A 56,664-nucleotide genomic window follows, 5' to 3' on the forward strand; every position below is an offset into this window, starting at 1 on the left:
CTATGACGCGTTCCTGCACCGACGGTTTGCCCGTCCCACAGCGCTACGGGGCGATCCTGGCCATTGCTCTCGGCATTACCGTTTCCGTGCTCGATGGCGCGATTGCCAATGTGGCGCTACCGACCATTGCCCGCGATCTCAACGCCAGCCCCGCCAGTTCAATCTGGGTCGTCAATGCCTATCAGTTGGCGATTACCATATCGCTGCTGTCGCTGGCTTCACTGGGAGATTTAATTGGCTATCGACGCATTTATCAGACCGGCCTGCTGGTCTTCAGCATTACCTCGCTGTTTTGCGCCCTGTCCGATTCACTACTCACCCTGACCATCGCCCGCATATTGCAAGGCTTTGGCGCGGCGGCGATCATGAGCGTCAATACCGCGCTGATCCGTATTATTTATCCGCAGCGTTTTCTTGGCCGAGGCATCGGCATCAACTCGCTGATCGTCGCCTTCGCATCTGCCGCCGGCCCTACGGTGGCCGCAGCGATCCTGTCGCTGGCATCGTGGCAATGGTTGTTCGCCATCAATCTGCCGATTGGCATTGTCGCCTTGCTGCTAGGCATGCGCTATTTGCCGGCCAACGGTCAGAAGAGCAGCCAACAGCGCTTTGATCCGCTCAGCTCAGTGATGAACGCCTTGACGTTCGGTTTATTGATCACCGCCATCGGTGGCGTGGCGCAGGGGCAAAGCCCGTGGCTGATTGCCACTGAAATGGCAGCGCTGTTGCTGATTGGCTTCTTCTTCGTGCGCCGCCAACTGCGCCAGGAGTCCCCACTGCTGCCGGTAGATTTGCTGCGTATCCCGATCTTTGCGCTGTCGATGGGGACCTCCATTTGCTCTTTTGCCGCACAAATGCTGGCAATGGTGTCGCTGCCGTTCTTCCTGCAAGGCGCATTGGGGCGTGACGAAGTAGCTACCGGGCTATTGCTGACGCCGTGGCCCTTGGCGATTATCGTCATGGCGCCGCTGGCCGGACGGCTGGTGGAGCATATTCACGCCGGTCTGCTGGGTGGTATTGGGCTGGCAGTGTTTGCGCTCGGGCTGTTCCTGTTGGCTCTGTTACCGCCGAACCCACACGATCTGGATATTATCTGGCGCATGGTATTGTGTGGCGCAGGCTTTGGACTGTTCCAGTCACCAAACAACCACACCATTATTTCTTCCGCACCGCGCCACCGCAGCGGCGGCGCCAGCGGCATGCTGGGCACCGCGCGCCTGCTGGGGCAAACGACTGGCGCTGCGCTGGTGGCGCTGATGTTCAACCTGTTCCCCGCCAGCGGGACCCACGCGGCGTTGCTGCTGGCCGGTAGCTTCGCCACCCTGGCCGCCATGGTCAGTTGCCTGCGCATGACGCAATCCCCCGCCGGCACGGTTGAATCGAGTGCCAAATAGCAGATATAAAAAACCCCGGTTGCCCGGGGTTTTCTGTTTATATCCTGGCTTAACCCTACTTCAGGTATTGCCCGGAACGCAGCGCTTCAATACGCTTGTCCAGCGGCGGGTGCGACATGAACAATTCGCTGAATGTCTTGGATTTGCCGTTGATGCAGAATGCCATCATGCTGCCCGCTTCCTGCGGTTCGTAGCTGGTTTTCAGCCGTTGCAGTGCGGCAATCATTTTCTCGCGACCGACCAGTTTGGCGGAGCCGGCATCAGCATAAAACTCACGGTGACGCGAGAACCACATGGTGATGATACTCGCCAAAATCCCGAACACCAGCTCCAGCACCATTGATACCGCGAAGTAGATCATCGGGTTGCCGTTGCTTTCGCCTTCACCGTCCCGGTTGCCCAGAAAGCCGGCGGCCACCTGCGCCAACAGGCGGGAAATAAAGATAACGAAGGTGTTCACGATACCCTGGATCAAGGTCATGGTCACCATGTCGCCGTTGGCCACATGGCTGATTTCGTGTGCGATAACCGCTTCCGCTTCGTCACGGCTCATGTTTTGCAACAGACCGGTGCTGACGGCAACCAGCGAGGCATCGCGACGTGCGCCAGTGGCAAATGCGTTGATATCCGGCGCATGATAGATAGCCACCTGCGGCATGGCGATTTCTGCCTGCTGCGACTGACGACGCACGGTTTCCAACAGCCAGTTTTCGGTTTCGTTACGCGGTTGTTCAATCACTTCCCCGCCGACGGAACGCAGCGCCATCCATTTGGACATCAGCAGAGAAACAAACGCACCGCCGAAGCCGAACAGACCAGCCATGATCATCAGGCCCTGAACGCTACTGGACTGGATTCCTGTCAGGCTGAGCACCAGCCCGAAAACCAACATCACCGCCAGGTTGGTGAGCAGGAACAGAGCTATACGCATCATAAAATATTTACTTCCTCATAAATGTTAACAAAACGCTGCTTGGGATACCCAGATCGTATGGGCATCTGTCACAGTTTCAAGCGTTGTCCGCCATTAACCCACTAAAAATACGAAACTTTACAAAAACGACGCTTTTTACCAGTTCCGTAAATTGTAAACGATTGTTGCGAATAATGGTGGGTTTTTATCGTGGTTATCGGGAGTGGCATATCGTTGACGAAAAGTGTGCCATTGTGGGCCACAAGTAGCAAAGCAGGCATAATCCATAGGAATGGTGATGGCTTTATGTTCGCATCGGTATACTATTGCCGCTCGGGCAATCGCCACTTTTAGCGTCCATTTATGCCAGGCTATTATGATGGCATATCTGACAGCAAATCATGCCCGCGGATATTTACCGGGGCAAAGCAAAAATAAAGCCAAAGCATGCGCCGTTCATCGGCGCTGGTCAAGCGGCTGACAATAATCAACAAGCGGCTGGACGTTATCCGTAAAGACATGCAAAACAAGCGACTGAGAGCATAGCGTTATGATACGCAGCTGAGGGTTGGTACGTTTAGCCGGAGTAGTTTCGACTTTCTCGCTGGCCTCGGGATTTACTCAATGGCCGGATGTTCTGTTTATCGTCAATTGCCTGATGATCGTCGCTTGGGCTCATGGCGAATGGGATTGGCAACGATCAAAAAACGATTAAATCATCCCTGCACGGCTAACGCCAAATTCCAGTACGAAAAAACGCACCCGAAGGTGCGTTTTTGCTTTCTGCCAGCGCCGCGTTATTTGGTGGCGGCTGCCGGTTGTGAAGCGGGCTGATCTTTCTCAAGATGAGACAGTTCCAAGGCGATATGCACCGTTTCATCCAGGTACGGATCCGGCTCCTGGTAATCCTTTGGCAAGGCATCCAGCGATTTCAACGGTTTCTTGCCGGCACGTTCCAGACGATCGTTGATACGCTGTAAGCGGGTCGCATCGTCGTCGTGGTTCTCTTTCTCGCGCTGGGCCAGATTGAGCGAAACGATGTTGCGTTTGTCCTTCAGCGCCTTGTAATGAGCGATGTCTTGCGCGATGTACTGGAACTCGGGATTTTTGGCGATGCGCTGCTGATGGTCATTCAGCAGTTCAGGCACAAATGGCTTCATATCGCCGACCTTGGTATAGGTGGCGGCGTTGATGCTGTCCCACGGCATGGCGTTGTCCTCAAAGCTTTCGCCGGTTTCCGCCGGATCGACACCGGTTGGCATCAGGATATCAGGCGTGACGCCCTTACGCTGGGTGCTGCCGCCGTCAACGCGGTAGAACTTCTGAATGGTGTATTGCACCGAGCCCAGCGCCGGCCATTCAGGGCGCAGCATCTGATCGTAGATACGGTTCAGTGAACGATATTGCTGCACGGTGCCTTTACCAAACGTCGGCTCACCAACGACCAGCGCACGGCCGTAGTCCTGCATTGCCGCCGCGAAAATCTCCGAAGCCGAGGCACTGAAGCGATCAACCAGCACCACCAGCGGGCCTTTGTAGTAGGTCACGCCATCGGTGTCGGCATCTTCCCGAATCTTGCCGTTGTTGTCACGCACCTGCACCACCGGACCGCTCGGAATAAACAGACCGGACAGCGAGACGGCTTCGGTCAGCGCGCCGCCGCCGTTGGCGCGCAGATCGATGATCACGCCCTTGACGTTCTGCTTGGCCATCTTCTGCAACTGGACTTTGACGTCATCGGTCAGGCCAACGTAGAAGCCGGGAATATCCAGCACTGCAATCTTTTCCTTGCCGACGGTTTTGACGGTCATCTTCACCGCACGGTCTTCCAGGCGAATGCGCTCACGGGTCAGCGTGACCACGCGCGTCTTGGTGCCCTTGCCGGCCGGCAGGATTTCCAGGCGCACCTTGCTGCCCTTCGGTCCCTTGATCAGTGAAACAACGTCGTCCAGACGCCAGCCGATGACGTCCACCATTGCCTTACCGGCCTGACCGACGCCGACAATCCGATCGCCAACGGTGATCGATTTGCTCTTCGCCGCCGGACCGCCAGGCACCATCGAATTGATCAGGGTGTAGTCGTCGTCCATTTGCAACACCGCACCGATACCTTCCAGCGACAGGCTCATTTCGGTATTAAACTGTTCGGTATTGCGTGGCGACAGATAGTTGGTATGTGGGTCGATTTCATGCGCAAAGGCATTCATCGCCAGTTGGAACACGTCTTCGCTGTTGCTTTGCGTCAGGCGTTTGATGGCGAACTGATAGCGCTTGGTCAGCGTTTCGCGAATCTCCTTGTCGCTCTTGCCGGTCAGCTTGAGGTTCAGTTGGTCATATTTGACCTTGGCATCCCACAGACGATCGAGTTCGGCCTTGTCTTTGGGCCACGGCGCTTTGCCGCGGTCGATATCAATAGTGTCATTGCCGGTAAAGCTCATTGGCTTTCCCAGCAACGACAAGGCATAAGTGTAACGCTCAAAACGGCGTTTCTGCGCCAGATTAAACAGCGCATAAGGCGTATCCAACTTACCGGTCTTCAGCTCGTCACCAAACGACTGGCGCTTATCGGCGAACTGCGCTACATCGGATGCCAGCAACACGTTGTGGCTGTAATCCAGCATGTTCAGATAGCGATCGAAGATCTTGCCGGAAAATTCGGCATCAAGGGCGAATTGACGGTAATGGGAGCGAGTAAAGCGCGATGTTACGCGCTCACTCACTGTTGCATGCTGCGGTTCCTGATGCAGCTGCGGCAGTTGGTCGATGCGGATGTTGGCGGTATCCGCACCGTAACTGACGCCAGCCCACATCAAGGCAGCGACTGCCGTTAATCTGACTAATTTGTTCATGCCTTGGTTGGCCTCCGTATCAGAACTGCAAGTGTTCTGCGCGCACAATCATCGCCAGACCGGAAGAGAGCTGCACACGTACGCCATCTTTAGCGATTTCGAGTACGGTTGCATCCATCGCGCTCTTACCTGCTCTGACTTTGATTTCCTGGCCAATTTGCAGTTTAGAGATATCCGTAACGGGCACATGAGGCTGCTGGTTTTCCTCTTTTGCGGCACGAGGTTGACGAGCTTGCTGCGGGCGAGTTTGTGGACGTGGCTTGCGGCCTTCCGGTGCAGCGCCGCCTTCACGACGAGCGGCAGGTTTTTTACCGGCTGGACGCGGACGACGAGGCTCAGCGGCTGCGGATTCGCCGGCGGCTTCACGTTTTTTGGCGTTTTGTTCGGCACGCTGTGCCTGAACGCGCGCTTTGGCTTCTTCAAGCTGTTGGCGAGCATGGTCGACATGCTGCTGCTCGAGCTCGCCGCACGGGTTACCGTCCAGGTCAACACGCTGTGCGCCGACTTTGATGCCATACAGGTAACGCCAGCTAGAGGTATACAGGCGCAGTGCAGAACGCAATTGCGTCTTGCTCAGATTCTCTTCCCCCTGCACGCGCTCCACCAGATCCTGAAAAATACCGATTTTAAGCGGACGAGCTTCGCCTTCGGCGCTAAAGCAGAGCGGAAAACGCTCGGCAAGAAAAGCAATAACTTCTTTACTAGAGTTCAACTTAGGTTGATTTTCCATGAAATTTCCTGATTACAACGGTGTTGCCAACAAGCCGCAGGCATGAACAGGCGCCATTATAATGACGCCATCGCTAAATGCCACGTTAACCGTAGATCAACTTGCTGCTACAGTGACGTATTTCGCACAATTACACTGTTCCAGTTGCGCGCAAAGCCCCGCCACCACTGCTTTCAGGCCTAATTCGTCGTGCTCGTCGAACCGTTGATAAACTGTGCTGTCGAGATCCAGAACGCCGATCACCTGGCCGCCAACCACCAGCGGCAGCACGATTTCGGCGTTGCTGGCGGCGTCACAGGCGATATGGCCGGGAAACGCATGCACATCGCCGACGCGCTGAATGCGGTTTTCTGCTGCGGCGGTGCCACAGACCCCTTTGCCCAGCGGAATGCGCACGCAGGCAATTTTACCCTGGAACGGCCCAAGCACCAGCTGCTTGCCGTCCATCAGGTAAAAGCCGGCCCAGTTGACCTCGTCCAGCCGCTCATTGATCAGCGCGCTGGCATTGGCAAGCGCCGCGATGAAATGGGTTTCGCCGTCAAGTAGCGCCACCAGATCGCGTTTTAATTCCGCGTAGAATTGTTCTTTTGTCATGTAGTAACCATTAACACTCTGTAGATAGCCTTAAGCTCGAGGCTTAGCCCCTATAAAATAAGCATTAAATGCGTATAGTCACAAGGTTAATCATCTGTTGCTTCACAAAACCCTGCCCGACAGGGTATGTTTGCCAGCCAGAAACCCCGTTTACCTGCTTTGCCGCCTTCCTTTATAACACGATGGCAAAGACGGCGTTATTTTCCAGCTACGCTAAATAGACCTGCGGGCTAAAGAGCAGTTTTGATGATGAAGATACACGCGATCACCGGCCCGCTAAGCACAGCGCGCCACCAGCGCTGCTGCGAATGCGACCTGCTGTTTACCCTGCCGCCACTGGCGGGCAACCAGGCCGCTTATTGCCCGCGCTGCAATGCCAAAGTGGTCAACGGCCGCGATTGGTCGATGACCCGGCTGACGGCGCTGGCGGTAACCATGCTGCTGCTGATGCCGTTCGCCTTCACCGAACCGCTGATCGGCATTCGCCTGCTCGGCAGCCACATTCACGCCAGCATGCTGGAGGGCGTCTGGCAGATGAGTCGCCAGGGCGACCCGATCACCGCCAGCATGGTGGCATTTTGCACCATAGGCGCGCCGCTGACGCTGGTGCTGTCGCTGCTGTATCTGCGTATCGGTCATCGGCTAGGCATGAACCTGCGCCCGGTGTTGCTGATGCTGGAACGGCTGAAAGAGTGGATCATGCTGGATATTTATCTGATCGGCATGGCGGTAGCGACGATAAAAGTCAAAGAGTATGCCGACATCGAGGCCGGCAGCGCGTTGATTGCCTATCTCTGTCTGACGTTACTCAGCATCCTGACCCTGATTCATATGAACCTGGAGCAACTGTGGGAACGCTATTACCCGCAGCAACAGCCGCAAGGTGCGCCGTCGGCGTTGCACGTCTGTTTATCCTGCCATTACACCGGCTACCCCGATTCGCGCGGCCGTTGCCCGCGCTGTCATATTGTCATGTGCCGCCGCCAGCCCTACAGCCTGCAAAAAACCTGGGCGGCACTGATTGCGGCGATGATCCTGCTGATCCCGGCCAACCTGCTGCCGATCTCGATTATCTATGCCAACGGCGCGCGAATGGAGGATACTATCTTTTCCGGCGTAGTCTCGCTGGCGACCTCGGGCAATATTCCGATTGCCGCGATTGTGTTTATCGCCAGCGTACTGGTGCCGTTTACCAAGGTCATCGTGCTGATCACCCTGCTGTTCAGCATCCATTTCAAAACCTCGCACAGCCTGAAGACACGCATTCGGCTGCTGCGTCTGGTGAGGTGGATTGGCCGCTGGTCAATGCTCGATCTGTTTGTCATTGCGCTGATGATGTCGCTGGTAAATCGCGACCAATTATTATCATTTACTATGGGGCCGGCAGCCTTTTACTTTGGGTCTGCGGTCATTTTGACTATTCTTGCCGTTGAGTGGCTGGATAGCCGATTGATTTGGGATGCACATGCAACAGGAAACGCCGAATACGACGACTGAAGCGCGGGTCAAACACAAGCGCCGCATTTCACCCTTCTGGTTATTGCCATTTATCGCCCTGCTGATTGCCGGCTGGCTGGTGTATAACAATTTCCAGGAGCGCGGCACCACCGTCACCATTGATTTCCAGTCGGCCGCCGGCATCGTGGCCGGGCGCACGCCGGTGCGCTATCAGGGCGTCGACGTCGGTACCGTGCAGACCATCAGCCTGAGCAAGGATCTGCGTAAAATCGTGGTGGAAGCCAGTATAAAAAGCGATCTGGAAGATTCGCTGCGCGACGGCACCCAGTTCTGGCTGGTGACGCCCAAAGCCTCGCTGGCCGGCGTTTCCGGGCTCGATGCGCTGGTCGGCGGCAACTACATCGGCATGATGCCGGGCGGCGGACAGCCACAGACTCACTTTACGGCGCTCGATACCCAGCCGAAATACCGTCTGAACACCGGTGAACTGATGCTGCACCTGCATGCCGACGATCTCGGCTCGCTCAACACCGGCTCGCTGGTCTATTACCGCAAGATCCCTGTGGGCAAGGTGTATGACTACACCATCGCCGACGGCAACAAGGGGGTGACCATTGACGTGCTTATCGATCGTCGTTTCGCCAACCTGGTGAAGGACAACAGCCGTTTCTGGAACGTTTCCGGCTTTAAGGGCGACTTCAGCCTGGCCGGCGCCTCGGTGCAAATGGAAAGCCTGGCCGCGTTGGTGAATGGTGCCATCGCCTTCGATTCGCCGCCACAGGGAAAACAGGCCAAGGCCGAACAGAATTACACCCTCTATCCCGATCTGGCGCACAGTCAGCGCGGCGTCAACATCACCCTCGATCTGCCTAGTGGTAAAAACCTGAGTGAAAACCACACGCCGCTAATCTATCAAGGACTGCAGGTCGGCACCCTGACCAAATTGACGTTGCAGCCCGACAGTAAGGTCACCGGCGAACTGACCATCGACCCGTCGGTGGTGGATCTGATGCGCAGCGGTACGCGTATTGCCATGCGCAGCCCACGCATCAGCCTGAACGACGCCAAACTGAGCCAGTTGCTGACCGGCAACACGCTGGAACTGATCCCCGGCGACGGCGAGCCACAACAGCATTTCAACGTGCTGGACAGCAGTGAAACGCTGCTACAACAGCCAGGGGTACTCACCGTCTCGCTGACGGCGCCGCAGAGCTACGGCATTGACGTCGGCCAACCGCTGATCGTACACGGCATTCGAGTCGGCCAGATCCTCAGCCGCACCCTGACCGACGATGGCGTCAACTTCCGCGCGGCGATCGAAGCGCAATACCGTGCACTGATACACAAGGACAGCAAGTTCGTGGTCAATAGCCGGGTAGACGTCAAGCTGGGTCTCGACGGTATGGAGGTACTTGGCGCCAGCGCGCAGGAGTGGATCGACGGTGGCGTGCGCATCATACCGGGCAGCAAGGGCGAACCGGCGACGCAGTACCCGCTCTATAGCAATGCGGAACGCGCCGAAGCAGGCATCATCGGCAACAAGCCCAAGCCGACCCTGACGTTGACCGCCAACAGCCTGCCGGACGTGCAAACCGGTTCGGTAGTGCTATACCGCAAATTCCAGGTAGGCGAAATCGTCGACGTCAGGCCTAAGGCAAACGAATTCGACGTCGATATCTATATCAGCCCGGAATATCGCAAGTTGCTGACCAATCAGACCATTTTCTGGGCCGAAGGCGGAGCCAAGGTGCAGCTCAGCGGCAGCGGGCTGACGGTACAGGCATCGCCGCTCAACCGAGCGTTGAAAGGCGCCATCAGCTTCGACAATTTGCAGGGCGTGACGCTGGACAAAGGCAGCAAACGACTGCTGTATGCCAACGAAACCGCCGCGCGTGCGGTGGGTAGCCAGATTACGCTCCGCACCTACGACGCCAGCAAGCTGTCGCCAGGCATGCCGATTCGTTATCTGGGTATCGACATTGGCCAGGTCGAGTCGCTGAAACTGGCGCCGGAACGCAACGAAGTGCTGGCGAAGGCGGTACTGTATCCAGAATATGTCGATACCTTCGCCCGTTTTGGCACTCGCTTCTCGGTGGTCTCACCGGAAATCTCCGCCGCAGGCGTCAGCAACCTCGATACCCTGCTGCAACCGTACATCAACGTCGAACCGGGTCGCAGCGGACGCGCCCTGCGCACCTTCGAACTCCAGGAAGCCACCATTACCGACTCACGCTACATGGACGGCCTGAACGTGGTGCTCGATGCGGCAGAAACCGGCTCGCTGCAAATCGGTACGCCGGTGCTGTTCCGCGGCATCGAGGTGGGTACCGTGACCGGTTTCTATCTGGGAGCGATGTCCGATCGCGTTCACGTCGCCTTGCGTATCAGCAAGAAGTACCAGCACCTGGTGCGTAATAACAGCGTGTTCTGGCTGGCGTCCGGCTACAATCTGCAATTTGGCCTGACCGGCGGCGTGATCAAGAGCGGTACCTTCCAACAGTTCATTCGCGGCGGTATTGCCTTCGCGACGCCACCGACCATTCCATTGGCGCCGCAAGCCAACGCCGGCAAGCACTTCCTGCTGACGGCGGAGGAGCCGAAAGACTGGAAGCAATGGGGAACGGCGATCCCGCGCAATTAACCCCACCTGACGGCAGGGCTGCCACCGCGCGGCCCTGCCCATACTCTCTGGCCATCGCTTTATGTTACACTGCCGCCCTCATTTTGACCGTCCATAAGAGTTACCCGTGGCCAAACCTGCTAGCGTATTTCTGCCCCCTGCCTTTCTCGACGCCACGCGCGCGATCATGCCCGCCGAACTGTCGATGGAGGATTTCATCGCCGCCTGCCAACGCCCGCTACGCCGCAGCATACGCGTCAATACGCTGAAAATCAGCGTTGGCGACTTCCTGGCGCTGGTGCAGAACTACGGCTGGCAACTGGAGCCGATCCCATGGTGCGCAGAAGGTTTCTGGCTCACCCGCGACGACGACGCGCTGCGACTTGGCAGCGCAGCGGAACACCTGAGCGGCCTGTTCTACATTCAGGAAGCCAGCTCCATGCTGCCGGTCAGCGCGCTGTTCAGCGCAAACGACGAAACGCCCCGTCGCGTACTGGACGTCGCGGCCGCTCCCGGCTCCAAAACCACCCAGATCGCCGCATTGATGAATAACCGTGGCGGCATTGTAGCCAATGAATACTCCGCCAGCCGCGTCAAGGTACTCCATGCCAACGTCAGTCGCTGTGGAGTGAAAAACGCCGCCCTGACTCACTTTGACGGCCGGGTGTTCGGCGCTGCGCTACCGGAGGCCTTTGACGCCATCCTGCTGGACGCTCCCTGCTCTGGCGAGGGGGTGGTGCGCAAGGATCCCGACGCCATGAGCAACTGGTCGCCGGAAAGCGTGCACAGCATTGCCGAAACGCAACGCCAACTGATCGACAGCGCCTTCCATGCGCTGGCACCCGGTGGCGTGATGGTTTACTCCACCTGTACGCTCAATGCGCAGGAAAATCAGCAGGTGATTAACAGCCTGTTGGCCAACTATGGCTCGGCGGTAAGCGTAGAACCGCTGGGCGACCTGTTCCCTGGTGCGCACCAGGCCTTGACCGCCGAAGGTTTCCTGCACGTATTCCCGCAAATCTATGACAGCGAAGGGTTCTTTGTCGCACGCCTGCGCAAGCACCATGCGGTTGCCCCGCTGCCAAAGCCAGGCTATAAGGTGGGCAAATTCCCCTTCTCACCGCTGTCCGGCAAAGACGGTGCCCTGGTGCAACAGGCGGCGGCAGCCGTTGGCCTGAACTGGGATCGGCATGACCATCGGCTTTGGGCGCGCGATAAGGAAATCTGGTTATTCCCGGCCGAGCTGGAGCCGCTGATCGGCAAGGTGCGCTTCTCACGTATTGGCCTGAAACTGGCAGAACGCTTCCCGAAAGGCTTCCGCTGGCAACACGAGGCGGTGCTGGCATTGGCCGATGGCCACGGGAAACTGGCCTTTGAGCTGGACGCCGCGCTGGCGCAGGAGTGGTTTCACGGCCGCGACCTGTATCCCGATCGGCCGCCGCAGGGTGATGAATGCATCGTCACCTATCAGCATCAACCGTTGGGCATCGCCAAACGTATCGGCAGCCGGATCAAAAACAATCTGCCGCGTGAACTGGTGCGTGACGGCGTACTGGATTTCCATCAGTAACTTCCCTCCGGCGGCAATCTCGATATCTTGCCGCCGACTCACTTTCTGCTCCGTATGATTATTTCAATTTATATTATTTATTCCGTATCAATTTAATTCTCCCCCCTTGGTTATTTGCCTTAATTCCACCTGGAAAGATTTTTGTGTCTGACACAGACTTTTACCGTTTCTTAATCTATTAATTAAAGTGTACAAAAAATGTCATACGCCGGTTGCCAGCCGCAGCCGTCAACGTTGGTTATTTTTTTAAACATTTCACAGCAAGGGTAATTTATGAAAAAAATCTTGGCGACGCTGTGTTCAGCGGCGACGGCAATCTGCATCTTTCCGCTGCAGGCAGGCACCATTCAAGGCAATCTAGGCGTCAGCCTGACCATCGGCGCCGGCTGCGTGGTGAATGGCGGTAACAGCGCCGGCTCCGTCAACGACTTCGGAGCGATAAATTTCGGCACCTATTCTTCCCTCGCTAATATCATCGATGCCAGTTCAAGCGGTAGCGGCGGCGCAGGTACGTTGGCGTTGGAATGTACCGACGGCACCGACTATACCGTCGCGCTGAATAACGGGCTTAACGCGACCGGTACGCAGCGGCGCATGGCCAGCACCGCCGGTGCCTTTATCAATTACAACCTGTACCGCGACGCTGCACATAGCCAGCCCTGGAATGATACCGACGGCACGCTGACCGGCACCGGCAGCGGCGCGGCACAACCGCTGATTGTCTATGGCCGCGTACCGGCGGCCTCCTCCACGCCGGCGGAAGGCGCTTATAACGATACGGTGACCATGACGGTGAGCTGGTAGGTGCGTCGAGCGGCGGTTGCCGCAGCGATGCTGGCATTCAGTCTCGGCGCATCGGCCGATAGCAAAAGCGCCAGCATTGGCGTCAGCGCCACGCTGGTCAATGCCTGCGAGGCCGGCAGCAACGCCGGCAGCAACGTAAATTTTGGCTCGTTGGATTTCGGCACGGTCTCTTTTCTGCATCGCGCGCTGACCACCACCGGCCAGCAAAATGCCGGTGCCATCAGGGTCAAATGCAACAGCGGCACTGGCTATGCGGTGTTACTGGGCGGCGGGCAAAGCGGGACCCCCACCGCCCGCTATTTGCAAAACGCCGCCGGACAGCGGGTGAACTACGGCCTCTATACCAGCGCCAGCTACAGCGTGGTGTGGGACGACCAGACCGGCGTCACCCAGGTCGCCAACGGACAAGATCAGTGGCTAGCGGTATATGGCCGCATCCCTGCACAAGCCACCCCAGCCACCGGCATTTATACCGACACGGTACAGGTGACGATAAATTGGTAGGCAAATACGGTATGGCCATCGCGCTGGGTCTGTGCTCGCTGGCGGCGTCTGCCGATACCGGCGTCAACGATCTGAGCAAAAGCCAGGCGTTTACCGTTAACGCGTCGGTGGTCAAAGGCTGCCTGCTGGGCAACGGCGCCAGCGATGCTACCACCTTCGGCAACCTGAATTTTGGCCAGGTAGCTACCCTGAGCGGCAACCTTAGCATCGTGTCGAGCGTCAACGCCGGATCGGTGGTGATGAAATGCAACCCAGGCCTGAGCGTCACGCTGACATTAGGCATCGGCAACCATGTTAGCGGCTCCGTCACCGGCGGACGCAAACTGCAAAAGGACGCCGGCACCGAAACGCTGGTTTACCAGCTCTACCAGGACAGCAACTACTCCATCATTTGGGGAGACGACAGCAACGGTGGTGCGGCACAACGGATCACCGCCTCCGGCAGTTCGCAGGAAATCAAGATTTATGCACGTTTGTTTGCGGCCAGTATCTTGCCCAGCAGTGGCATTTACAGAGATACGGTCTTGTTAACGGTCACCTATTAATTTTTGCAAAGGATAACAGTATGCGCATCCATGTTCGGCTACCGCTGGTGGTAGGTCTGTTGCTGGCCACTCAACAGCAGGCGCTTGCCGCCGCGTCCATTCTTATTTGGCCCATCGACCCGGTGATTGAAAGTCAGCAGCCGGCCAGCGCGCTGTGGCTGGAAAACCGTGACGCCAAACAGGTATATATGCAGATTCGCGTGCTGGGCTGGCAACAGACCGCGGGCGAGGATGACTACCGGATGCAAACCGAGGTGGTGGCCAGCCCGCCGGTTGCTACCATTGCCCCCGGCAAACGCCAGTTGATCCGCCTGATACGCCAGACGCCGGTACCGGCGGGTCAGGAGCGCGCCTATCGCATCTTGATCGATGAAGTACCGCTCAAGCAAGACGCGGAGCAGGCGCAAGGCGCGCAACTGGGCTTGAACTTCCAGATGCGCTATTCCGTACCGTTGTTCGTTAGCGGCGACGGCGTGTGGACCAAACAGGATTACCAGAGCCCACGTGATTATGCCAGCGCCTCGCAGCCAAAGCTGGCATATCGTCTACTGCAGCAAAATGGCAAACGCTGGCTGGAGGTGCGCAATCAGGGCCACGTACACGCCCGCCTGTCAAAAGTCACCCTGCAAGGCAAGACGCTGAACGCCGGTTTGCTGGGCTATGTGCTGCCTGGCTCGCAAATGCGCTTCCCGTTACCGGCGGCCACCGGCGTTGCCTCGGGCGAACTGCGCGCGCAGATTAACGACAACCAGCAGCCCGTTGCCATTCCCGCTTATTGAGTGGCAAACCGTTGCACACATTCATTCGCACTCGGCTTGCCGGCTGGGTTTGCTGCACGCTTGGCGGCCTGTGGCTGCCGGCTGCGATGGCCGATCGGCTGCCGCCTGCCCCCGCCAGTATCGTCATGCCTGACGCGACGCTATATCTGGAGCCGGTGGTGAACGGCCGGCAGACCGGTAACGTGGTACCGGTCAATTTTCGCGACGGTCATTATTATCTGACGCCGCAACAAATGCTCGACGCCGGGCTGCCGGTGGCCGATCGCCAGGCCACGGAAATTGCCGTAGATCGGCTTGCCGAGGTTAACGTGCGTTATAGCGGAGAGAGTCAGCAATTATTAATTGATATCCCCAATGACTGGTTGCCACGGCAGCATATTGCCGCCAACAACCCCGAGACGGCGATACAGGCCCACAGCAGTTTGGGATTTCTGTTTAACTATGACGTTTATGCCAGCCAGAACGGCAGCGCGGGTCAGCCGGGGCTGGTTTCTGCCTGGAGCGAACAGCGGCTGTTTGACGGTTTCGGCGTGATTGCCAATACCGGCATCCTGCGCCACGGTTTCAATGGCGACGGAGCCTCCCCGGACAGCGGCTATATGCGCTACGACAGTCAGTGGCGCTATACCGACGACAGACGCATGCTGAGCTATACCCTCGGCGATCTGGCCACCGGCGCATTGCCCTGGACCAGTGCCGTGCGGATTGGCGGGCTGCAACTGGCGCGTAACTTCGCTACCCGACCAGATTTGATCACCTATCCCTTGCCGCAATTTTCCGGTCAGGCCGCTCTGCCCACCAGCGTCGATCTGTATATCAACAGCTACAAGAACAGCTCGGTGGCGGTCAATCCAGGCCCGTTCACGCTGGATGCCATCCCCTATGTCAACGGCGCCGGGCAGGCAACGGTGGTAACCACCGATGCGCTTGGCCGTCAGGTGAGCACCGTGGTGCCCTTTTATGTCGCCAACACGCTACTCAAGGCCGGCAGCAGCGACTTCAACCTGGCCAGTGGCGCACTGCGCCGCAGCTATGGCATTCACTCGAGCGACTACGGCCAATGGGTCGCCAGCAGCAGCGGTCGTTACGGCGTCACTGATTGGCTGACGCTCGAGGGGCGTGCTGAAAGCGCCGCCGACTTACTGGTGACAGGCGTCGGCAGCGGCGTGCGCCTTGGCCACTGGGGGGTGTTGAACAGCTCCTACAGTTTCAGTCAGGCCGGTAACGGGGCGTTCGTCGACGGTCAGCCCACGCCGGTACTATCGTCAGATCAAATCAGTCCCCTCGATCAATATGGCAGCCATCACGGCGAGCAAACCAGTCTTGGCTATACCTATAGCAATGCGCGTTTCAGCCTTAATGCCCAGCGTATACTGCGCAGCGCGGGCTATGGCGACCTGGCAGCCTATAAAAGCCGTTACCGTCTCAGCCGCCGCAGCGATCAGCTCACCGGCAGCGTGGGGCTAGATCGGCTCGGCAGCGTTGGTGCCGGCTATTTTGACGTACGGGATACCATCGGCCAGCGCACCCGGCTGGTGAATTTTTCTTACAGCGTGGCGCTGTGGCGCAACATCAGTTTTTACGCCGCCATCAACCGCGAAATCGGCAGCAGAGGTTACAGCAGCCAATTGCAGTTAACCGTACCATTTGACAGTTGGGGTACCACCAGCGTCAGCGCCAGCCGTGACAGTAATAATCGCTGGAGCGAACGCGTCAGCTACAGCCGCGCTGCGCCGACCGACGGCGGGCTGGGCTGGAACCTGTCCTACGCCGACGGCCAGCATCATGACGGCGGCTATCGTCAGGCCGATGTCACCTGGCGCGCACGGCGTCTGGAAATGCGCGCCGGACTGTATGGCAATCAGCAGGATTATACCCGCTGGGGCGAAGTCAGCGGCGCGGTGGTAGCGATGAATGGCGGACTGTATTCCTCCAATACCATCAACGACGCCTTCGCACTGGTCTCAACCAACGGCTATGCCGGTATTCCGGTACGCTACGAGAACCAGCCGATCGGCGTCACCGACCGCAATGGTTACCTGCTGGTACCTACCGTCACTGCCTATTACCACGCAAAATTCCAGATAGATCCCTTGACGCTGCCGGCGGATGTCACGGTGCCGACGGTGGATAAAAGCGTGTCTATCCGCGAGCGCAGCGGCTATTTGGTAGATTTCCCGATCGACAAGATCGCCGCCGCCGACGTGCAACTGGTAGATGCCCAGGGCAAGCCGCTGGCCAATGGCAGCGTAGTGATGGTTATGGGCCAGCAGCAGCAAAGCTACGTTGGCTGGGATGGCATGACCTATCTGTCACCGGTAGCAAAACACACGCAACTACAGGTTGTTTCCGCCGACGACGGACAGCGTTGTACAGCACGGTTCAGTCTGACGACGGTACAGGGACTGCAGCGCGTCGGTCCTATCGTCTGTCGCTAAGATAAAGCAGGAGCGAAGATGAATATAGCATTCAAAGCGGCTTTATTGGCACTGACGCTGACCGCCGGACATCGGGCAATGGCCGATTGCGCGGTCAGCAATGGTATGGTCAATATCGGCAGCAACAGTTCGTTTGCGGTATACAATACCGCCTTGCGGGCACAGGGTACCGGCGGTTTGAACTGTTCCGGGCTGGGATTGACGCTGCTGACGCAGAATACCGTGTCGGTCAAGATCCTCTCGACCACCAACACCATGTTTCTTGCCAATACCGACGGATCAGGCGACAAAATTCCTTATCGCATCTACCCCGATGCCAACTACCAGTACCCTTACGTTGTCGGCCAGACCATTGATTACAGCTCACTGAACCTGCTCTCGCTGATCTTCGTGTCGTCGAGCATGACGATGCCGTTGTATATCCAGACCACCGCCGGCGCCAACGTGCGCGCCGGCACCTATAGCGACACAATTAACCTGAGCTGGACATATCGCATCTGCGGGTTGGGCCTGTTGGGCATTTGCCTGGCCTGGACAGGCACCGACGTGCCTGGCACGGTATCGGTCACTGCCGTCGTTACCAAGGACTGCCTGATCGGCAGCGCGCCAAACGTCAATTTTGGCAATATGGCGCTGGTCGGCCAGTTTAACGCCGTCACTCAGAGCATCACCCTGACCTGCACCAAAACCGAGGGCTACAACACCTATTTTACCAACGGCAATAATCAGCTCGGCGGCTGGCGGCAGATGAAAAACGGGACGGCGAATTTTTTGCAATACCAGATTTATTTGCCCAACTCCACCACCGTCTGGGACAGTAACAACAAGCAGAGCGGCGCAGGAACCGGGTTGAGTCAAAGTATCAGCTATAAGGCGGCGGTGAATGCGGCGCAAAGCGAAAGACCGGTGGGCGACTATCAGGACAACGTCAGTTTCGTGGTGGAATATTGAGCCCGGTTAGCCTGATGCCGGCAATTTTGCCAGGTTAAATTTTTACTGTGGCATTTTTTGCACCATTGACTATGCTCATTATGACGACCTCTAACTGGTCTTACCTCTTACGCCCCGCTTGAGCAAGGAGTCTTCATGAGTGTATCCGTAGTGAAAATAGGCAGCTTTGAGGTCGATGATGCATATTTGTCTACGTCGTCCGAACAGGCCGAAGGCAAAGGCATTCTGACCATCCCGTGTAAATCCGATCCTGATTTGTGCATGCAGTTGGACGGTTGGGACGAACATACCAGCATCCCGGCAGTACTGAATGGCAAACAATTACTGTTGTACAAACAGCATTACGATCGTCAGGCCGATGCCTGGGTAATGCGCGTGGCATGATGGCACGCAAGGAAAACGCGCTGTGTTTGCTACAAGACACAGCGCGTTTTTTTATGCCAGCGCGATGCCGCGCCCGGCGAAGAATCGCGCAAAGGCATCAAGTGACATCGTCACGTTCTCTCGCGTCGCCAGGCTATCTCCCGAGGGATTATGAAACCGCAACGTGGTACCGTCTGCCGCGGTTACCAGCACCAGATGCCCGCCTTTATGCGGCGGCGTCTGGTGCGGTTGGCGGATAGACGGATGCACCGAGGCCATGAAATAACGTCGGGATGCCAGTAACGACGGTAATTGCTGGGCACTGAGTTCGACGTGCACCTGTGCCGGCAGCCCAAACTGTTCCCCAACATAGTGAACGAACGGCGCGTAGATCAGTCCCTTGATGCTATCGCCCTGACGCTGATAGGCCCCATACGGCAAACTGCGTCGCGCCAGTTCCAACACCGGCGGCGCCACGCCGTCACGATCGCGCAGCACCATGTTCAGGCAAGCCATGCCGCAGACGTGATTGGCCCACTCACAGTATTCTGCCTGCGTCAGCGCCCCGCTGCGCGCCCAGTTGCGGTCGTCGGCCAGCCGGGCATCGCCGGCTATCAGCTGCGCCGCCAGTTCCGGCGTTGCCCACTGGCAGCAATAAGGTACCGGGTTCATCACCTCAGAACGTCTCGATCACCTTGAAATTCATCAGGATCAGCGACATATTGGGGGAGAAAAGATCGTAGGCTTCAAAGAACCGCTGATGCTCCTGACGCCAATAGGCCAGCGACCGATCGCCTTCCCCTTCGGCATAGGCATGCGCCTCGTCAACCTGATCGAAGCTGGTCAGTTCCACCGCCGTCAATTCCACCGCGCAAACCGGCTCACCCTTGCCGTTGACCACCACAAAAACATCGCCTTTTTGTGGAATGCCGTCCTGATCCAGGTTGGCACAGGTCGCGGTCTTGGTACCGTTGACAATCAACGTCGCCAGTTGGTCTGCCAACTGTTCTGAATCTGCAAATGCCCAACGTTCGGCATTCTCGTATTGTTTGGGTAGCGCCTTCGCCATGTTTATTGCCCTGTTTGAGTCACTTTGCAAACAGAATAGTACACCGGATAGGCCGCTGCCCGCATCCGCTGCGTGTGTATGCACTGCACCGTCAGCATCTTTACCGGTTTTTTACCCTAAATCCCTGTGCCTGTGCCAACGCAACAGGCATACTGGACGTTCACCCATTCCATGGCCGACGGCCAGGCGGTAACATGAAAGATAGCGACAAAGATCACGATGACACCTTCAGTGATTTATTAAAAGTCATTGCGCTTGTCGTTATTGTCATGGTTGTTTTAGCCATCTGGTATTTCAGCGCGTAAGGCATAAGGAGGAATACGTGGCAAGCAAGCGCATGCGCAGCAAGCACTGGAAAATGTTCCTGATTCTGTTGTTGATCTGTCTGGCGCTGCTGCTGTTGCGCTGGGCGGCGATGGTATTCGGTTAATTTCCGCTGTCGCACATCACGTTCTCGCTTCCCCTTTCCGTTGTTTGCCATTGCCGCCGGCATCGGTGGCGAATAGCCGCTCCAACTGCTACATTGAGCAAAAATCACCCAACCGAGGTTAACGATGATGTTCTCGGAACAGGAGATCAAACCCGTCTGGGACGAAGTGGCGCGGCTAATCGGCGACAGCGTGATGCAAATGCGCCACCGGGGCCAAGCGCTGTCGGTAGAATCGCTGGCAGAACACCTTTCGCAGCAGCTGGCATCCAGCCAGAATATTGAACGTCGCATCCTGATCGGCGCCGCCATCAATATGCTGAAGGGAGAAAAGTGAATCGCCAACCGGACGGCTGGCGATTCGGCAGATGCTCAAGGTATGCAAGCCCAAGCATCCGGCTGGCAGTGTCTCACGCTAACGTAACGATATTAATAAGAATTATCGCTATTTTATCCTCAGACGGCATTTTTCCTCCCGAGGCTTTACATCAGCCAGCCCAACAGCAGCGTTGCTCCAATTACCGTTGACGCACCGCCAATACGCGTCGCAATCTGGGCGAACGGCATCAACCCCATACGGTTGGACGCCGACAAAATCGCCACGTCGCCAGTACCGCCCAGGCCGCTGTGACAGCAGGTAACGATGGCCGCTTCCACCGGGAACATTTTCAAATAGGGGGCAATCAGGAAACTCACCACCCCCATCGACAATACTACCGAGCCGCAGACGATCACATAGCCAAGCGAGAATACCGCCACCACACTCTCCAGCGGCACATACAGCATGCCCAGCCCAATCATCAGCGGCCACACCAGAGCGGCGGAAACGAACTTGTAAAAACTGTGCGCGCCGGTTTCCATGCTGGCCGGAATGATGCGGCAGTATTTGCACAATACCGCAAACAAAATCATCAATACAGGGCCGGGAATGTGCACGATATGCTCAAACAGCCCGCCGACGATAAAGAAGGCGCAAATCACCAGCAGGCCACCGCCCATCAGTTGGAAATCCACCTGACCACTCTGCTGTTTTATCGCAAACACCGCATTCTCCTGTGCCGAACGGATCAGCATGCCGTCACCGCTCAGCGTCTTGCGCTGCATGCCGATCCGCGCCAGCACCCCGGCGGTCACGATGGCAAAAATGTTGCCCATGACCGCTGCCGGCGCCAGTTGCGCAACGTAGACATCCGGCGTGGCGCCCAGAATGGCGGAATAGGCTAGCGACAACGGCAGAATCCCCTCGCCAATGCCACCGCCGATGATCGGCACAATGATAAAGAAAAAGGTGTGGTAGAAGCTAAAGCCAAACAGCTGGCCCACCAACAGCCCGGTAGCCACCGCGGTTACCGTTCCAACCACCAGCGGCACAAACATCCGTATCATGCCCTGGATCAGAATCACCCGGTGCATCCCCAAAATGCTGCCGACCACCAGACTGGCGATAACGAAATACAGCAGGTTGGCATCCTTCATCAGCAAATGCACCGTAGCCATGACGTTCGGCTGAAACAGGCCAAAGTACACCAGTACCGACGGTACCATCAGGCATAAAATTGCCGGACCACCAATATCGCGCAGCAGCGGTATGCTTTTGCCTAATTGCGCCAATGCAAAACCCAGCGTCATGATCACCGCCAACCCGCCGATCATGTTTTTGGGCAAAAAGTTGGCATAAGCGGAAACCGCCACGATGGCGCTAATAGTGATGAACAAGGCTATCGGCACCGCACCGATATCCAGCTGACGTATTTGGTTAATTATTCCGGATGAGTCCGATTGCGCTGTATTTTTCTCACAGGCAAGTTCTGCGTTTAACTGTTTCATTATTCACCCTGCTGAAAAGTGTCGGGACTGAAGAGCTCCGCCGAATGGCAATCAGTTAAATTAATAAATAAAAACAACAACTAATCACAACCCCGCAAGCGGATGGGATGGATTCTTATTTGTGGGTAAAACACTAGACAACCCAGACGATATGATAAAAAATAAAAAATCAGAACAAAATTAACCCACGTAAATTAAATATTGTGAGGCTGCGCCAAGGTTGATTTTAATTAATTATCGTCAGCGTTTTGTAATTAAATTAATCAGTCAAAAATTCGCTGCTATGCTATACGGGAAAGCCTGTCGTCAGGCCTTTCATTAATAAGAATCGGAACGGTGCACGCTGAATCCGGTCAGCTACATCTGAACCCGTATTTCAATGCGCGGCAGCATATTGAAAACGGGCATAATATCGCCAATAAGGAAGTAGAATATGTCTTCAACCGCTGTTACCCCTCAAACCCTCGCACGTTATGGTATTCACCACGCAATCGATGTCGTCTACAACCCGAGCTATGAACTGCTGTTCAACGAAGAGACGCGCGCCGGCCTGCCGGCACTGGAGCGCGGCACCCTGACCAGCCTGGGTGCCGTCAATGTGGATACCGGTGAATTCACCGGTCGTTCGCCAAAAGACAAATATATCGTGCGCGACGACACGACCCGCGACACCGTCTGGTGGTCCGATAACGGTACCGGTAAAAACGACAACCAGCCGCTGTCGCCAGAGGTCTGGCAGCAGTTGAAAGCGCGGGTTGGCGAACAACTGTCCGGCAAGCGCCTGTTTATCGTGGACGCATTCTGCGGCGCCAACGCCGATAGCCGTTTGAAGGTACGCTTCATTACCGAAGTCGCCTGGCAGGCGCACTTTGTAAAAAACATGTTCATTCGCCCCAGCGACGGCGAGCTGGCAGACTTTGAGCCGGACTTTGTGGTGATGAACGGCGCCAAGTGCACCAATCCGGACTGGCAGCAACAGGGCATGCACTCTGAAAACTTCGTTGCCTTTAACCTGACCGAACGTATGCAGCTGATTGGCGGCACCTGGTACGGCGGCGAAATGAAGAAAGGCATGTTCTCGATCATGAACTACCTGCTGCCGCTGCGGGGCATCGCCTCGATGCACTGCTCGGCCAACGTCGGCGAGCAAGGCGACGTGGCGGTGTTCTTTGGCCTGTCCGGTACCGGCAAGACCACGCTGTCCACCGATCCAAAACGCCAGTTGATCGGCGATGACGAGCACGGCTGGGATGACGACGGCGTATTCAACTTCGAGGGCGGCTGCTACGCCAAGACCATCAAGCTGTCGCCGCAGGCCGAACCGGAGATTTACCAGGCAATTCGCCGCGACGCGCTGTTGGAGAACGTGGTGGTGCGTGACAATGGCACCGTCGATTTCGACGACGCCAGCAAAACGGAAAACACCCGCGTGTCCTACCCGATTTACCATATCGACAACATCGTCAAACCGGTATCAAAAGCGGGCCATGCGCAGAAAATCATTTTCCTTACCGCTGACGCCTTCGGCGTACTGCCGCCGGTGTCACGCCTGACGCCGGAACAAACCCAGTATCACTTCCTGTCCGGCTTCACCGCCAAGCTGGCCGGCACCGAACGCGGCATCACCACGCCGACGCCAACGTTCTCCGCCTGTTTTGGCGCGGCATTTCTGACGCTGCACCCCACCCGGTATGCCGAAGTGCTGGTGAAACGCATGGAGGCTGCCGGCGCCCAGGCCTATCTGGTCAATACCGGCTGGAACGGCAGCGGCAAGCGAATCTCGATCAAGGACACACGCGGCATTATCGACGCCATATTGAGCGGCGATATCGATCAGGCCGACACCTTTACCCTGCCAATTTTTGGGCTGGCGGTGCCGACCGCATTGCCGGGAGTCGATCCGTCGATTCTTGACCCACGCAAAACCTACGCCGACGAATCGCTGTGGCAAGAAAAGGCCGAAGATCTGGCACAGCGCTTTATCGACAACTTCGCCAAATACACCGTTACCCCAGCCGGTGAAAAGCTGCTGGGGGCCGGGCCGACGCTGTAAACGACAAGGGCGCCCCGGTGCCCTTGCTCCAGCCTGCCGGGGTAGTCCGTCATGCTCCGTTCACGTCTATCTGGCTACCCGTGAGCCATCCGATCCGGCCACGATCGCATTTACCGCAGAAATCAATTGATTGTTTTGCCATCTAAATTTAGAACGGTCGAACAATAACAGATTAACGGGGAAGGCAATGGCAGCGCATACAGCGGTAATCGATGCCCGTCGTTCACGACAGGCATTGCTGGCCGGTTCGGTTGGCAACTTTATTGAATGGTATGAATTCGGCGTTTACGGTTTTCTGGCTACCGTCATCGCCGCCAACTTTTTCACCCTGCAAGGCGAAAGTGAGATCACCAGCCTGATACTGACCTACGCCGCGTTCGCGCTGGCTTTTTTCTGCCGGCCGATCGGCGCGGTGATCTTTGGGCGTATCGGCGACCGCATTGGCCGCCGCCCGACGCTGATCGCGGTACTGCTGCTGATGACGCTGGCCACGGCGCTAATCGGCGTAATGCCGACCTATGCCGCCATTGGCGTGGCCGCACCGCTGCTGCTGACGCTGCTGCGCATGTTGCAAGGGCTGTTTGCCGGCGGGGAGTTTGGCGGTGCGGTGTCGTTGATGACCGAATTTGCCCCGCCCGGTAAACGTGGACAATACGGTGCCTGGCAATCGCTTACCGTGGCGCTCGGGTTACTGGCCGGCGCCGGATTGGTAACATTGCTGGCCGCACTGCTGAGCAAGGAACAATTATACCAGTGGGGATGGCGCATCCCCTTCCTGCTGGCCTTGCCCATGGGCGCGGTGGCGCTGTGGCTGCGTCTGAAGCTGGAAGAAACCCCGACCTTTACCCAGGCGCAACGGGCGCCTCGGACCGACACCGCGCCGGCGGCCAGCCTGCGTGGCGTGGTGACCACCATCCTGCTCGGCATTGGTCGCATGATGGGCTGGTCGGCCGCCGGTTATACCTTCCTGGTGGTAATGCCCTCCTATCTGCAAACCTCGCTGCACGCTACCTTCCAGCAGGCGCTGGTGGCTACCGTGCTGGCCAACGTCGGTTTTGCCCTGACCATCCTGCCTGCCGGCATACTCAGCGACCGCTGGGGGCGTAAAACGGTGATGCTGACCGCCATGCTTGCGGTGATCCTGTTTACCTTTCCGCTGTTGCATCTGCTGCAAGACACGCAATCGTCGCTGGCAATCAAAGGCATCGCCGTGCTGACCGCCGGTGCGGTGGTTGGTCTGCTGGCCGGCCCCGGCCCGGCGATGCTGGCGGAAATGTTCCCGACCCGGGTACGCTATACCGGCCTCGGGCTGGCCTATTCGTTGTCCAATGCGGTGTTTTCCGGCTCCGCCGGACTGATCATCACCGGCTTGATCAAACAAACCGGCAATATTGATATCCCTGCCTACTACGTAGTCGCCACCTCGTTAGTCAGCCTGCTGGCTCTGATGACCCTGCGACGCGACGACCATTTGCGCTCGCTGAACGAACGATAATGGCTAATGGCCCTGTTAGCGGGGGCCATAGCCTATTTCGTGATGGCGCGCGCGCAACGCAAATGAGGTGTTTCTCGAGGCCGGTGGCTATTCCTCGCCCCGCTGCTGGTCAAACGCATCGGTATCACGCCAGGCCTGTTGCTGGCCAGTAGCGCGGTGGCACTGCATATGTTCGGCTTCGGCCCGATCCGTATGATGTATTCTGCGGCTCAAAGCATTGGGGGGCCTGCCATCAGCCACGATCCGCTGCACCGCCAGTCGATGCCGATTGCGCGTTTGTCGAACTGGACGCCGGGCACGCTTTCTACGCGCCCAGGGCTTTACCGCCGCCGTTAGCCACCACTCGGATTATGCGGCCTGATGTCAGCCCATAACGCCAACGCGTTTGGCGTCAACGGCGCCAGTTGACAGGCACCGTCCATCGCCGACCACCAGCCGCCCTGCCGGGTACTCAGCGTAAGCGGCTGCGGCTGTCGCAATTGCCAGTCGCCACGCAATACGTAGATCACGCCGGCATGGCCAGCTGGCAACGCCGTAGTGACAGCGATAGGCTGCACATCGGCGCTTTGGCGCCCGCGTCGCGTCATGATGTTGAAATCCTGACTGCTGCCGCCCGGTAAGTGCGCCTGTACTTCCAGGTCACCGGAAAAGGCAAACGGTTCGCCAATCGTCGTCAAACGATGATCGATCTGACCGGCACTGTATAAATGCACGCCGTCACCTTCCAGCAGCGTGATCGAACGATCGATACCGTTGAAGGCAGAAAATGGCCCCGCCTGGGCGATGGTGGCAATGCTGGCGCGCCAGTCAAAATCCGCATTGCCGAGCGGCAGGCTGACGATTTCGCGTGTCTCACCGCCACCGTTACGCCATGGGCTGACCGGCAGTTGGTTGAATTCGAAACGGTGAAACGGCATCACGCCTCCTGCTGGAAGGTTTTCAACACCTGCATAAACGCGGCGCTGCTCTGCTGCTGTAACGCATGCCGCCCTTGTTCAATCACCTGCCGGCCGCCGACAAACACGTCGCGAATTTGCTCTTTGCCGCCGGCGAACAGCCAGCGATTAAGAATTGAGTCATCCGGCGCGGCAGCAAGGTAGGGGTCGTCGCCGTCCAGCACCAGCCAGTCGGCACGATAACCGACACTCAGCTGACCTATTGCCACACCGCATGCTTGCGCCCCCCCCTGCAACGCCTGCTGGTACAGCACATCCGCTACCGCTGGCTGTTGTGCGGTGGTCAAACGATTGCGACGCCGATCGCGCAGCCGTTGACCATATTCAAACCAGCGCAGCTCTTCCACCACGTTGAGGGAAACGTGGCTGTCGGAGCCGATCCCCCAGCGCCCCTGCTGTTGCAGATAGCGGTCACCCGGGAAAATGCCGTCACCGAGATTGGCCTCGGTGGTCAGGCACAGCCCGGCTACCGCCTGACTATGCGCCAATTGCGCCAGTTCAGCGTCGTCCAGATGGGTGGCATGCACCAGACACCAGCGCGCATCAACCGGCAGATGTTGATACAGCCAGGCAACCGGGCGCTGACCGCTCCAGCTCAGGCAGTCGTTGACCTCTTTCTGCTGTTCGGCAATGTGAATATGTACCGGCAGCGTGCTGTCGGAGGCGGCCAGCACCTGCTCCATTTGGCTGAGTTCCACGGCGCGCAACGAGTGGAAGCATAGCCCGTGATTCTGCAACGGCACGCCGGCCAGTTGCCCGGCAAGGGTTTGCTGCTGCGCCAGATAACCGTCAACGTCCTGAATGAAACGTCGCTGTCCATCCTGCGCCGGCTGCGCGCCAAAGCCGGCGTAACTGTACAATACCGGCAGCAGCGTCATGCCGATACCCGCCTGCCGTGCCGCCTGGCTGAGCCGCCCGGTCATTTCGCCGCGATCGGCATACGCCTTGCCGCGCGCATCGTGATGCAGATAATGGAACTCCGCTACCTGGGTGTAACCCCCTTTAAGCATTTCGATGTACAGTTGGCGCGCGATGATTTCGACCTGTTCCGGCGTCAGACGCTGTACCAGACGGTACATCAGATCGCGCCAGGTCCAGAAACTGTCCTGTGGGTTGCCAGCCACCTCCGCCAACCCGGCCATCACGCGTTGAAACGCATGAGAATGGAGGTTGGGCATGCCGGGAACCACGTCTCCCTGTAGGCGTAAACAGCCTTCCGGGTTCGACTTTGGGGTAACCCTGGCAAGAAAACCGTGGGCGTCGACGTCCAGCCGGACATCATGGGCCCAGCCGGTGGCAAGCAATGCACGGGAAGCAAAATAAGCAGGCATGGCAGTATTCCAACGTTGGTATAAAGGCGAAAGCGCGCGGCACGCGCATTTGTAAGCCAATTGTATAATTCTGGTTAATTGGCCACTACTTGTATATACATATACATACGCCAGCAGCAACAGTAAACTGGTGTTATGATATTTTTATTTGACGAGGTTAACGTCGTGGTGGATCAACCGACCGTATTACAGCTGGCTGCTGCAATGAGCGATACCCCTGCCCCCATCTATCAGCGGGTGAAGCAGGCTATCGTCAATCAAATCCGCGCGGGTCATTGGCAACCGCATCAGCGCGTCCCGTCGGAAAGCGAACTGGTGGCCGAGCTTGGCGTCAGCCGTATGACCATTAACCGCGCGCTGCGTGAACTGACCAGCGAAGGATTCCTGATCCGCATGCAGGGCGTAGGTACCTTTGTTGCCGAAGCCAAAGCGCATACCGCGCTGTTGGAAGTACATAACATCGCCGATGAAATCGCCGCTCGGGGTCATCGCCATAGCAGCAAGATCCTGGAGTTCAAGGCACGAGCCGCCAGCGAAGAAGAAGCCGGCGCACTGGGCATTTCGCCGGGGCAACAACTGTTTTACTCGCAGATCGTCCATTACGAAAACGAGATGCCGGTGCAGTTGGAAAACCGCTGCGTCAATCCACTGGTGGCACCCGATTATATGACGCAGAATTTCGACCGGGTTACGCCCTACACCTACCTGACCCAGGCCGCGCCGCTGACCGCCGGCGAACATATCGTCGAAGCAGTGACGCCAACCCGTCACGAGCGCGACCTGTTGCAGTTGGAGGATCACGAACCTTGCCTGCTGATTCATCGCCGCACCTGGTCGGGGAAAACCGTAGTGACCTCTGCGCGCCTGCTGTATCCCGGCAGCCGTTATCAGCTGTTTGGCCGCTTCACCAACGAGGTGTAAGTTGACGGGGGCGACAGCCCCCTGTTAGCCACCTGTGATCACATCCTGATAACAAATTTCCCGCCCTCCTCTTGCCGCATGCCGGTGAATGCGCTAGGTTGTTTTTAATTGTATATACAACCATGTGGGAGTTGGTCACCATGTCCTCCGAAATTCACTGCGACAGCCTGTGGTCTGGCGCAGACCTTGTCACCATGCGCGACGGTAAATATCACATCCTGCACGACGGGGCCATCGCGGTACGCGACGGTAACATCGTCTGGATTGGCCAGCGTGCGGCGCTGCCGGCGATTACCGCAACCAAAACGGTAGAATTTGACGGCGGCATCATTACCCCTGGTCTGGTGGACTGCCATACTCATCTGGTATTTGGCGGCGATCGCAGCGCCGAATTCGAGCAGCGACTGAACGGTGTCAGCTACGCCGAGATCGCCGCACAGGGAGGCGGTATCGTCTCCACCGTGAAGGCCACCCGCGAAACCGACGAACAACAGCTGTTGCAGCAGGCGCTGTTTCGCCTGAAACCGCTGCTGGCCGAAGGCGTGACCTGCGTTGAAATCAAGTCCGGTTATGGCCTGACGCCGCAAAGCGAACTGAAAATGCTGCGGGTGGCACGCCAATTGGGCGAACTGCTGCCGGTCGAGGTAAAAACCACCTGCCTGGCAGCCCATGCATTGCCACCGGAATACGCCGGTCGAGCTGACGACTATATCAATCTGGTGTGCGACACCATCATTCCCGAAGCCGCAGCGGCCGGGCTCGCGGATGCGGTTGACGCCTTTTGCGAGCATTTGGCCTTTTCGCCGCAGCAGGTGGAAAAGGTCTTCGCCGCCGCCGAGCGCGCCGGTCTGCCGGTCAAACTGCACGCCGAACAGCTGTCTGCGCTGGGGGGGAGCGCGCTGGCGGCGCGTCATCACGCCCTGTCTGCCGATCACCTCGAATATGCCACCGAACAGGATGCACAGGCGATGGCCGCCGCCGGTACCGTGGCGGTATTGCTACCGGGCGCTTATTACCTGCTGCGTGAGACCCAGTGCCCGCCGATCGAGCTGTTCCGTAAACATCAGGTGACGATGGCCATCGCCAGCGATGCCAACCCGGGCACTTCGCCAGCCCTGTCGCTGCGCCTGATGATCAACATGGCCTGCACGCTGTTCCGTCTGACGCCGGAAGAAGCGCTGGCCGGCGTCACCCTCAATGCCGCCAGGGCATTGGGGTTACAGCACAGCCACGGTTCGCTGGAAAGCGGCAAAGTGGCGGATTTTGTCCATTGGCCGTTATCACGCCCGGCTGAGCTGGCTTATTGGTTGGGTGGGCAACTGCCCTGTACGGTGATTTTCCGAGGAGAAGTACGTCAATGACCATTCGCGATCCGTTTCAGTTTCATACCGGTACTCTGCCGCTGCTGATCAGCATTCCGCACGCCGGCACCCAGTTGACGCCCGTGGTTGAAGCTGGCCTGACCGACGATGCGCGGCCGCTGTCTGATACCGACTGGCACATACCCCAGCTGTATGATTTCGCCCGGGCGATGGGTGCCAGCCTGCTGGTGGGCAATTATTCGCGTTTTGTTATCGATCTTAACCGCCCGTCTGACGACAAGCCGCTGTATACCACCGCCACTACCGGTCTGTTCCCCGACGTGCTGTTTGATGGCCGCGCCAGTTTCCTGCCGGGTAAAGCACCGTCAGAGCAGGAGCGCGCCGGCTATTTACAACATATCTGGCAGCCCTATCATCAACAATTACAGGATGAGCTGGCACGCTTGAAAGCCAGACACGGCTACGCCATGCTGTTTGATGCCCACTCTATCGCCTCGGTGATCCCGCGCCTGTTCGACGGCCAACTGCCGGATCTCAATCTCGGCACCAACGGAGGTGAAAGCTGTGCCGCCGCACTAAGCGACCGACTGCTGAGCCGCTGCGAAGCGCAACAACGCTTCAGTTATGTGCTTAATGGCCGCTTTAAAGGTGGTTATATCACGCGTGCCTATGGCAAACCGGCTGCAAACCAGCATGCGGTGCAGTTAGAGTTGGCGCAGGTGAACTATATGTCCGAACAATACCCGTTTGATTTTGATGCCGAACGGGCCGCGCCGTTACAGCACCTGTTGCAGCAATTACTTGAAACCATGCTTGCCTGGGGCGCAGCGCAACGCTGATTGCTCTCACCTCCGGGTCGCCACTACCTTGGCCCGGAGGTGTCCTGCCCCTCTCCCTGCCCCGTCCTGCTGCACCCGGTTAAGCGCCAGCAACGCTGGCATGCTGGCATCTGATATGCAATTTGCGTACTGCTTCGCAATTTTAACTAAAACAGCGTTCCCGTTTTGCTCCAGCGCACAAAACGGCGGCTGTCGGCACGCGTGCTGCGCCACAATCGGCGCAAAACCACTGCCCACGGCAGAATAAGAAACATCTGACTGAACCGTGCCAATCCCTATCAGTCCCAATAGCCATCTGCTGAGACTGGAATTGATGCAGTCCGTCATGTCACTCTGGAGGCTACCATGTCCGATATCCCGCTAAACTGGCGCCGAGCCCATGCTGTCGCCGAACGGCTGCTGGCCGACTGGCAACGCCCAGGCGAGCCCGGTGGCGCGATTGTCCTGTTTGACGCCGAGCAGACGCAGGCGGTCACCTGCGCCGGGCTGGCCGATCTGGCCCAGGGTACCCCCTTTAGCGCCAACAGCGTGGTTCGTTACGCATCGGTCACCAAGCATATCTTCGCTGCGCTGGCGCTTAACGCCGTTGATGGCGCGTTGCAGCTCGATCAACGTATTGGCGATCTGCTGCCGCGTCTGCGCGGCGAATTGGCAGATGTTCGCGTCGGCCAGGCGCTGGATATGACCAGTGGCTTGCCCGACGTACGTGAAACCCTCGGCCTGCTTGGTATTTCTGGCTATACCGTCAGCGATGCCGCGCCGGTGCTGGAGTTTGTCTATGGCCTCAACCGGCTCAACTTCCCGGCAGGTAGTGAAATCAGCTACAGCAATACCGGCTATCGACTGGTGGAAGCCGCGCTGAACGCGCAAGGTCATACGTTTGATCGGCTGGTGCAACAGCATATCGCCGAGCCACTGAAGGTACAGCTGCGGGCGCCGGAGAGCTGGTTCGATATCGTTCCTGAACTGGTGCCCGGCTATTGGCCCACGCCACACGGCTGGCAGTTGGCCAGCAACGGGCTACACCTGTCTGCATCAGGCAGTCTGACCGGCAGCGCCAACGCCCTGACCCGCTGGTTGCAATCTCTGCTGGCGGACCGCGGACCAGGCGCTGGCGTACTGGCGCAGTTAAGCACAGTGCGGCGTTTAGCCAACGGCCAGCCCAGCGATTATGGCCTCGGCCTGGCGCATACCTCGCTGGGAGCACAACGCCTGCTGGGTCACGGTGGTTCACATGCCGGTTATAAAACCCACTTCCTGCTGGCGGCCGATCGCAGCGCGGGCATGGTTCTGGTAGCCAATCGCGAAGATTGCGACAGTTTCAACATCGCCTTGCAGGTGATGGCCGCCTTGTTGGGGGAAACCCTGCCGCCGCGCAGTCATGCCATTCCCGATGGCATTTACGCCAGCGTGGCAGAACCCTACTGGCTGGAAGTCAACGGCGGCAACGTTGCCTATTTGGGGATCGGTGAACCACTGTACCAAGGGCCGGACGGCTATGCCGTGTCGCTATCGGCGCACATGCCAATGCGTCTGAGGTGGAATGGAGAAGCGGTCGAAGGCGAAGTGGGCCATGTCACACGGCATTTCTTGCCAGTAACGCTGAATAACGACTGCCTGAGACACGTACAGGGAGTGTGGTATCACCCGCAATATCGTACCGCGTTTGAAATCCGCGGCGATCGGATACATATCGGCGTTGGCCCTGCGGCGCAGATCGGCAGGTTAAGTTCGCTGGGCCATGGCCGTATGCTGGTCGAATTGCAGGATGGCCCCTGGCTAAAACGTTTCTGTCTGTATTTCCGTGGTTATAGCGTCGATCTGATCGCCAACCGCAGCCGGGTGCTGACCTTCCAACGCAGCACCACTGGCCATGCCGACTAAACCAGACTACGGCGTGCTGCGGATTCTCACCGCCAGCAGCGCGTCAAACAACCGCTGTTTATCGGCATCGCTCAGGTTATGCTGTTGCAGCCCGTTGACGAACCCCTGACGCTCTGTTTCGCTAATCGGTCCAACCTGCAAGCGCTGCACCAGCCGTTGCAGTAGTTCACTGCTCAGGCGCGCGATCTGCGGCCGCACCTGATTTAGCGGGCGCGGCTGCCAGCGTTGTTCCGGCTGCGACAACCAGTCGGCCCGGTAACGGTATTGAATCGCCTTGGCGGCATCCATTTGCGCCATTATAAACGGTTTAATCGTGGCAGCATCCAGCCCCAGCGTTTCGGCTTCGGCCTGGGTAGTGGCCAACACTTTGCTTTCCTGCACCAGATCTTCAATCGGTAAATGCTGCTGCGCTTTATAGCCGGCCACGTCTTTCATAAATGACAGACGCTGGTTGACGGTTTCGGCGATCGGCATAGCCTCACTCGCCAACGTGGAGAAACTGCACAGTAAACCCGCTATCAGCATAATTTTAAACATAATCACTCTGCTTTTTCCGTCTGCGAATCAGGCAATATAATGCAATGCGCTCAGGCGGGTCATCTTAATTTTGCCCACAAAAAAGCCCTGCCGAAGCAGGGCTTGGTATGTTTGTTCGCGGGCTAGTCAAAAACACCGTTGATGACGGAGGCGACAATTGCCGTGCTGAGCGCTACCAGCACCAGATCGTCACCGGCAACGCGCCATTCATAGCCAGGATAATGCGGCAGTTGGCCCAGCAAGGACGCCGGTACGGCTTTCTTGGCGATGCCCGGAGGCAGCGGCTTACCGCGTGCCAGGTTCTTGGCGATACCCGGAGGCAGAGCCTGATAGCCGGTCAGACCATAGTTGAGGGCCAGCGGGCGAACGCGATCGTAAGAAAGGTTTACGGACACCAGGTCGCTATTGCCGCCCTTGCCCTGTTTGCCTTTGGCATGATCGCCGCCGTTACCTTTACCGTTTCCATTGCCATTACCGTTGCCATGGTTGCCATGATTTGCACTGTTGCCATGGCCGTTACCATTGCCGCCGCCGTTGCCGTTACCGCCTTTATCGGCGAAAACCGGTGCTGCGCTCATACCTAATGATACGCACAGAGCCAGTGCTGTCAGGGTCATACGACGTTTTTTCATGATGTAACTTCCTGCGTGGGGGAACTGCGATTACTATAAGTGTAGTTTACCTTATAAAGTATACGGAAAACTCTTATAGTGTTTCCCGCTATCAGCTAGATAACGGCCACCAAGGCCGTTGCGACCGACGCTAGCATTATACAACGCATAATCATTCGGTTTTACTGAGTGCTTTCCTCAGATTTTTCTTGCGGCGTAATAAGCGATGCCGTACGTTGGTCAGGTAACAAAAAAGAGTTAGCATGCTCTTTTTCGTCACGCCTCAAATTTTCATGTGATCCAAACAGGATAAGACACATCACTTTCCCGCCGCTTGTTGCGGGACTCTTTTTCTCTTTTGACCGCGTCTGCACCTAACTGGTGCTTTATGTTGAGATTTCGTGGTTAATACCTTAAATTTGACGGCTGAGAAACCTTAACCTCCCGCGGTGGCCAGGTTGGCAACGGGTGGGCGTTCAGGAGCAAAAGTAATGCAAATGACCCTCATGGAATACATCACTCTACATTTTAACGGCGATCTTCACCGCTACGCGCAAGCGGAAGGCGTGAGCAGCGACCAAATCCGCCGCTGGATCGACAATGAATGCTATGTCATCAAGGGGCGACTGGTGATGCCGGTTAAGCACCTGCCTGCCGAAGAAATACAGTGATGCAATAAAAAACCCCGCCGACGCGGGGTTTTTTATGTTCAGTGTCACAATCAGAAATTGTAACCAACCACCAGGTAATAACCCCAGCCGGTAGACTTGATTGGCCCCTGCGGCGTGCCGATATCTACGCCATCTTGCCATTGGCCGCCGTTATGGAAGTAACGAGCTACCACCGAATAATGCCAATGATCGTAGTTCAGCGCCAGGATATGGCTGGATGCAATGGAATTGCTGGTGCGCGCCTGACGGCCATTGACGGTGAAATCGTCCTTGCCCAGATCGGAACCAAAATCAAAGTTGGTGAAGCCGATGTAATTCAGGTTACCGCCCCACAGCTGGGTCAGCGGCACGAAATATTTCACTTTAAAACGGTAGCCATCCCAGCTGTTCTGGTTGGCGGCACCGTAGTTCTGCCACTGGTATTTGGCATAAATGTTCATCGACAGGCTCATTGGCAGACCGGTGTCGATGTCGGTACCCAACCCCATATACCAGGTGCTCTGGCGAGATGAATCGTTGCGCCCCATGTCATAGATGTAGTTGTTGGCGAAATACCATTCCTTAAACGGCCCAAAGCTGAGATCGGCGCCGGTCAGCTTGTCGATGGAAAAGCGCGGCTCGATTTCCATAAACAGCGGTGAACCTTTGTCCCAGATGCCGCGATCTGGCGTATTGCCTACGCCAAAGAATTTTGGCACATCAACATAGCCATAGAAATCAAACCATTCGTGCTTGGCGAACGCTTCGTACTCCAGATAGACATCGTTGTTCAACTGTGGTCCGAAGCGGGTGTGGTAACTCCCTACCACGTTCACGCTCTGATGCCACCAATCTGAAACGTATTGACTGTCTTTGCTATCAGCCATTGATGATGCACTGTACGATGCTGCGAGAAGTACACCTGCTGCGAGAGCTATTTTTTTCATTTTATTACCACATGCTTAAAGGGCCATTTCCTGCCCGTTAGAAAAAATGACAAATGAGTCTGAATGACACCTGGCGTAACCAACGGTGAATCAATGCATATTCACCGCGCGCATTATAGAAATCACCGAGTGTAATATTCTGTGATCTAGTCACCCATTTCGCGAATAGGTAATCGATTGCGTTCACATTTGTCAAATTATGTTTCATGCAAATTCACAATCGCTGTGATTTTTGTCATGAGTGGATGATTTTCATGCAGGATTTGTGCCTGATTTCACCAGCATCGGACTCTCGGCCAGATTACATTTTCAGACAGAAAATGCCGGCGCGCAGCCGGCAGAAAATGGGGGGCAATGGTATAAAACTGAGTGAGCTAACGGGCGCCAGGAACCGCTTTGGCTATATTGTCGTCGCGAAATACCACTTCTTCGCCACGGGCAATTTCCCACTCTTTGGGTGGAATATCCGTTTTCGGCGCGGCAGCGATCACCGTACCAATAATGCGCTTGTCTTCGCGACGCAAGATGCTGACGTCAAGCTGATATTCGTGGCGCAGGTTGGCGGTAGTGAGCCGCACCGTATCGCCCCGGCCAAAGTTCTGATCGTCGATAATGGGCTGCTGAATAAACTGCACATCGCTTCTCATGGTTCACGTTCCTTCTGACAGAAGACGTAATTTGAGCTTAGCTGATTTTAGGCCAGACGCCGGGAGCCGCATAAAATATCTGCGTTTATCCGCAGGTTGCTCGCCAGCATATCAGCGAACCCAAAATCACCATCACTACGCCTTGCCAGAAACTCACCGTCAGTGAGGTGCTAAGGAGTAGCGCCGCAAACACCGATGACAACACCGGGGTAAAATACGATGCCGTGGCCAATAGCGTCATGTTGCCATGCAAGATGCCAATATTCCAAGCTGCATAGCCGGTTCCCATCGCCATCCCGGCGCATAGCAGCGTCCCGGTGACCGGTAGGGTGAAATGCAAGGCAGACTCATTGCTGAAGGCATAGTGCAGCCACAGCACCAGCGCAGTCAGGATAATGAATACCACCACGCCGTTATGCCCCTGGGCAATACGCCGGGTGACATTGCAATAAACCGCCCAGATAACCGCGCCGCTGAATGCCAGGCAATAACTGAGCGGGTTACTGTGAACGTTTGCCAGCATTTGCACCGGCGACCAGCCCCCCTCGCCGCTCATGATCCACCCAATGCCCACCAGTGCCAGCAATAGCCCTGGAATCACCCACAGCGTGGCCTTTTGGCCATTGAACACAATGGCCATTAATACCGTCAGACTCGGCCAAAGGTAGTTGATCATGCCAAGTTCGATCGCCTGCAGCCGGTTACTGGCGTAGCCCAATGATAAGGAAAGACAGATCTCATAAGTGACGAACAGCAGGCTGCCGAGTAATAGGTAGGGTTTGGGAAAGTGGTTTAGTCTGGGCAGCCCCATCACCACCAGCAGGAAAATCGCCCCCACGCTGTAGATCATCGCCGCGCCGCCAATCGGCCCCAGCCCTTCGCTGACGCTGCGAATCAGGCCGACGACGCTGCTCCACAGGACAATCGCCAATAACCCCATCAGCGTGGCGCGGTAAGTCGTGGATATCGCAGGCATTTGACTCTTCCAATGAATTCATTTCAACCAGCGTTTGACTGTACAACGGCCAAGCAAAGAATAAAAGTGAAACCCGGCTCGGCTACCCCGTTGCGGCAAGCAAGCCGCTGAGTCAGGCCGTAAGGCAACGCAGCGTCGGCGCGGCCGGGCTACCCGTCGGCTTCCCGCTTAGGCGGCGAGACGGGTGCCCAGGCAAAAAAGTGACAGTATCACTATTGAGTTTGCCGTTCAAACTGTGGCGGCGGCTGGCGGAAGCGCCGGGTGAGGTATACCAGATAGGCGAAGCCCAGTGCCGCCCAGCATAACCCCATGGTCAGCGAGCTCTTTTCCAGATTCAGCCACAGCACGCCGACCGTCAGTGCACCGACCAGCGGCAAAATCAGGAAATGGAAGCGATCCTTCCAGGTTTTGTTGCGTCCCTCACGAATAAAGAAATGGCTGATCACCGACAGGTTAACGAAGGTAAACGCCACCAAGGCACCAAAGTTGATAAGCGCGGTAGCGGTCACCAGGTCAAAGGACAACGCAGACAACGCCACGGCGCCAACCATCAGCACGTTCAGCGCCGGGGTGCGCCATTTCGGGTGAATGTAACCGAACAGCTTTTCCGGGAAGACGTTGTCGCGCCCCATTACGTACAGCAAGCGCGACACGCTGGCATGCGATGCCAGACCGGACGCCAGAGTATTGATAAAGGTGGTGCACAGAAAGATCGACTGGAACAGTTTGCCGCCCACGTACAGCGCTATTTCCGGTAATGCCGCATCCGGCTGTTTGAAACGCTCGATAGTAGGGAAAAACAGCTGAATAAAGAACGAGACGCTGATGAAAATCACCCCGCCGTACAATGCCGTCAGGAAAATGGCGCGCGGGATCACTTTGGCGGCATTGGGCGTTTCCTCGCTCAGCGTGGTAACCGCGTCAAAGCCCAGAAAGGAAAAACACAAAATGGTGGCACCGGTGATAATCGGTAACAGGTGGGCGTTTTCACTGACGAACGGTTGCAGACTCCACACCGTTCCTAGTCCTTCGCCGCTGTGCAGGCCCTGAACCACCAGAAAAATGAATACCACGATAATCATGATCTGCGCCAGAACGAACAGCGTATTGAAGTTGGCAACCACGTTGACGCTTTTCAGGTTGATCGCCGTCATGATGAACACGAAACCGACCACCCATACCCAAGGGGGAACCTCGGGAAACAGCGCGGTAAGGTAGATTTTTGCCAACAGCGTATTGATCATCGGCAAAAACAGATAGTCCAACAGCGAGGACCACCCAACCAGAAAACCAACGTGCGGATTAATTGCCTTTTGCGCATAGGTATACGCCGAGCCGGCAGTGGGAAACTGGCGCACCAGTTTGCCGTAGCTGATGGCGGTGAACAGCACCCCGGCCAACGCGAACAGATAGGACGCCGGCACATGGCCGTCGGTGATGCCGGAAACGATGCCGAAAGTATCAAAAACCGTCATTGGTGTCAGATAGGCCAGGCCCATCATCACCACTTGCCACAGCTTGAGCGACTTGCGTAATTGCGGCTTATCCGCGTCATTACCATCGATGACATTTGTTGTCATGGGAATTTCCTCACCAGCGCCCTGTACGCTCAATTGGAAGAAATGGTTAACCGCAGCGCGCAGCCTCGTCGGGCCACAGGATAGCCGACAGAATACGCCTGACGCGCGCGAGAGAGCAAATAGGCGGAATCAGGCGTTTTTCAGCATCCACTCAATTTCGGTTTCGGTGATCAGGCGTTCAAACTGCACCAATTCATCGGTTTTACAGGCCAGGTAAACATGAGTGAAGCGTTCGCCAAGCAAGTTATGCAACACCGGTTGGTGCTCAAACTCGTACAGCGCATCGCTCTGGCGGATCGGGAACGGCAGCCCCTCCTGCTCCAGTCCGTTGCCGGTAACCGGCTCCGGCAACGACAATGGGGTGTCCAATCCATATACGATGCCGGCCAGCACTGCTGCCATCACCAGATAGGGGTTGGCGTCCGCGCCGGCCACCCGGTATTCCACCCGATGGCTGTCGCGATCGCCACAGGGAATGCGCAGCGCCACCGTGCGGTTATTATGCCCCCACGACGCCTGCGTCGGCACGTACATGCCCGGCTGAAAACGCCGATAGGCGTTGACGTTTGGTGCCAGTAGCGCCATCGACGCCGGCATCAGCGCGATCATGCCCGCCAGCGCCTGTTTCAACAGTGCTGAATCTTCACCGTCGGCATCGGCAAATACGTTACTTCCCTCATTGTCCAGCATGCTGATATGGATATGCATGCCACTGCCGGCGTGCTCTTCATAGGGTTTGGCCATAAAGGTGGCATGCATGTTGTGGTTTTCAGCCACCATGCGGATCAGGCGCTTCAACGCCAATGCGTGGTCGCAGGCTTGCAGCACGTCGCCGGTATGATGCAGGTTGACTTCGAACTGACCGGGGGACGCTTCTGCCACCGCACCGTCCGCCGGAATGCCTTGCAGGTGAGCCAGTTGGTCGATGTCACTCAGCACATCGGCAAAATGGTTGAGATTATCTACCGAATACACCTGGCTCTGGGTGTTGCGCTCCTGGGTGCCTGGCGCGCAAGGCGGTTGTAGATAGCCTTCGGCGTCGCGCTGGCGATCGATGAGATAGAACTCCAACTCTACCGCTACCACGGGAGACAACCCGCGCTGCCGCAAGCGCTGCCATATACGGTTCAGCACATTGCGCGGTTCAACGTCAAAGGGAGTGCCATCTTCATCCAGCATGGTGAGCAACACCTGGCCAATATACTGCGGATCCGCTGCCGACGGTGTCAGGCTACCCGGCACCGGAACACAGATATGATCCGGCTCGCCCAGTTCCTGCCCCAGCCCGGCCTCTTCGACCACATTGCCCAGGATATCCATCGCGAATACCGAGGCCGGGAAGTAACACCCCTTCTCCAGCTTGCTCAAACCCGCAACCGGGATGCGCTTGCCGCGGAAGCTGCCGTTCAGATCGGTCAGTAACACATCAATGTGCTGGGTTAACGGATAACGTTCCAGATATTTGTTCACTTCGCGCTGGAACATGCTACTTCGCCTTTCTTCACTGTGTTGAACAAAGTTTTCCACTTCTACGATGTTGGTCTGCATGGGTCACCCGCCGTTATGTTTGCTCAGTGGTTTTCACAACCGTTTACGGTCGATGTTTTCGACCAGGATGCTCAATATAATGTCCACCAATGAAACATAGATGCAACAAAATTGTTTTTCAAGTGTTACTTTTGGTTTGAATGTTAGGCTTCCCACTGCTAGATTTATTAAATATTGAACAAAACAGCCATCTAATACGTATATCGTTCATAATTTCGAACAGACCAAGAGGACACCATGGGCAATATATTTAACAGACCGATCGTCGGCGTCGTGATGTGCCGGTATAGGGTAAACCAGCATCCGACACAGACCTTGCAAGAAAAGTACCTGAATGCGGTACTCGCCGCCGGCGGATTGCCGATCGCCCTGCCGCACGCGCTGGCAGAACCGGATTTGCTGGAAAATCTGCTGCCGCACCTGGACGGCGTGATGCTGCCTGGCAGCCCCAGCAATGTGCAGCCGCACCTTTATGGTGAAAACGGCGATGAGCCTGACGCCGATCCTGGGCGTGATGAACTGAGCCTGGCGCTGATCCGCCTGGCACTGGACAGGCGCATTCCCCTTTTCGCCATCTGCCGGGGCATGCAGGAAATGGTGGTAGCCTCCGGAGGTACCCTGCATCGACGCCTGTACGAACGCCCCGAGCTGCTGGAACACCGGGAGGATCACGATCTGCCGCTGGAACAGCAATATGCCCCCGCGCACGAGGTCATCGTTGCAGACGGCGGCCTGCTTGCGCAGTTAATCCCGGATTGCAACCGCTTCTGGGTCAACTCGCTGCATGGTCAGGGCGCCAAAACCCTCGGCGCCGGTATACGAATTGAAGCGCACGCCGCCGACGGGTTGGTGGAAGCCATCAGCGTACGCGATCGGCCATTTGCGCTCGGCGTGCAGTGGCATCCAGAGTGGAACAGTGATGAATACGCGCTGTCGCGCCTGCTGTTTGAAGGTTTCATCGCGGCATGCCGCCGCTACCACCAGGAAAAGGAAAAGCGCCAATGAGCAATGCCAGCTTGGCTCCGGGGAAACGCCTGTCGCAGATCCGTCAGCAGTTAGGTTTGTCGCAGCGCCGCGTGGCCGAACTGTCTGGATTGACCCACAGCGCCATCAGCACTATCGAGCAGGACAAGGTCAGCCCAGCCATCAGTACGCTGCAAAAGCTGCTGACGGTATATGGGCTGTCACTGTCAGCGTTTTTCGCCGAGCCCGACAAACCTGCGGAGCCGCAAATTGTGATTGAGCAGGCAGATTTGATCGAAATCGGCAGTCAGGGGGTATCGATGAAGCTGATTCATAACGGCGACCCCAATCGTACGCTGGCCATGATGATCGAAACCTATGAGCCAGGCACCACCACCGGCGAACGCATCAAGCATCAGGGGGAGGAGATCGGCACCCTGCTGGAGGGCGAAGTGGTGCTGGTGGTCAACGGCCAGACCTACGCCTTGGCCGCCGGCCAGAGTTACGCCATCAACACTGGCATTCCCCACAGTTTCAGCAACACCTCGGCGCGCATTTGTCGCATTGTCAGCGCCCACACGCCGACCACATTCTGATTAACGGAGCAAGGTATGGATTTCCATCATCAGCAATACTGGCAACAGCGGGCGCAGGCCCTGAAGATTGAGAATCAACTGTTCATCAATGGCCGTTATCTGCCCGCCGCCGAGGGCGGCACCTTTGCCGTGGACGATCCCGCGGGACAACGCGAACTGACGCAGGTCGCTCGCGCCACCGGCGTCGATGTCGACCTGGCGGTACGCGCCGCGCGTGAGGCGTTTGAGCGTGGTGACTGGTCACAGGCCTCGCCGGCGCAGCGCAAAGTTACGCTGGCGACGCTGGCGACGCTGATGGAGCAACACGCAGAAACGCTGGCGTTGCTGGAGACGCTGGACACCGGCAAGCCGATTCGCCATAGCCTGCGCGACGACATTCCGGGGGCCGTACGCTGTATCCGCTGGTACGCCGAAGCCATCGACAAGGTCTATGGCGAGATTGCCCCTACCGGCAACGATTCGCTGGCGCTGATCGCCCGCGAACCGGTCGGTGTGGTCGGCGCCATTGTGCCGTGGAACTTCCCGTTGCTGTTGGCCTGTTGGAAGCTCGGCCCGGCGCTGGCAACCGGTAATAGCGTGGTGTTGAAACCGTCGGAAAAATCGCCGCTGAGCGCCATTTATCTCGCCCAGCTGGCGACTCAGGCCGGGCTGCCGGATGGCGTTCTGAACGTCGTGCCCGGTTACGGCCACGATGCCGGCAAGGCTCTGGCGCTGCATCACGATGTCGACGCCCTGACCTTCACCGGTTCGACCCAGGTCGCCAAACAGTTGCTGATCTACGCCGGTGAATCGAACATGAAGCGCGTGTGGCTGGAAGCCGGCGGCAAGAGTGCCAATATCATTTTCGCCGATTGCCCGGACATTGATAAGGCCGCACAGAGCGCCGCCGCCGGTATCTTTTATAACCAGGGTCAAGTGTGCATCGCCGGTACTCGCCTATTGGTAGAAGAAAGCATCCAGCAGCCGTTTTTGCAGGCGCTGCGCAAGCACGCGGCCGCCTTCACACCAGGCGATCCGCTCGATCCTGCCAGTGCGATGGGCACGCTGATCGACAGCGGCCACCGGCAGAAAGTGGCCAATGCCATTGAACGGGGCCTGCAACAGGGTGCCACACTGTTCCTCGATGGCCGTACTCACCCTCTGGGCGATCATGACGGTTATCTGGGCCCGACCATTCTGACCGCGGTAGACAACGGCATGGATCTTGCCCGTGAAGAAATATTCGGCCCGGTGCTGGCGGTGACGACCTTTAATGGTGAACCGCAGGCGATTCAATTGGCCAACGACAGCGATTACGGTCTGGGTGCCGCACTGTGGACTCGCGATCTGTCGCGTGCCCATCGTCTGTCACGCCAGCTGAAAGCCGGTTCGGTATTCGTCAATAATTACAATGACGGCGATATGACCGTACCGTTCGGCGGTTATAAGCAAAGCGGCAATGGACGTGACAAGTCGCTGCATGCGCTGGAAAAATTCACCGAACTGAAAACCACCTGGATTTCACTTGAATAAGGACTGACAACATGACTGAACACGTGAAGAGTTATTATGCCGCCAGCGCCAACGCTCATCAGCCTTATCCACAGTTGAGCGAGTCGCTGGAGTGCGACGTCTGCATCGTCGGCGGCGGCTACACCGGCCTCTCCTCGGCGCTGTTCCTGGTGGAGGCCGGTTATGATGTTGTATTGCTGGAATCCGCTCGCATCGGCTTTGGCGCCAGCGGCCGCAACGGCGGCCAATTGGTCAACTCCTATAGCCGCGATATTGATGTGATCGAACAGCGATATGGTGCAGAAAGTGCACGGATGCTCGGCAGCATGATGTTCGAGGGCGCCGACATTATCCGCAGCCGCATCGAGCGTTACGCCATCGACTGCGACTACCGACCGGGAGGCATCTTTGCTGCCATCAACAACAAGCAATACCATGCCCTGATCGAGCAGAAACAGAACTGGGAGCGTTACGGCAACACACGGCTGGAACTGCTGGACGGTGAGCGCATTCGCCAGGAAGTGGCAAGCGATCGTTATGTCGGCGCCTTGCTCGACCACAGCGGCGGCCACATTCATCCATTGAATCTTGCGCTTGGCGAAGCCGAAGCCGTACGCCAGCAAGGCGGACGAATCTTTGAGCAGTCGGCCGTTACGCAGATTCGCCACGGCGAACCGGCGCTGGTCAGCACCGCCCACGGCCAGGTGAAGGCACGTCATGTGATCGTCGCAGGCAACGCCTATCTCGGCGACAAACTGGAGCCGAAACTGGCCAAAAGCAGCATGCCATGCGGCACCCAGGTGGTAACCACCGAACCGCTGTCAGCGGAAATCGCGCAGGCGTTGATCCCGCATAACTACTGTGTGGAGGACTGTAACTATCTGCTGGACTATTACCGTCTGACTGCCGATAACCGCTTGCTGTACGGCGGCGGCGTGGTGTACGGCGCGCGTGATCCGCAGGATATCGACAATCTGGTTCGTCCCAAGCTGCTGAAGACCTTCCCGCAATTGAAAGGGGTGCGTCTCGACTACCGCTGGACCGGTAACTTCCTGTTGACGCTGTCACGCATGCCGCAGTTTGGCCGGTTGGAAAACAATATTTATTATATGCAGGGATACAGCGGTCATGGTGTTACCTGTACCCATCTGGCGGGGAAACTGATTGCGGAATTGCTGCGCGGCGATGCGGAACGTTTTGACGCGTTTGCCAAACTGCCGCATTTACCGTTCTTTGGCGGCCGTAATCTGCAAATCCCCTTCACCGCGATCGGCGCGGCCTACTACACCCTGCGCGATCGGATCGGCGTGTAATGCCACTGGGGATCGGCATGCCGCGGGCGCGGTCTATCAGATCGCGCCCGCACTTGACGCCTTAGACAATTTTGGGTTGGCCATCCGAGGCGGTGGCACCGCCATCGACCGGAATATTGGCACCATTGATAAAGCTGGCGTCATCGCTGGCGAGAAACGCCATTACCGCCGCGACCTCTTCCGGCTCTGCCGCACGACCGAGCGCAATGCGTTCGTTGAATTTATCACGGATCTCCTGCGGCCAACCGTTGGTCATATTGGTTTTTACCAGGCTCGGGCAAACAGAGTTGACGCGCACGCCGTCACCGCCGTGGTCGAGCGCCATTGCGCGAGTCAGGTTCACCACTGCCCCTTTGGCCGCGCAGTAATAGGCAGCCCCCCAGTCACCCCCCAATCCGGACACCGAGGCGGTATTGACGATGCAGCCCCTGGTTTTCAGCAGGTACGGCAAGGCGAATTTGGAACAGAAAACCACGCCGTCGATATCAACGCCGGCAATACGCCGCCAGTCCGCAACGCTGGTTTGCAGTACGCTGCCTGCCACATGCACGCCAGCGTTGTTCAGCAGCACATCAATGCGGCCAAACTTCACCGCAACGTCATCCATCATTTTCTCTACCGCTGTGGCATCCGACACGTCGATATGCACCGCGTGCGCCTTGCCTGCCGGCAAAGAGGCCGCTACCGCGTCAACCGCCGCTTTAGCCCAGTCCGCCAGCACCACCGTGGCACCTTCGGCCGCGAAGCGACGCGCCGCCGCAGCCCCCATACCATTACCTGCGCCAGTAATAATCACCACTTTATTGTCAAAACGCATAGAACCTCCTCCATGTGAAGCGTATTTGTATAAATCATACAAATCCATATCCGCTCCGAGGATAGTCCTGCAACAGGATGGTCGCCAGTCAAAACGTGCGGTTTGATAACCCTAAAGAGTTAATAGTTGCCACCAATTAGCGGTGATGACGTTGATCAATCTTCGATCGGGATCACCAACAGATCGACCTGCAGGGTATTAATCGCCTGACGCGTCGACGACTTCAAACGGCTCCAGATATCATGATGGTGGCCGAAAATAACCAGATCGAACCCCTTTTCTTTTGCCGCGTTGTTCAGTTCCTCCGTTAATTCCCCGCGGCCAATAATCACTTCATCGACAGGATATGAAGAGGATTTCTTGAACGATTCCAGAATGTTTTTTGCACGTTCAGAAAAGGTGTGGTCGGTGTAATTGTAGGCGCCAACACCCAGTTCGGCGTAATAACCGGTATGATGGACGTCGATATATATCATTGAAAGTTTGGCGTTTAAGGCCCCGGCCAGCTTTGCCCCTTTATCCAGCAGGATTTCTGCATCTTCACTGAGATCGGTAGCAACGACGATATGTTGATATGCCATGATTACTGCCCTCCGCATTGCGCTTGCCAACAGGCGGCGTTCCTGACCACCGGCTTTCTATCCTCCTGATAGATACTGACAGTTTAGGACACTGGCAACACAGTTGCTGAACATCAATGCACGGCGTCGCGGATGCAGTCGCATATTTCCACTGTCGTAATCTTAACGGCGCGTCAACGCCATGTCTGCCACGCTTTTTTAGCACGACGGGGCAAAGAAAAGCCCGGCAATCGCCGGGCTCATACCGTCAGATGACGCTAGCGTTAGCGCTCGATTTCAGACATTTCTCTGACTTCATTTCGGTTGATCTGCTGCTGCGTACCATTAGCATCTTTATACTTAATCAGTCCGGTCGCATTGTCCTCGGACGGTTTACCCTCACTGATGATGGTACGACCGTCGTTAGTGTGGATAGCATAATTGCTTGAGCAACCTGCTAAAAAAGCAGAAATCAGCGTAACGCACAGTACAGAGGCTAATTTTTTCATGGTTGCTAACTCCATGTAGTGGACACAGTATAATATTTAGCATAATTTATGGTTTCTGCCAGCATAACGGAAATTTTATACGCCATTTGCTGGCTTATAAGACAGTTCCGACGCCTGGCTCGACGCCGTAGCGTTGCTGCGTATCACCCGCCGGATCGGGTTTTGTCGGCCACATCTTCCTCCAGCGGGCCATTTTTGCCCAGATCGCACCCGGTTAGCGGGTTCACTCGTGGATCGGATCTGGTACGTTGGGCCATCGCCTCCACATCGCTCTGCTGTTCCAACGGCAATACCACGCTGGCAACCCCCTCGCCTCCATCCACCGCGGGCTGCGGTTCGGCAACATATTGCAGATTTTCGTCCGCGTTCCAACTGCCACGCACTTCACCTTCCGCCGACATGTTGAAATATTTGTCGGCGTATTCTTCTATCGGCGGCAATTTACCCGGTGGGAAGCTATTGCGGATCGCATATAGCGCTTTTTCAAAGGAAATCTGATGCGCCACTTCGCGGGTCATCAAAAAACCGAGCGCCTGTTTGACGCCGGGATCGTCGGTAACGTTCATCAGCCGCTCGTAGATAATTTTGGCGCGCGCTTCGGCGGCGATGTTGGAGCGCAAATCAGCGGTGGGCTCCCCTATCGTATCGATATAGGCGGCAGTCCAGGGCACGCCGGCTGAATTGGTCAACGCCGGTCCGCCGCCGTATAACAGCGAGGTGATATGACTGTCATTACCGTTGCCGGTCAGCGAACGGTACAGTTCCGCTTCGCTTTCCGTGGCTTCCGCCAGTTGCCCTTTGGCTCCCTTGTTTAACATAGCGACCAGAGAACCGATTATTTCCAGGTGGCTCAACTCTTCGGTGGCGATATCGAGCAGCATATCGCGGCGCCCCAGGTCATCTTCGCCAAGCCCCTGGGTAAAATAGCGGCAGGCCGCGGCCAGCTCGCCTTGCGGCCCACCAAATTGTTCAAGTAGCAGATTGGCCAGGCCTGGATTGGGCTCGGATACGCGGACGGTATATTGCAGCTTTTTTACGTGTCGAAACATGATGCTCTCCTGTTAAGCAACCCTGCGCGCCTTGGCAAGTGCCAGGTTTTGTAGGTCGAAACGGTGCCGGTGCAGTCAATTTTTAGCCTCAACCTCTGGCGTGGCGGAGCGCACCAAAAATTGCTCGGTTACCGTCGGTAAATGCGTCAACGCCCACTCGGCCATTTTCTGTTCTTGCTCACGGATTTGCTCAAAGATGCGTGCGCCTTCGGTATCGCCGACCAGTTCGGCTGCGGCAATCAGCGAGGTATAACAGCCAATCTCAAAATTTTCGAAGGTGTAACTGCTAATCGCCCCCTTGACGACTTCATCTTCGGTAAACATTCCCCCCAACGCCTGCCCCATGGCGGTCATCTTGCCCATGGTATCTTTCAGCGCCGAACTGGAAGTGTCATTGCGTTCAATAACCGTTTGTAATAACGCCTGTTGTTGCAACGTTTCATCAATGTGCTGTTCAATACGCGCTTTGAGATCGGGATAATGCTCCAGGCGATCGGCCATGCGCCGTAACATGGTTTCCGCCTGCTTTTCCATTGCGTGGGCGTCGCGTAACCAGTCAAGATAATTCTCTTCATATGTCATGCTGTTACCTCGCTAAGGGCTGGTGAAAGATATAACAAAACGTTAATCAGGAATTTAATAAAAAACACCCCGTATAAAACCTCATTTAACACGGTAAAAGAGTTTAGTGGCTCGCTATCTCTCCTGAAGATATCGATAAAATGTTAATCACGCCACGCCGCCATATTATAAACGATAGTCGTTATTAACAGCTTTTCGAGCCCAACATGAATAAATAACTGAAATAAATTATGATTATCTTCGTAGGTACATTCGATGGTTAAATTAAGCAATCAAATGTTTTATTTTTGTTATTTAATTATTTCAGTTTATTTCAATGCATTTAATTTCGTTTTTTAATTGGCTATTGCATGGAAAAAATAGCGGTAGGTTCTATAGTTTTATCTGATTAGAGAAACCATGATTTCTCTGATATCAACATAAACTAACTTTCTTTATTCAGGAGGTTATTATGGCAGAGCATCGTGGCGGTTCAGGTAATTTCGCTGAAGACAGGGAACGAGCTTCTGAAGCCGGCAAAAAAGGCGGTCAGGAAAGCGGTGGAAATTTCAAAAACGATCCGCAACGCGCTTCTGTGGCAGGTAAAAAAGGTGGGCAGGTCAGCGGCGGTAACTTCAAGAATGACCCTGAGCGCGCCGCTGAGGCCGGCAAAAAAGGTGGGCAACATTAAGCGTTAGCCCTTTACCGGGTTATGTGCCGCCAGCCAGCCCTGCAATGGGGTTGGCGATATGAGGTTGGCATAAAAAACATCATTGAGTGGCATCGTTGAGTCTGCCCGTAGCGCCTCAAATCAGCAACCAGCACGGCTGCCAACCGCCGGTACGCCACGACAGATTCGTTCCTCTGGCATAGACAGCAATTCGTTTGAGGAGATGAACATGCAGCACACTTCTTTTACACACATCCATCGCCACACCATAAGTACCGAGTTGAAGCTGCAATTGGTCGATTTGACAACCTTCCACTTTGCCAAAAACGTGCCGGAAGTAGTCAGCATGTGCAAGGTTAAAGATTATATAAAAACCCATAGTAATCAACCTGTCATCAATGTATTCACTGCCATGCACGCCACGCCGTCCACTTTACTTGAGGAATTGAAAAGCATTACCGCCAACCTGGCAGACAGCGCCGCTCGTTGCCATTGCGGATTATGCGGCGGCGGGCCACAAATCAGCCACGATGCTGCCTGCGGGTTCGGACAGAATATTCATGTCGGCGTCGAAGACGGCAATCAGGCCGCCTATCTTTGCCAGGCGCTAAAGGCATACTTGCCGCATTTTATCGCATTGAATGATTCGTCGCCGTTTAATCAACCCGAAAACGCCGGCGCTGTGCCTACTCCCATCAGACCGAGGCTGGAGCTGGGCTGCGTCGAAATCAGCATATGCGACGCGCCTCTCACCTTGACCCACGCGGCCATGCTGTGCGGCTATGCGCAACTGTTGGTCAATTTGCTGCTTGCCGTTCAATCTGATGCCCCCGCCGGTCAAGACGACGACTACGCCAGGAACCTGCATAACGCACGCCGTGCGGGCTTGTCCGCCCAGTATACCGATCCCCTGAGTGGGGAAACCGTCATGTTGAACCAGCATATTAAATCAACGCTAGCGCTGTTGACGCAACTCAATAAGGAAGATGAGTGCGGAGTAATAAAATACTTCCGCCATTATTTGCAGCAAGAATATCATGACGGTGAACTGTTACGTCATAACCTGGACATTGGTGTCGGCACGGCCGGAATAACCCGTTCCATGATCAATTTACTGATGCCTCCTGAGCATATTATCGTTAATGAGCAATCCATATTCCAGCGGAGCGCCTATGAAGCTTTATGAACTATTGATAGGAAAATTCTCGGTGTATGTGGTAGCGAAAAATGAGGACCATGCCAAAGATCAGGCGATGGAAATAGCCTTTCATCTCGCCGAGCAGGGACCAAGCATGTATATATCGGGGATGATACTGTGTGAAGCCGATACTGTTCACCTTGAACATCAATATCACTGAACGCGTGATGAAAATGTTCACCGAGCCTTAATGGATACTATATATTTATGTAGATAAAATATTATAAGCTGCACAAATAAAAAACTAGGAATTTTAGTATTTTTAATGGATTGACATAAAGTTACGGTCTATTATTAATAGCGTCGTCTCACGACAATATAGAGCTACTTCGTTACCCCACACGGCTCATGGATTTGAGCCACTTCCTCAACGAAGCAGACCTATCGCGACAAGTTTAATTTCCCCTTTGCATTTGCAAACCCGGCCACAAGGCCGGGTTCTTTCTCTCTATCGCACGAATGCAGTGCCACGAATCTCCATTATGCCGGCGGCAACCTGATTATTTTCTACCCGTTACGGTTTAAACGAGCAGATATAGGGGAAGCTTTGCTAAACCGCTTTGAAAACCGTTGCGATTTGAACAATAAAAAACGGGAACCATCAGGCTCCCGTTAATTAGGCTCTGTACTGCTGATGTTTGACAGAGTGATGCCGCTGAATAGATACGGATCACCTTCGGTGCCAACCGGTGCGATGGCGACAATCTTGTTCATGGTGGTCTGCCGGTTAGTGGGCTTCCAGGCATACGGCAGATAAGCCTCAGAGAACATTACCTCATTGCCTTTGAAACCCGCACAGATGCCGTTTTTCATGGCACATAAACCGATCATGCCTTCCGGCGGCATTCACCTCGATGCAGTTCTGTGCATCCAGTTGGTCTTCGGCAAACCACTTGGCGATCTGTTGATCACTTGCCGTGCTGACAGCGGAAACACCTTTCCCGGTATGGCCGATTCCCTGCGTGATGATATTGGCTGGGCATAGATACGGATCCCGGCGGCAGCTCTCAGCATTCCCCATGACTTCCATTGCCGCTTTGGAGAACCGGAGGGGATTTCCATTCGCCGATTTGAAATCACCCGCCTGGTTCAGTACCAGCGCGATAATCACGGACACAGAACAAACGACAGCGCCGACCTTCTTTTTAATCGTCATTTAGCCCGCCCCGGATTAATGATCGTGGCACCGGCGCGGAACGCCCGTTCAATGGCTCGCGTCTGGCGATTCTGGAAGTACAGGTTTGCGGCAAACGTCGCGATACCAATGATGATACCGATGACGATCGCCCAATCGTTCAACGTGAGATCGTTAAGTAATTTGCCCACCTTCCCCACCAGCACAAGAAACCCCGAAGAGAGGTAGGCCGCGAGGCTTGCTTTCTCCTGCATTTTCATACTCCACCTCCCCCGCTGGGGGAATAAAAAAAGCCTGCTGGGCGAACCATGCAGGCTTAGGACTGACCAATAAAAAAGCCGGAGTAGCTTTAAGCATACTCCGACATCTTTCGGAAATTTAGCGCGTATTCTATGTAAGGTCAACGCCTTGCTGTAATAGTCCTGCGTCATTTAATGCAATAACGACATTCATCTGCTGATTGTGTATTTTGTCTCGATTCTGCGCAGTTTTAATGGCTTCCTGCCATAATTCTTTTGCCCCAACATTTATACCCGGTTTGGCCAGTAAGTATTGAGCCGCCCTAATCGCATACTGCTGGTTTAAATTTCCTTGCCGAAGATAATTCCCACTTGGAACACCTTTTATCCAACCATCTTGGCAAAGGCCGAGAAATGCGCCTCTTGGACAGCTTTTCTCTTTACCTTGTACTGCAGTATCCCATGCTGTATTTGGTGAAACGCCACTATCGATAACTGCCCTAACTGCCACAAGAGCAATTGAACCATAAACCGTGTTTTCAGCATTCTTCATCATATTTCTCATTTGTAATACGATCAGCAAGCATCGAAGTAGCATTGGATTCTTCGACATACAACCAATCCATGCACTGCTTCACCAATTCCGCATACCGACTTGCCCAGTCCCCCGACTCTACCACGCCCCTATGATTCGCATCGACTTACGCAGATGTTCCATATTGGCGGGTATCTTACCCTTACCGCCACACTCTTCGCACTCCCCCGGGTGCGGCCTAACTGTGCGACCGGTGCCGGAACAACGTGGGCAAATATTGGTTGTGGCAGCGTGGCGCTCTGACCAGGCGCGCAATGCGCACGTTCCCGCTCAATCCGCATATTCAAATCGGTAATTTCCATTCCAGTTTCAACGTAAACAGCATCGCTGATCTGCACCTGGCTACGGTGCTTGTCCAAAACCTTTATTTCTCAAGTATGATACTGAGAGCTAACTGACATGCCGCCGCCGCACTCTCAGGGTGCGGGCGCTGATGCACCCATTCATTAATTGCAGCGCGTACCCACCGCTGAAAGGGCATCGATGTTATTAAGCAAAGCTGCCCCCATCAGGGAACATCTACACGTTGAGCAGACTAAGACTGGGGCAAGGTCGCAATACCGCTTTCTCTTCGCTGTGATGCCATTGGCATGACTCTGGAGCAGGTAATCGCTCAGTGTCGAGATCATATCGTCAGCCCTTACCTCGTCCACTACACGCACAATACGGCAATGGCCAGACGTGGAGCCATGGTTAAACCCAATACGATCAGTACCAGCTTTAAAAAAATTCAAGAGCTGTCGGGGTTAACTTGGAGTAAGGGCACACCACCCAGTTTTCACGAAATTCGTTCGCTGGCAGAACGCTTATACCGGGAGCAAAAAATCAATACTCGGGATTTGCTTGGACACAAAAGCCAGCGTCAAACCGATCGAATCAACGATGATCGAGGAAAAGAATGGAGGGGTGTTGGGGCGTGAAATTCGGTCATTTTTCATACCTTTTTGCAGAAGAGTTTTGCAGAGGTTTTGCAGAAGAATTTTTTGAAGGGAAAAAAGAGACGGGAGCATTAAGCTCCCGTTATCATTTAACGCTTAAACACCATTACATGTGTTTAACGATAGCGTCGCCAAACTCTGAACATTTCAGCAGCTTAGCGCCTTCCATCAGGCGTTCGAAGTCATAGGTCACGGTCTTGGCAGCGATTGCGCCTTCCATGCCCTTAACGATCAGGTCAGCCGCTTCGAACCAGCCCATGTGACGCAGCATCATTTCAGCAGACAGGATCACTGAACCTGGGTTCACTTTGTCCTGGCCGGCATATTTAGGCGCCGTGCCGTGGGTCGCTTCAAACAGTGCACATTCGTCACCAATGTTGGCACCCGGGGCAATACCGATACCGCCAACCTGGGCCGCCAAGGCATCAGAAATGTAGTCACCGTTCAGGTTCATACAGGCAATCACGTCGTATTCCGCCGGACGCAGCAGGATTTGCTGCAGGAAGGCATCGGCGATCACGTCTTTAACCACGATCTCCTTGCCGGTGTTCGGGTTCTTGATCTTCAGCCATGGGCCGCCGTCAATCAGTTCACCGCCAAACTCTTCGCGAGCCAGCTCGTAGCCCCAATCTTTGAAGGCACCTTCGGTGAACTTCATGATGTTGCCTTTGTGCACCAGCGTCACGGAATCACGGTCATTGACGATCGCGTATTCGATGGCCGCACGAACCAGACGTTTGGTACCTTCTTCCGAGCATGGCTTGACGCCAATACCGCACTGCTCAGGGAAACGGATCTTCTTCACGCCCATTTCATCGCGCAGGAACTTGATCACTTTGTCTGCTTCAGCAGAGCCCGCTTTCCATTCGATACCGGCGTAGATGTCTTCGGCGTTTTCGCGGAAGATCACCATATCGGTCAGTTCTGGGTGTTTAACCGGGCTTGGCGTGCCCTGGTAGTAACGTACCGGACGCAGGCAGACATACAGGTCGAGCTGTTGGCGCAGCGCCACGTTCAGGGAGCGAATACCGCCGCCGACCGGCGTGGTCAGTGGGCCCTTGATGGCAACGCGGTAATCGCGGATCAGATCCAGGGTTTCGTCCGGCAGCCACACGTCTTTCCCGTAAACGTGAGTGGATTTTTCGCCGGTGTAGATTTCCATCCAGGAGATTTTACGCTCGCCGTGGTAGGCTTTTTTCACTGCAGCATCAACCACGTTAATCATGGCAGGGGTTACGTCAACGCCAATACCGTCGCCTTCGATGAACGGAATGATCGGGTTATGCGGAACAACCAGTTTACCCTGGGCATCGACCGTAATCTTTTTACCTTCTGCCGGAACAACTACTTTGCTTTCCATCAACCTCTCCTTCAAGCGCAATTTTTGTTAATGCTTTGTAAGATGCGTGTCAATACTACTCGAATATTCTACCCGCGCCAATCCGAAACGGATTCGGTTATAATGCGCCTATCATTTGCCAGCACAACCGTTATGACTAAATTCCCTGTTAAAAATCACCAAGTTAAACGATTCAGCAAGCCAAAGGCCGCTAAACGCCCCGCAACGCATGGGCCACGGCGGGTGATATTATTCAATAAGCCGTTCGACGTTTTACCGCAGTTTACCGACGAAGCCGGCCGCGCCACGCTGAAGGAGTTCATCCCATTTAATGACGTTTACGCCGCCGGCCGTCTGGATCGCGACAGTGAGGGCCTGCTGGTATTGACCAACGACGGCAAGCTGCAGGCGCAGCTGACCCAGCCGGGCAAACGCACCGGCAAGGTGTATTACGTGCAAGTGGAAGGCGCGCCGCAAGACTGCGATGTAGCACCGTTACGTGCCGGGGTGACGCTGAAAGACGGCCCCACCCTGCCCGCCGGCGTGGAACTGGTAGACGAACCGGCCTGGCTGTGGCCACGCAATCCCCCGATCCGCGAGCGGAAGTCCATTCCCACCCGTTGGCTGAAAATAACCCTGTATGAAGGACGAAACCGCCAGGTACGGCGCATGACCGCGCATATCGGCTTCCCGACCCTGCGTTTGATTCGCTACAGTATGGGAGAACTTGCGCTGGGCGAACTCCAGCCTGGCGAATGGAAACTCATCGAGTCGCTTTAACCTTTCAAGGAGCCGCTACAATGGGAAAAATTCTTCCTCTGATGTTGTTCACGCTCCTGTGCGCTGCCGGCGCACAGGCCGCCAGTTTCGATTGTCGCCAGGCGACGGCGGCCGATGAGCGCGCCATCTGCGCCAGCCGCTCGCTAAGCGATAAAGACGTGGAAATGGCCACCAAATACCAGTTTTTGCACGGTCTGTTTGCCATGGGCGTGCGCGGCAATATGCAGGACGACCAAACCCGTTGGCTGGCGCAGCGTAAACGGTGCGGCAACGACGTCATCTGCCTGAGTAACAGCTACACCACACGCATCGCCGAACTGGATGCCATTTATCAGCATATCGATAAACCGCTGTAAGGAGCCGTCATGTTCAAACCACACGTCACCGTCGCCTGCGTGGTCCACGCCGCCGGCAAGTTTCTGATCGTTGAAGAAACGGTAAACAACAAGGCACTCTGGAACCAGCCAGCAGGCCATTTGGAAGCCGACGAAACGCTGATCCAGGCGGCTGAACGCGAACTGTGGGAAGAAACCGGCATCCGCGCCGCACCGCAGTCGTTCCTGAAGCTGCATCAATGGATCGCACCGGACCGCACGCCGTTTCTGCGTTTTTGTTTTGCCATTGAACTGGCGCAAACGCTGCCGACCGAGCCGCACGACCCCGACATTGACCGTTGCCATTGGCTGAGCGCAGAGCAGATTTTAACCGCGCCTAACCTGCGCTCACCGCTGGTGGCGGAAAGCCTGCGCTGTTATCTGCAACCGGAGCGCTACCCGCTGTCGCTGGTCGGCAGTTTTAACTGGCCGTTCTAGCGCACAATATGTGCCGTGCGCGCAGGCCGGCATCGTGATAAAATCCTGCGCTTGTTTTTTACCAGCACGGTTCGTGTTCAAGTTCGTGAGATCCCCATGTCAGACAACAGCCAGAAAAAAGTAATCGTCGGTATGTCCGGCGGCGTCGACTCTTCCGTTACTGCCTATCTGTTACAGCAACAAGGCTATCAGGTCGCTGGGCTGTTTATGAAAAACTGGGAAGAAGACGATGACGAAGAATACTGCTCCGCAGCAACCGACCTGGCTGACGCACAAGCGGTGTGCGACAAACTCGGCATTGAGCTGCACACGGTAAACTTTGCCGCTGAATACTGGGACAACGTGTTCGAACTGTTCCTGGAAGAGTACAAAGCCGGTCGCACGCCAAACCCGGATATTCTGTGCAATAAAGAAATCAAATTCAAAGCGTTCCTGGAGTTCGCCGCAGAAGACCTGGGGGCAGATTTTATTGCTACCGGTCACTATGTACGCCGTCAGGACGTTGACGGCAAAAGCCGCCTGTTGCGCGGCGTTGACGGCAATAAGGATCAGAGCTACTTCCTGTATACCCTGAGCCACGAGCAGGTGGCGCAAAGCCTGTTCCCGGTGGGCGAGCTGGAAAAGCCGGAAGTACGGCGTATTGCCGAACAGCTGGAACTGGTTACCGCCAAGAAAAAAGACTCTACCGGCATCTGCTTTATCGGCGAGCGTAAATTCCGCGACTTCCTCGGCCGCTACCTGCCGGCGCAGCCGGGCCCGATCGTCACCGTCGACGGTCAAACCATCGGCGAACACCAGGGGTTGATGTACCACACCCTTGGTCAGCGCAAGGGGCTGGGTATCGGTGGCATGAAAGACAGCAGCGAAGATCCATGGTATGTGGTGGATAAAGACGTTGCCAATAATCAGTTGATCGTCGCCCAGGGCCACGAGCACCCTCGCCTGATGTCGGTGGGGTTGATCGCCC

At 56.1% G+C, this 56,664-nt stretch carries 56 protein-coding genes and 2 pseudogenes (1 of these 58 running past the window's edge); 32 read left to right on the forward strand and 26 right to left on the reverse strand.

The window, feature by feature from the left end:
* The first annotated feature begins 2 nt into the window (after nt 1-2).
* Entirely contained in the window at nt 3-1,394 is a 1,392-nt protein-coding gene (locus NYE85_RS17400; RefSeq protein ID WP_259006361.1) for an MFS transporter, read from the forward strand.
* 55 nt (nt 1,395-1,449) lie between these two features.
* Here the strand turns inward: NYE85_RS17400 and htpX are convergent, their stop codons facing one another.
* The 4 genes from htpX to NYE85_RS17420 form a co-directional block, all read right to left on the reverse strand.
* Entirely contained in the window at nt 1,450-2,328 is an 879-nt protein-coding gene (htpX, locus tag NYE85_RS17405; RefSeq protein WP_259005976.1) for a protease HtpX, read from the reverse strand.
* 776 nt (nt 2,329-3,104) lie between these two features.
* Complete coding sequence (gene prc, locus NYE85_RS17410) at nt 3,105-5,156, reverse strand: carboxy terminal-processing peptidase (RefSeq protein WP_259005977.1); 2,052 nt, start codon at nt 5,154-5,156, stop codon at nt 3,105-3,107.
* Between the two features lie 19 nt (nt 5,157-5,175).
* Entirely contained in the window at nt 5,176-5,886 is a 711-nt protein-coding gene (gene proQ, locus NYE85_RS17415) for an RNA chaperone ProQ (RefSeq protein WP_259005978.1), read from the reverse strand.
* Between the two features lie 96 nt (nt 5,887-5,982).
* Nucleotides 5,983-6,480 (reverse strand): GAF domain-containing protein, encoded by a 498-nt coding sequence (locus NYE85_RS17420; protein ID WP_259005979.1) that lies wholly within the window; start codon nt 6,478-6,480, stop codon nt 5,983-5,985.
* 249 nt (nt 6,481-6,729) lie between these two features.
* On the opposite strand from NYE85_RS17420, the gene yebS reads away from it, so the two are divergent.
* The 10 genes from yebS to NYE85_RS17470 all read left to right on the forward strand — a co-directional run bounded on the left by yebS (nt 6,730) and on the right by NYE85_RS17470 (nt 18,533).
* Nucleotides 6,730-7,977, forward strand: coding sequence for a membrane integrity lipid transport subunit YebS (gene yebS, locus NYE85_RS17425; protein ID WP_259006362.1), 1,248 nt, complete (start codon nt 6,730-6,732; stop codon nt 7,975-7,977).
* Nucleotides 7,946-10,579, forward strand: coding sequence for a PqiB family protein (locus tag NYE85_RS17430; protein WP_259005980.1), 2,634 nt, complete (start codon nt 7,946-7,948; stop codon nt 10,577-10,579). The genes yebS and NYE85_RS17430 overlap by 32 nt, the downstream gene beginning before the upstream one ends.
* Nucleotides 10,580-10,685: 106 nt before the next feature.
* Entirely contained in the window at nt 10,686-12,128 is a 1,443-nt protein-coding gene (gene rsmF, locus NYE85_RS17435) for a 16S rRNA (cytosine(1407)-C(5))-methyltransferase RsmF (RefSeq protein ID WP_259005981.1), read from the forward strand.
* A 273-nt stretch (nt 12,129-12,401) separates the two neighbouring features.
* Nucleotides 12,402-12,932: a spore coat U domain-containing protein gene (locus tag NYE85_RS17440; RefSeq protein WP_259005982.1), complete on the forward strand. Its 531-nt coding sequence runs from the start codon at nt 12,402-12,404 to the stop codon at nt 12,930-12,932.
* On the forward strand, nt 12,933-13,436 hold the full coding sequence (locus NYE85_RS17445) for a spore coat U domain-containing protein (protein WP_259005983.1): 504 nt from the start codon (nt 12,933-12,935) through the stop codon (nt 13,434-13,436). It abuts the gene before it with no gap.
* A gap of 11 nt (nt 13,437-13,447) precedes the next feature.
* A complete protein-coding gene (locus NYE85_RS17450) occupies nt 13,448-13,981 on the forward strand; it encodes a spore coat U domain-containing protein (RefSeq protein ID WP_309600878.1) in 534 nt (177 codons plus the stop codon).
* 20 nt (nt 13,982-14,001) lie between these two features.
* Nucleotides 14,002-14,760, forward strand: coding sequence for a molecular chaperone (locus NYE85_RS17455; RefSeq protein ID WP_259005985.1), 759 nt, complete (start codon nt 14,002-14,004; stop codon nt 14,758-14,760).
* A gap of 125 nt (nt 14,761-14,885) precedes the next feature.
* On the forward strand, nt 14,886-17,198 hold the full coding sequence (locus NYE85_RS17460; protein ID WP_259006363.1) for a fimbria/pilus outer membrane usher protein: 2,313 nt from the start codon (nt 14,886-14,888) through the stop codon (nt 17,196-17,198).
* Nucleotides 17,199-17,216: 18 nt separating this feature from the next.
* A complete protein-coding gene (locus NYE85_RS17465) occupies nt 17,217-18,149 on the forward strand; it encodes a spore coat protein U domain-containing protein (protein WP_259005986.1) in 933 nt (310 codons plus the stop codon).
* A gap of 135 nt (nt 18,150-18,284) precedes the next feature.
* Nucleotides 18,285-18,533 carry a DUF1480 family protein gene (locus tag NYE85_RS17470; RefSeq protein ID WP_004963781.1) on the forward strand — a complete coding sequence of 83 codons (249 nt, stop codon included), beginning with the start codon at nt 18,285-18,287 and terminating at the stop codon, nt 18,531-18,533.
* 51 nt (nt 18,534-18,584) lie between these two features.
* Here the strand turns inward: NYE85_RS17470 and NYE85_RS17475 are convergent, their stop codons facing one another.
* The gene (locus NYE85_RS17475) at nt 18,585-19,184 is read right to left on the reverse strand and encodes a hypothetical protein (RefSeq protein WP_259005987.1); all 600 of its coding nucleotides are present in this window, start codon (nt 19,182-19,184) and stop codon (nt 18,585-18,587) included.
* A gap of 4 nt (nt 19,185-19,188) precedes the next feature.
* Entirely contained in the window at nt 19,189-19,581 is a 393-nt protein-coding gene (locus NYE85_RS17480; protein WP_259005988.1) for an ASCH domain-containing protein, read from the reverse strand.
* Nucleotides 19,582-19,918: 337 nt separating this feature from the next.
* Here NYE85_RS17480 and yniD point away from each other — a divergent pair, with 337 nt between their 5' ends.
* Complete coding sequence (gene yniD / locus NYE85_RS17485) at nt 19,919-20,011, forward strand: small membrane protein YniD (protein WP_233092464.1); 93 nt, start codon at nt 19,919-19,921, stop codon at nt 20,009-20,011.
* A 124-nt stretch (nt 20,012-20,135) separates the two neighbouring features.
* Nucleotides 20,136-20,345 (forward strand): hypothetical protein, encoded by a 210-nt coding sequence (locus NYE85_RS17490; protein ID WP_259005989.1) that lies wholly within the window; start codon nt 20,136-20,138, stop codon nt 20,343-20,345.
* Between the two features lie 146 nt (nt 20,346-20,491).
* Here the strand turns inward: NYE85_RS17490 and NYE85_RS17495 are convergent, their stop codons facing one another.
* Nucleotides 20,492-21,835: a 2-hydroxycarboxylate transporter family protein gene (locus tag NYE85_RS17495; RefSeq protein WP_259005990.1), complete on the reverse strand. Its 1,344-nt coding sequence runs from the start codon at nt 21,833-21,835 to the stop codon at nt 20,492-20,494.
* A gap of 433 nt (nt 21,836-22,268) precedes the next feature.
* On the opposite strand from NYE85_RS17495, the gene pckA reads away from it, so the two are divergent.
* Together pckA and NYE85_RS17505 are read left to right on the forward strand one after the other, a co-directional pair.
* Nucleotides 22,269-23,888: a phosphoenolpyruvate carboxykinase (ATP) gene (pckA, locus tag NYE85_RS17500; protein WP_259005991.1), complete on the forward strand. Its 1,620-nt coding sequence runs from the start codon at nt 22,269-22,271 to the stop codon at nt 23,886-23,888.
* 187 nt (nt 23,889-24,075) lie between these two features.
* Nucleotides 24,076-25,383, forward strand: coding sequence for an MFS transporter (locus NYE85_RS17505; RefSeq protein WP_259005992.1), 1,308 nt, complete (start codon nt 24,076-24,078; stop codon nt 25,381-25,383).
* A gap of 332 nt (nt 25,384-25,715) precedes the next feature.
* Here the strand turns inward: NYE85_RS17505 and NYE85_RS17510 are convergent, their stop codons facing one another.
* Both NYE85_RS17510 and NYE85_RS17515 read right to left on the reverse strand, forming a co-directional pair.
* Nucleotides 25,716-26,300 (reverse strand): HutD family protein, encoded by a 585-nt coding sequence (locus NYE85_RS17510; protein WP_259005993.1) that lies wholly within the window; start codon nt 26,298-26,300, stop codon nt 25,716-25,718.
* Complete coding sequence (locus NYE85_RS17515; RefSeq protein WP_259005994.1) at nt 26,300-27,670, reverse strand: formimidoylglutamate deiminase; 1,371 nt, start codon at nt 27,668-27,670, stop codon at nt 26,300-26,302. The genes NYE85_RS17510 and NYE85_RS17515 overlap by 1 nt, the downstream gene beginning before the upstream one ends.
* A gap of 135 nt (nt 27,671-27,805) precedes the next feature.
* On the opposite strand from NYE85_RS17515, the gene hutC reads away from it, so the two are divergent.
* The 4 genes from hutC to NYE85_RS17535 all read left to right on the forward strand — a co-directional run bounded on the left by hutC (nt 27,806) and on the right by NYE85_RS17535 (nt 32,636).
* On the forward strand, nt 27,806-28,591 hold the full coding sequence (gene hutC / locus NYE85_RS17520; protein ID WP_405050681.1) for a histidine utilization repressor: 786 nt from the start codon (nt 27,806-27,808) through the stop codon (nt 28,589-28,591).
* A 140-nt stretch (nt 28,592-28,731) separates the two neighbouring features.
* On the forward strand, nt 28,732-29,952 hold the full coding sequence (hutI, locus tag NYE85_RS17525; RefSeq protein WP_259005995.1) for an imidazolonepropionase: 1,221 nt from the start codon (nt 28,732-28,734) through the stop codon (nt 29,950-29,952).
* Nucleotides 29,949-30,752, forward strand: coding sequence for an N-formylglutamate deformylase (gene hutG / locus NYE85_RS17530; protein WP_259005996.1), 804 nt, complete (start codon nt 29,949-29,951; stop codon nt 30,750-30,752). The genes hutI and hutG overlap by 4 nt, the downstream gene beginning before the upstream one ends.
* 345 nt (nt 30,753-31,097) lie before the next feature.
* Entirely contained in the window at nt 31,098-32,636 is a 1,539-nt protein-coding gene (locus tag NYE85_RS17535) for a serine hydrolase (protein WP_259005997.1), read from the forward strand.
* A 6-nt stretch (nt 32,637-32,642) separates the two neighbouring features.
* Here NYE85_RS17535 and NYE85_RS17540 read toward each other — a convergent pair whose 3' ends face one another.
* Both NYE85_RS17540 and NYE85_RS17545 read right to left on the reverse strand, forming a co-directional pair.
* Nucleotides 32,643-33,173: a chorismate mutase gene (locus NYE85_RS17540; protein ID WP_259005998.1), complete on the reverse strand. Its 531-nt coding sequence runs from the start codon at nt 33,171-33,173 to the stop codon at nt 32,643-32,645.
* 122 nt (nt 33,174-33,295) lie between these two features.
* Nucleotides 33,296-33,805 carry an RcnB family protein gene (locus tag NYE85_RS17545; RefSeq protein ID WP_259005999.1) on the reverse strand — a complete coding sequence of 170 codons (510 nt, stop codon included), beginning with the start codon at nt 33,803-33,805 and terminating at the stop codon, nt 33,296-33,298.
* 470 nt (nt 33,806-34,275) lie between these two features.
* On the opposite strand from NYE85_RS17545, the gene NYE85_RS17550 reads away from it, so the two are divergent.
* Nucleotides 34,276-34,455, forward strand: coding sequence for a hypothetical protein (locus tag NYE85_RS17550; RefSeq protein ID WP_259006000.1), 180 nt, complete (start codon nt 34,276-34,278; stop codon nt 34,453-34,455).
* A 50-nt stretch (nt 34,456-34,505) separates the two neighbouring features.
* On the opposite strand, the gene NYE85_RS17555 is transcribed toward NYE85_RS17550, so the two are convergent.
* From NYE85_RS17555 to NYE85_RS17575, 5 genes are all read right to left on the reverse strand, one after another.
* On the reverse strand, nt 34,506-35,381 hold the full coding sequence (locus tag NYE85_RS17555) for a nucleoside-specific channel-forming protein Tsx (protein ID WP_004963834.1): 876 nt from the start codon (nt 35,379-35,381) through the stop codon (nt 34,506-34,508).
* A gap of 374 nt (nt 35,382-35,755) precedes the next feature.
* Entirely contained in the window at nt 35,756-36,028 is a 273-nt protein-coding gene (locus tag NYE85_RS17560; protein WP_259006001.1) for a hypothetical protein, read from the reverse strand.
* Between the two features lie 85 nt (nt 36,029-36,113).
* Entirely contained in the window at nt 36,114-37,004 is an 891-nt protein-coding gene (yddG, locus tag NYE85_RS17565; protein WP_259006002.1) for an aromatic amino acid DMT transporter YddG, read from the reverse strand.
* A gap of 212 nt (nt 37,005-37,216) precedes the next feature.
* The gene (locus tag NYE85_RS17570; protein WP_259006003.1) at nt 37,217-38,584 is read right to left on the reverse strand and encodes an APC family permease; all 1,368 of its coding nucleotides are present in this window, start codon (nt 38,582-38,584) and stop codon (nt 37,217-37,219) included.
* A 129-nt stretch (nt 38,585-38,713) separates the two neighbouring features.
* The gene (locus tag NYE85_RS17575; protein ID WP_259006004.1) at nt 38,714-40,132 is read right to left on the reverse strand and encodes a glutamine synthetase family protein; all 1,419 of its coding nucleotides are present in this window, start codon (nt 40,130-40,132) and stop codon (nt 38,714-38,716) included.
* 237 nt (nt 40,133-40,369) lie between these two features.
* Between NYE85_RS17575 and puuD the strand changes: the two genes are divergently transcribed.
* From puuD to NYE85_RS17595, 4 genes are read left to right on the forward strand one after another with little or no spacing between them, the layout of a single operon-like run.
* Nucleotides 40,370-41,137 carry a gamma-glutamyl-gamma-aminobutyrate hydrolase gene (gene puuD / locus NYE85_RS17580; protein WP_259006005.1) on the forward strand — a complete coding sequence of 256 codons (768 nt, stop codon included), beginning with the start codon at nt 40,370-40,372 and terminating at the stop codon, nt 41,135-41,137.
* Entirely contained in the window at nt 41,134-41,691 is a 558-nt protein-coding gene (gene puuR / locus NYE85_RS17585) for an HTH-type transcriptional regulator PuuR (RefSeq protein ID WP_259006006.1), read from the forward strand. The genes puuD and puuR overlap by 4 nt, the downstream gene beginning before the upstream one ends.
* Nucleotides 41,692-41,706: 15 nt before the next feature.
* Nucleotides 41,707-43,203, forward strand: a complete 1,497-nt coding sequence (gene puuC / locus NYE85_RS17590; RefSeq protein WP_259006007.1) for an aldehyde dehydrogenase PuuC — start codon at nt 41,707-41,709, stop codon at nt 43,201-43,203.
* An 11-nt stretch (nt 43,204-43,214) separates the two neighbouring features.
* Nucleotides 43,215-44,495 carry an FAD-binding oxidoreductase gene (locus tag NYE85_RS17595; RefSeq protein ID WP_259006008.1) on the forward strand — a complete coding sequence of 427 codons (1,281 nt, stop codon included), beginning with the start codon at nt 43,215-43,217 and terminating at the stop codon, nt 44,493-44,495.
* A gap of 61 nt (nt 44,496-44,556) precedes the next feature.
* Here the strand turns inward: NYE85_RS17595 and NYE85_RS17600 are convergent, their stop codons facing one another.
* From NYE85_RS17600 to NYE85_RS17620, 5 genes are all read right to left on the reverse strand, one after another.
* Entirely contained in the window at nt 44,557-45,312 is a 756-nt protein-coding gene (locus NYE85_RS17600; RefSeq protein WP_259006009.1) for an SDR family NAD(P)-dependent oxidoreductase, read from the reverse strand.
* A 155-nt stretch (nt 45,313-45,467) separates the two neighbouring features.
* Nucleotides 45,468-45,893 carry a universal stress protein gene (locus NYE85_RS17605; RefSeq protein WP_259006010.1) on the reverse strand — a complete coding sequence of 142 codons (426 nt, stop codon included), beginning with the start codon at nt 45,891-45,893 and terminating at the stop codon, nt 45,468-45,470.
* Nucleotides 45,894-46,156: 263 nt separating this feature from the next.
* Nucleotides 46,157-46,381 (reverse strand): YgdI/YgdR family lipoprotein, encoded by a 225-nt coding sequence (locus NYE85_RS17610; protein ID WP_259006011.1) that lies wholly within the window; start codon nt 46,379-46,381, stop codon nt 46,157-46,159.
* Nucleotides 46,382-46,524: 143 nt separating this feature from the next.
* Nucleotides 46,525-47,430: a manganese catalase family protein gene (locus NYE85_RS17615; RefSeq protein WP_259006012.1), complete on the reverse strand. Its 906-nt coding sequence runs from the start codon at nt 47,428-47,430 to the stop codon at nt 46,525-46,527.
* A gap of 75 nt (nt 47,431-47,505) precedes the next feature.
* On the reverse strand, nt 47,506-48,012 hold the full coding sequence (locus NYE85_RS17620) for a ferritin-like domain-containing protein (RefSeq protein ID WP_259006013.1): 507 nt from the start codon (nt 48,010-48,012) through the stop codon (nt 47,506-47,508).
* 451 nt (nt 48,013-48,463) lie between these two features.
* Between NYE85_RS17620 and NYE85_RS17625 the strand changes: the two genes are divergently transcribed.
* The 3 genes from NYE85_RS17625 to NYE85_RS17635 all read left to right on the forward strand — a co-directional run bounded on the left by NYE85_RS17625 (nt 48,464) and on the right by NYE85_RS17635 (nt 50,019).
* Nucleotides 48,464-48,682 carry a general stress protein gene (locus tag NYE85_RS17625; RefSeq protein ID WP_259006014.1) on the forward strand — a complete coding sequence of 73 codons (219 nt, stop codon included), beginning with the start codon at nt 48,464-48,466 and terminating at the stop codon, nt 48,680-48,682.
* Between the two features lie 208 nt (nt 48,683-48,890).
* Nucleotides 48,891-49,847 (forward strand): glutamate-cysteine ligase family protein, encoded by a 957-nt coding sequence (locus NYE85_RS17630; RefSeq protein ID WP_259006015.1) that lies wholly within the window; start codon nt 48,891-48,893, stop codon nt 49,845-49,847.
* Nucleotides 49,834-50,019, forward strand: a complete 186-nt coding sequence (locus NYE85_RS17635) for a hypothetical protein (RefSeq protein ID WP_259006016.1) — start codon at nt 49,834-49,836, stop codon at nt 50,017-50,019. Before NYE85_RS17630 ends, NYE85_RS17635 begins: the two co-directional genes overlap by 14 nt.
* Before the next feature lie 461 nt (nt 50,020-50,480).
* On the opposite strand, the pseudogene NYE85_RS17640 reads toward NYE85_RS17635, so the two are convergent.
* From NYE85_RS17640 to NYE85_RS17655, 4 genes and pseudogenes are all read right to left on the reverse strand, one after another.
* Nucleotides 50,481-50,702, reverse strand: a pseudogene (locus tag NYE85_RS17640) (hypothetical protein); the annotation flags it as partial.
* Nucleotides 50,635-51,015, reverse strand: coding sequence for a glycoside hydrolase family protein (locus NYE85_RS17645; protein ID WP_259006382.1), 381 nt, complete (start codon nt 51,013-51,015; stop codon nt 50,635-50,637). The gene NYE85_RS17645 and the pseudogene NYE85_RS17640, both read right to left, overlap by 68 nt.
* The gene (locus tag NYE85_RS17650) at nt 51,012-51,254 is read right to left on the reverse strand and encodes a phage holin family protein (RefSeq protein ID WP_259006017.1); all 243 of its coding nucleotides are present in this window, start codon (nt 51,252-51,254) and stop codon (nt 51,012-51,014) included. The genes NYE85_RS17645 and NYE85_RS17650 overlap by 4 nt, the downstream gene beginning before the upstream one ends.
* A 130-nt stretch (nt 51,255-51,384) precedes the next feature.
* On the reverse strand, nt 51,385-51,846 hold the full coding sequence (locus NYE85_RS17655) for a DUF6979 family protein (protein ID WP_259006018.1): 462 nt from the start codon (nt 51,844-51,846) through the stop codon (nt 51,385-51,387).
* A 501-nt stretch (nt 51,847-52,347) separates the two neighbouring features.
* Between NYE85_RS17655 and NYE85_RS17660 the strand changes: the two are divergent.
* Nucleotides 52,348-52,748: pseudogene (locus tag NYE85_RS17660) on the forward strand (tyrosine-type recombinase/integrase); the annotation flags it as partial.
* A gap of 124 nt (nt 52,749-52,872) precedes the next feature.
* Here NYE85_RS17660 and icd read toward each other — a convergent pair.
* Nucleotides 52,873-54,126 carry an NADP-dependent isocitrate dehydrogenase gene (icd, locus tag NYE85_RS17665; RefSeq protein WP_259006019.1) on the reverse strand — a complete coding sequence of 418 codons (1,254 nt, stop codon included), beginning with the start codon at nt 54,124-54,126 and terminating at the stop codon, nt 52,873-52,875.
* Nucleotides 54,127-54,258: 132 nt separating this feature from the next.
* Between icd and rluE the strand changes: the two genes are divergently transcribed.
* The 4 genes from rluE to mnmA form a co-directional block, all read left to right on the forward strand.
* A complete protein-coding gene (gene rluE, locus NYE85_RS17670) occupies nt 54,259-54,885 on the forward strand; it encodes a 23S rRNA pseudouridine(2457) synthase RluE (RefSeq protein ID WP_259006020.1) in 627 nt (208 codons plus the stop codon).
* Nucleotides 54,886-54,905: 20 nt separating this feature from the next.
* A complete protein-coding gene (locus NYE85_RS17675; RefSeq protein WP_259006021.1) occupies nt 54,906-55,241 on the forward strand; it encodes a lysozyme inhibitor LprI family protein in 336 nt (111 codons plus the stop codon).
* A 9-nt stretch (nt 55,242-55,250) separates the two neighbouring features.
* Entirely contained in the window at nt 55,251-55,697 is a 447-nt protein-coding gene (locus NYE85_RS17680) for an NUDIX hydrolase (RefSeq protein ID WP_259006022.1), read from the forward strand.
* A gap of 96 nt (nt 55,698-55,793) precedes the next feature.
* Nucleotides 55,794-56,664, forward strand: partial view of a tRNA 2-thiouridine(34) synthase MnmA gene (mnmA, locus tag NYE85_RS17685; protein WP_259006023.1) — the 5' portion only. The gene runs 242 nt beyond the window's last position; only the first 871 of its 1,113 coding nucleotides appear in the window; its start codon is at nt 55,794-55,796; its stop codon lies off the right edge, out of view.

Origin of the sequence: Serratia sp. AKBS12, assembly GCF_024793895.1 — a bacterium.
GTDB lineage: Bacteria > Pseudomonadota > Gammaproteobacteria > Enterobacterales > Enterobacteriaceae > Serratia_F.

What these genes read in the sequence shown, in the direction of transcription:
- NYE85_RS17400 (WP_259006361.1), top strand. Translation starts at nt 3, where the DNA reads ATGACGCGTTCCTGCACCGACGGTTTGCCCGTCCCACAGCGCTACGGG.
- htpX (WP_259005976.1), bottom strand. Translation starts at nt 2,328, where the DNA reads ATGATGCGTATAGCTCTGTTCCTGCTCACCAACCTGGCGGTGATGTTG.
- prc (WP_259005977.1), bottom strand. Translation starts at nt 5,156, where the DNA reads ATGAACAAATTAGTCAGATTAACGGCAGTCGCTGCCTTGATGTGGGCT.
- proQ (WP_259005978.1), bottom strand. Translation starts at nt 5,886, where the DNA reads ATGGAAAATCAACCTAAGTTGAACTCTAGTAAAGAAGTTATTGCTTTT.
- NYE85_RS17420 (WP_259005979.1), bottom strand. Translation starts at nt 6,480, where the DNA reads ATGACAAAAGAACAATTCTACGCGGAATTAAAACGCGATCTGGTGGCG.
- yebS (WP_259006362.1), top strand. Translation starts at nt 6,730, where the DNA reads ATGAAGATACACGCGATCACCGGCCCGCTAAGCACAGCGCGCCACCAG.
- NYE85_RS17430 (WP_259005980.1), top strand. Translation starts at nt 7,946, where the DNA reads ATGCAACAGGAAACGCCGAATACGACGACTGAAGCGCGGGTCAAACAC.
- NYE85_RS17440 (WP_259005982.1), top strand. Translation starts at nt 12,402, where the DNA reads ATGAAAAAAATCTTGGCGACGCTGTGTTCAGCGGCGACGGCAATCTGC.
- NYE85_RS17450 (WP_309600878.1), top strand. Translation starts at nt 13,448, where the DNA reads ATGGCCATCGCGCTGGGTCTGTGCTCGCTGGCGGCGTCTGCCGATACC.
- NYE85_RS17455 (WP_259005985.1), top strand. Translation starts at nt 14,002, where the DNA reads ATGCGCATCCATGTTCGGCTACCGCTGGTGGTAGGTCTGTTGCTGGCC.
- NYE85_RS17460 (WP_259006363.1), top strand. Translation starts at nt 14,886, where the DNA reads ATGCCTGACGCGACGCTATATCTGGAGCCGGTGGTGAACGGCCGGCAG.
- NYE85_RS17465 (WP_259005986.1), top strand. Translation starts at nt 17,217, where the DNA reads ATGAATATAGCATTCAAAGCGGCTTTATTGGCACTGACGCTGACCGCC.
- NYE85_RS17470 (WP_004963781.1), top strand. Translation starts at nt 18,285, where the DNA reads ATGAGTGTATCCGTAGTGAAAATAGGCAGCTTTGAGGTCGATGATGCA.
- NYE85_RS17475 (WP_259005987.1), bottom strand. Translation starts at nt 19,184, where the DNA reads ATGAACCCGGTACCTTATTGCTGCCAGTGGGCAACGCCGGAACTGGCG.
- NYE85_RS17480 (WP_259005988.1), bottom strand. Translation starts at nt 19,581, where the DNA reads ATGGCGAAGGCGCTACCCAAACAATACGAGAATGCCGAACGTTGGGCA.
- yniD (WP_233092464.1), top strand. Translation starts at nt 19,919, where the DNA reads ATGCGCAGCAAGCACTGGAAAATGTTCCTGATTCTGTTGTTGATCTGT.
- NYE85_RS17490 (WP_259005989.1), top strand. Translation starts at nt 20,136, where the DNA reads ATGATGTTCTCGGAACAGGAGATCAAACCCGTCTGGGACGAAGTGGCG.
- NYE85_RS17495 (WP_259005990.1), bottom strand. Translation starts at nt 21,835, where the DNA reads ATGAAACAGTTAAACGCAGAACTTGCCTGTGAGAAAAATACAGCGCAA.
- pckA (WP_259005991.1), top strand. Translation starts at nt 22,269, where the DNA reads ATGTCTTCAACCGCTGTTACCCCTCAAACCCTCGCACGTTATGGTATT.
- NYE85_RS17505 (WP_259005992.1), top strand. Translation starts at nt 24,076, where the DNA reads ATGGCAGCGCATACAGCGGTAATCGATGCCCGTCGTTCACGACAGGCA.
- NYE85_RS17510 (WP_259005993.1), bottom strand. Translation starts at nt 26,300, where the DNA reads ATGCCGTTTCACCGTTTCGAATTCAACCAACTGCCGGTCAGCCCATGG.
- NYE85_RS17515 (WP_259005994.1), bottom strand. Translation starts at nt 27,670, where the DNA reads ATGCCTGCTTATTTTGCTTCCCGTGCATTGCTTGCCACCGGCTGGGCC.
- hutC (WP_405050681.1), top strand. Translation starts at nt 27,806, where the DNA reads ATGATATTTTTATTTGACGAGGTTAACGTCGTGGTGGATCAACCGACC.
- hutI (WP_259005995.1), top strand. Translation starts at nt 28,732, where the DNA reads ATGTCCTCCGAAATTCACTGCGACAGCCTGTGGTCTGGCGCAGACCTT.
- hutG (WP_259005996.1), top strand. Translation starts at nt 29,949, where the DNA reads ATGACCATTCGCGATCCGTTTCAGTTTCATACCGGTACTCTGCCGCTG.
- NYE85_RS17535 (WP_259005997.1), top strand. Translation starts at nt 31,098, where the DNA reads ATGTCCGATATCCCGCTAAACTGGCGCCGAGCCCATGCTGTCGCCGAA.
- NYE85_RS17540 (WP_259005998.1), bottom strand. Translation starts at nt 33,173, where the DNA reads ATGTTTAAAATTATGCTGATAGCGGGTTTACTGTGCAGTTTCTCCACG.
- NYE85_RS17545 (WP_259005999.1), bottom strand. Translation starts at nt 33,805, where the DNA reads ATGAAAAAACGTCGTATGACCCTGACAGCACTGGCTCTGTGCGTATCA.
- NYE85_RS17550 (WP_259006000.1), top strand. Translation starts at nt 34,276, where the DNA reads ATGCAAATGACCCTCATGGAATACATCACTCTACATTTTAACGGCGAT.
- NYE85_RS17555 (WP_004963834.1), bottom strand. Translation starts at nt 35,381, where the DNA reads ATGAAAAAAATAGCTCTCGCAGCAGGTGTACTTCTCGCAGCATCGTAC.
- NYE85_RS17560 (WP_259006001.1), bottom strand. Translation starts at nt 36,028, where the DNA reads ATGAGAAGCGATGTGCAGTTTATTCAGCAGCCCATTATCGACGATCAG.
- yddG (WP_259006002.1), bottom strand. Translation starts at nt 37,004, where the DNA reads ATGCCTGCGATATCCACGACTTACCGCGCCACGCTGATGGGGTTATTG.
- NYE85_RS17570 (WP_259006003.1), bottom strand. Translation starts at nt 38,584, where the DNA reads ATGACAACAAATGTCATCGATGGTAATGACGCGGATAAGCCGCAATTA.
- NYE85_RS17575 (WP_259006004.1), bottom strand. Translation starts at nt 40,132, where the DNA reads ATGCAGACCAACATCGTAGAAGTGGAAAACTTTGTTCAACACAGTGAA.
- puuD (WP_259006005.1), top strand. Translation starts at nt 40,370, where the DNA reads ATGGGCAATATATTTAACAGACCGATCGTCGGCGTCGTGATGTGCCGG.
- puuR (WP_259006006.1), top strand. Translation starts at nt 41,134, where the DNA reads ATGAGCAATGCCAGCTTGGCTCCGGGGAAACGCCTGTCGCAGATCCGT.
- puuC (WP_259006007.1), top strand. Translation starts at nt 41,707, where the DNA reads ATGGATTTCCATCATCAGCAATACTGGCAACAGCGGGCGCAGGCCCTG.
- NYE85_RS17595 (WP_259006008.1), top strand. Translation starts at nt 43,215, where the DNA reads ATGACTGAACACGTGAAGAGTTATTATGCCGCCAGCGCCAACGCTCAT.
- NYE85_RS17600 (WP_259006009.1), bottom strand. Translation starts at nt 45,312, where the DNA reads ATGCGTTTTGACAATAAAGTGGTGATTATTACTGGCGCAGGTAATGGT.
- NYE85_RS17605 (WP_259006010.1), bottom strand. Translation starts at nt 45,893, where the DNA reads ATGGCATATCAACATATCGTCGTTGCTACCGATCTCAGTGAAGATGCA.
- NYE85_RS17610 (WP_259006011.1), bottom strand. Translation starts at nt 46,381, where the DNA reads ATGAAAAAATTAGCCTCTGTACTGTGCGTTACGCTGATTTCTGCTTTT.
- NYE85_RS17615 (WP_259006012.1), bottom strand. Translation starts at nt 47,430, where the DNA reads ATGTTTCGACACGTAAAAAAGCTGCAATATACCGTCCGCGTATCCGAG.
- NYE85_RS17620 (WP_259006013.1), bottom strand. Translation starts at nt 48,012, where the DNA reads ATGACATATGAAGAGAATTATCTTGACTGGTTACGCGACGCCCACGCA.
- NYE85_RS17625 (WP_259006014.1), top strand. Translation starts at nt 48,464, where the DNA reads ATGGCAGAGCATCGTGGCGGTTCAGGTAATTTCGCTGAAGACAGGGAA.
- NYE85_RS17630 (WP_259006015.1), top strand. Translation starts at nt 48,891, where the DNA reads ATGCAGCACACTTCTTTTACACACATCCATCGCCACACCATAAGTACC.
- NYE85_RS17635 (WP_259006016.1), top strand. Translation starts at nt 49,834, where the DNA reads ATGAAGCTTTATGAACTATTGATAGGAAAATTCTCGGTGTATGTGGTA.
- NYE85_RS17645 (WP_259006382.1), bottom strand. Translation starts at nt 51,015, where the DNA reads ATGACGATTAAAAAGAAGGTCGGCGCTGTCGTTTGTTCTGTGTCCGTG.
- NYE85_RS17650 (WP_259006017.1), bottom strand. Translation starts at nt 51,254, where the DNA reads ATGAAAATGCAGGAGAAAGCAAGCCTCGCGGCCTACCTCTCTTCGGGG.
- NYE85_RS17655 (WP_259006018.1), bottom strand. Translation starts at nt 51,846, where the DNA reads ATGTCGAAGAATCCAATGCTACTTCGATGCTTGCTGATCGTATTACAA.
- icd (WP_259006019.1), bottom strand. Translation starts at nt 54,126, where the DNA reads ATGGAAAGCAAAGTAGTTGTTCCGGCAGAAGGTAAAAAGATTACGGTC.
- rluE (WP_259006020.1), top strand. Translation starts at nt 54,259, where the DNA reads ATGACTAAATTCCCTGTTAAAAATCACCAAGTTAAACGATTCAGCAAG.
- NYE85_RS17675 (WP_259006021.1), top strand. Translation starts at nt 54,906, where the DNA reads ATGGGAAAAATTCTTCCTCTGATGTTGTTCACGCTCCTGTGCGCTGCC.
- NYE85_RS17680 (WP_259006022.1), top strand. Translation starts at nt 55,251, where the DNA reads ATGTTCAAACCACACGTCACCGTCGCCTGCGTGGTCCACGCCGCCGGC.